The organism is Pseudomonas sp. AC211, assembly GCF_979258055.1.
In genome coordinates, this window is the sequence record NZ_OZ409830.1 from 5,215,479 (window position 1) to 5,270,930 (window position 55,452).

The 55,452-nt window shown below is 61.2% G+C and carries 51 protein-coding genes, 1 tRNA gene and 5 pseudogenes (2 of these 57 running past the window's edge); 25 read left to right on the plus strand and 32 right to left on the minus strand.

Annotation, left to right across the window (positions count from 1 at the left end; all coding sequences use genetic code 11):
- Both ACZZZP_RS24290 and ACZZZP_RS24295 read left to right on the plus strand, forming a co-directional pair.
- A protein-coding gene (locus ACZZZP_RS24290; protein ID WP_463536918.1) for a hypothetical protein crosses the window boundary here: on the plus strand, positions 1-353 show its 3' portion. It extends 169 nt beyond the left edge of the window; the window shows 353 of its 522 coding nt (coding positions 170-522); its start codon lies beyond the left edge, outside the window; the stop codon is at positions 351-353.
- Between the two features lie 50 nt (positions 354-403).
- Positions 404-580, plus strand: coding sequence for a hypothetical protein (locus tag ACZZZP_RS24295; protein ID WP_463536919.1), 177 nt, complete (start codon positions 404-406; stop codon positions 578-580).
- Positions 581-630: 50 nt separating this feature from the next.
- On the opposite strand, the gene ACZZZP_RS24300 is transcribed toward ACZZZP_RS24295, so the two are convergent.
- The 6 genes and pseudogenes from ACZZZP_RS24300 to exbB all read right to left on the minus strand — a co-directional run bounded on the left by ACZZZP_RS24300 (position 631) and on the right by exbB (position 7,522).
- On the minus strand, positions 631-2,031 hold the full coding sequence (locus ACZZZP_RS24300) for an aminoacyl-tRNA deacylase and HDOD domain-containing protein (protein ID WP_122492391.1): 1,401 nt from the start codon (positions 2,029-2,031) through the stop codon (positions 631-633).
- Positions 2,032-2,121: 90 nt separating this feature from the next.
- Positions 2,122-4,197: an ATP-dependent DNA helicase RecG gene (gene recG, locus ACZZZP_RS24305; protein ID WP_463384418.1), complete on the minus strand. Its 2,076-nt coding sequence runs from the start codon at positions 4,195-4,197 to the stop codon at positions 2,122-2,124.
- Positions 4,198-4,209: 12 nt separating this feature from the next.
- Positions 4,210-5,136, minus strand: a complete 927-nt coding sequence (locus ACZZZP_RS24310; protein ID WP_122492393.1) for a hydrogen peroxide-inducible genes activator — start codon at positions 5,134-5,136, stop codon at positions 4,210-4,212.
- A gap of 144 nt (positions 5,137-5,280) precedes the next feature.
- On the minus strand, positions 5,281-6,009 hold the full coding sequence (locus tag ACZZZP_RS24315; protein WP_122492394.1) for an energy transducer TonB: 729 nt from the start codon (positions 6,007-6,009) through the stop codon (positions 5,281-5,283).
- The gene (exbD, locus tag ACZZZP_RS24320) at positions 6,006-6,431 is read right to left on the minus strand and encodes a TonB system transport protein ExbD (RefSeq protein WP_122492395.1); all 426 of its coding nucleotides are present in this window, start codon (positions 6,429-6,431) and stop codon (positions 6,006-6,008) included. The genes ACZZZP_RS24315 and exbD overlap by 4 nt, the downstream gene beginning before the upstream one ends.
- Position 6,432: 1 nt before the next feature.
- A pseudogene (exbB, locus tag ACZZZP_RS24325) lies at positions 6,433-7,522 on the minus strand (tonB-system energizer ExbB).
- Positions 7,523-7,708: 186 nt separating this feature from the next.
- On the opposite strand from exbB, the gene ACZZZP_RS24330 reads away from it, so the two are divergent.
- The 3 genes and pseudogenes from ACZZZP_RS24330 (at position 7,709) to ACZZZP_RS24340 (ending at position 10,054) form a co-directional block, all read left to right on the plus strand.
- A complete protein-coding gene (locus ACZZZP_RS24330; protein WP_463384420.1) occupies positions 7,709-8,566 on the plus strand; it encodes an SDR family oxidoreductase in 858 nt (285 codons plus the stop codon).
- Entirely contained in the window at positions 8,563-9,369 is an 807-nt protein-coding gene (locus ACZZZP_RS24335; protein WP_463384421.1) for a helix-turn-helix transcriptional regulator, read from the plus strand. Before ACZZZP_RS24330 ends, ACZZZP_RS24335 begins: the two co-directional genes overlap by 4 nt.
- 66 nt (positions 9,370-9,435) lie before the next feature.
- A pseudogene (locus ACZZZP_RS24340) lies at positions 9,436-10,054 on the plus strand (LysE family translocator).
- A gap of 77 nt (positions 10,055-10,131) precedes the next feature.
- Here ACZZZP_RS24340 and ACZZZP_RS24345 read toward each other — a convergent pair.
- From ACZZZP_RS24345 to ACZZZP_RS24370, 6 genes and pseudogenes are all read right to left on the minus strand, one after another.
- Positions 10,132-10,869, minus strand: coding sequence for a putative periplasmic lipoprotein (locus tag ACZZZP_RS24345; RefSeq protein WP_463384423.1), 738 nt, complete (start codon positions 10,867-10,869; stop codon positions 10,132-10,134).
- 28 nt (positions 10,870-10,897) lie between these two features.
- A complete protein-coding gene (locus ACZZZP_RS24350) occupies positions 10,898-11,278 on the minus strand; it encodes a RidA family protein (protein WP_108095077.1) in 381 nt (126 codons plus the stop codon).
- A gap of 57 nt (positions 11,279-11,335) precedes the next feature.
- Positions 11,336-13,444, minus strand: a complete 2,109-nt coding sequence (spoT, locus tag ACZZZP_RS24355; protein WP_463384424.1) for a bifunctional GTP diphosphokinase/guanosine-3',5'-bis pyrophosphate 3'-pyrophosphohydrolase — start codon at positions 13,442-13,444, stop codon at positions 11,336-11,338.
- Between the two features lie 72 nt (positions 13,445-13,516).
- Positions 13,517-13,780: a DNA-directed RNA polymerase subunit omega gene (gene rpoZ, locus ACZZZP_RS24360; protein WP_122449792.1), complete on the minus strand. Its 264-nt coding sequence runs from the start codon at positions 13,778-13,780 to the stop codon at positions 13,517-13,519.
- A 148-nt stretch (positions 13,781-13,928) separates the two neighbouring features.
- A pseudogene (gene gmk, locus ACZZZP_RS24365) lies at positions 13,929-14,550 on the minus strand (guanylate kinase).
- Between the two features lie 13 nt (positions 14,551-14,563).
- Positions 14,564-15,427, minus strand: coding sequence for a YicC/YloC family endoribonuclease (locus ACZZZP_RS24370; RefSeq protein ID WP_463384425.1), 864 nt, complete (start codon positions 15,425-15,427; stop codon positions 14,564-14,566).
- A 191-nt stretch (positions 15,428-15,618) separates the two neighbouring features.
- Between ACZZZP_RS24370 and rph the strand changes: the two genes are divergently transcribed.
- Positions 15,619-16,341, plus strand: a complete 723-nt coding sequence (rph, locus tag ACZZZP_RS24375; protein ID WP_122449789.1) for a ribonuclease PH — start codon at positions 15,619-15,621, stop codon at positions 16,339-16,341.
- Between the two features lie 38 nt (positions 16,342-16,379).
- Positions 16,380-16,748 carry a DUF4870 domain-containing protein gene (locus ACZZZP_RS24380; RefSeq protein ID WP_463384426.1) on the plus strand — a complete coding sequence of 123 codons (369 nt, stop codon included), beginning with the start codon at positions 16,380-16,382 and terminating at the stop codon, positions 16,746-16,748.
- A 65-nt stretch (positions 16,749-16,813) separates the two neighbouring features.
- Here ACZZZP_RS24380 and ACZZZP_RS24385 read toward each other — a convergent pair whose 3' ends face one another.
- Entirely contained in the window at positions 16,814-17,593 is a 780-nt protein-coding gene (locus ACZZZP_RS24385) for an exodeoxyribonuclease III (protein WP_122449787.1), read from the minus strand.
- A gap of 92 nt (positions 17,594-17,685) precedes the next feature.
- On the opposite strand from ACZZZP_RS24385, the gene pyrE reads away from it, so the two are divergent.
- Together pyrE and ACZZZP_RS24395 are read left to right on the plus strand one after the other, a co-directional pair.
- Positions 17,686-18,327, plus strand: coding sequence for an orotate phosphoribosyltransferase (gene pyrE, locus ACZZZP_RS24390; RefSeq protein WP_463384427.1), 642 nt, complete (start codon positions 17,686-17,688; stop codon positions 18,325-18,327).
- 27 nt (positions 18,328-18,354) lie between these two features.
- Positions 18,355-18,960, plus strand: a complete 606-nt coding sequence (locus ACZZZP_RS24395) for a DUF4124 domain-containing protein (protein WP_122492406.1) — start codon at positions 18,355-18,357, stop codon at positions 18,958-18,960.
- 65 nt (positions 18,961-19,025) lie between these two features.
- On the opposite strand, the gene argB is transcribed toward ACZZZP_RS24395, so the two are convergent.
- From argB to coaBC, 4 genes are all read right to left on the minus strand, one after another.
- A complete protein-coding gene (gene argB / locus ACZZZP_RS24400) occupies positions 19,026-19,931 on the minus strand; it encodes an acetylglutamate kinase (protein ID WP_108095068.1) in 906 nt (301 codons plus the stop codon).
- Between the two features lie 55 nt (positions 19,932-19,986).
- Positions 19,987-21,384 carry a phosphomannomutase/phosphoglucomutase gene (gene algC, locus ACZZZP_RS24405; RefSeq protein WP_463384779.1) on the minus strand — a complete coding sequence of 466 codons (1,398 nt, stop codon included), beginning with the start codon at positions 21,382-21,384 and terminating at the stop codon, positions 19,987-19,989.
- A gap of 1,270 nt (positions 21,385-22,654) precedes the next feature.
- Positions 22,655-23,110: a dUTP diphosphatase gene (gene dut, locus ACZZZP_RS24410; protein ID WP_122492408.1), complete on the minus strand. Its 456-nt coding sequence runs from the start codon at positions 23,108-23,110 to the stop codon at positions 22,655-22,657.
- A gap of 30 nt (positions 23,111-23,140) precedes the next feature.
- Positions 23,141-24,349 (minus strand): bifunctional phosphopantothenoylcysteine decarboxylase/phosphopantothenate--cysteine ligase CoaBC, encoded by a 1,209-nt coding sequence (gene coaBC / locus ACZZZP_RS24415; RefSeq protein ID WP_463384428.1) that lies wholly within the window; start codon positions 24,347-24,349, stop codon positions 23,141-23,143.
- A 131-nt stretch (positions 24,350-24,480) separates the two neighbouring features.
- On the opposite strand from coaBC, the gene radC reads away from it, so the two are divergent.
- A complete protein-coding gene (gene radC / locus ACZZZP_RS24420) occupies positions 24,481-25,155 on the plus strand; it encodes a RadC family protein (protein WP_463384429.1) in 675 nt (224 codons plus the stop codon).
- Positions 25,156-25,212: 57 nt separating this feature from the next.
- On the opposite strand, the gene ACZZZP_RS24425 is transcribed toward radC, so the two are convergent.
- The gene (locus ACZZZP_RS24425; RefSeq protein ID WP_463384430.1) at positions 25,213-26,799 is read right to left on the minus strand and encodes an ABC transporter substrate-binding protein; all 1,587 of its coding nucleotides are present in this window, start codon (positions 26,797-26,799) and stop codon (positions 25,213-25,215) included.
- A 389-nt stretch (positions 26,800-27,188) separates the two neighbouring features.
- Between ACZZZP_RS24425 and rpmB the strand changes: the two genes are divergently transcribed.
- Together rpmB and rpmG are read left to right on the plus strand one after the other, a co-directional pair.
- On the plus strand, positions 27,189-27,425 hold the full coding sequence (gene rpmB, locus ACZZZP_RS24430) for a 50S ribosomal protein L28 (protein WP_084303647.1): 237 nt from the start codon (positions 27,189-27,191) through the stop codon (positions 27,423-27,425).
- 11 nt (positions 27,426-27,436) lie between these two features.
- On the plus strand, positions 27,437-27,592 hold the full coding sequence (rpmG, locus tag ACZZZP_RS24435; protein WP_108095062.1) for a 50S ribosomal protein L33: 156 nt from the start codon (positions 27,437-27,439) through the stop codon (positions 27,590-27,592).
- A gap of 143 nt (positions 27,593-27,735) precedes the next feature.
- Here the strand turns inward: rpmG and ACZZZP_RS24440 are convergent.
- A tRNA-Arg gene (locus ACZZZP_RS24440) sits at positions 27,736-27,812 on the minus strand.
- A gap of 378 nt (positions 27,813-28,190) precedes the next feature.
- Here ACZZZP_RS24440 and gabD point away from each other — a divergent pair.
- Positions 28,191-29,639: an NADP-dependent succinate-semialdehyde dehydrogenase gene (gene gabD / locus ACZZZP_RS24445; protein ID WP_122492412.1), complete on the plus strand. Its 1,449-nt coding sequence runs from the start codon at positions 28,191-28,193 to the stop codon at positions 29,637-29,639.
- A 347-nt stretch (positions 29,640-29,986) separates the two neighbouring features.
- Entirely contained in the window at positions 29,987-31,267 is a 1,281-nt protein-coding gene (gabT, locus tag ACZZZP_RS24450) for a 4-aminobutyrate--2-oxoglutarate transaminase (protein ID WP_463384431.1), read from the plus strand.
- Positions 31,268-31,325: 58 nt separating this feature from the next.
- Here the strand turns inward: gabT and ACZZZP_RS24455 are convergent, their stop codons facing one another.
- Positions 31,326-32,030, minus strand: a complete 705-nt coding sequence (locus ACZZZP_RS24455) for an NAD(P)H-dependent oxidoreductase (protein WP_122492415.1) — start codon at positions 32,028-32,030, stop codon at positions 31,326-31,328.
- Positions 32,031-32,106: 76 nt separating this feature from the next.
- A complete protein-coding gene (locus ACZZZP_RS24460; protein ID WP_463384432.1) occupies positions 32,107-33,180 on the minus strand; it encodes a fatty acid desaturase in 1,074 nt (357 codons plus the stop codon).
- Positions 33,181-33,278: 98 nt separating this feature from the next.
- Here ACZZZP_RS24460 and ACZZZP_RS24465 point away from each other — a divergent pair, with 98 nt between their 5' ends.
- Both ACZZZP_RS24465 and ACZZZP_RS24470 read left to right on the plus strand, forming a co-directional pair.
- Positions 33,279-34,295: an AraC family transcriptional regulator gene (locus ACZZZP_RS24465; protein ID WP_463384433.1), complete on the plus strand. Its 1,017-nt coding sequence runs from the start codon at positions 33,279-33,281 to the stop codon at positions 34,293-34,295.
- Between the two features lie 448 nt (positions 34,296-34,743).
- Positions 34,744-35,961: a methyl-accepting chemotaxis protein gene (locus ACZZZP_RS24470; protein WP_463384780.1), complete on the plus strand. Its 1,218-nt coding sequence runs from the start codon at positions 34,744-34,746 to the stop codon at positions 35,959-35,961.
- 343 nt (positions 35,962-36,304) lie between these two features.
- Here ACZZZP_RS24470 and ACZZZP_RS24475 read toward each other — a convergent pair whose 3' ends face one another.
- Complete coding sequence (locus ACZZZP_RS24475) at positions 36,305-36,997, minus strand: Crp/Fnr family transcriptional regulator (RefSeq protein WP_463384434.1); 693 nt, start codon at positions 36,995-36,997, stop codon at positions 36,305-36,307.
- 109 nt (positions 36,998-37,106) lie between these two features.
- Between ACZZZP_RS24475 and ACZZZP_RS24480 the strand changes: the two genes are divergently transcribed.
- Positions 37,107-37,631, plus strand: coding sequence for an Mpo1 family 2-hydroxy fatty acid dioxygenase (locus tag ACZZZP_RS24480; RefSeq protein ID WP_463384435.1), 525 nt, complete (start codon positions 37,107-37,109; stop codon positions 37,629-37,631).
- Positions 37,632-37,646: 15 nt separating this feature from the next.
- Here ACZZZP_RS24480 and ACZZZP_RS24485 read toward each other — a convergent pair whose 3' ends face one another.
- From ACZZZP_RS24485 to ACZZZP_RS24495, 3 genes are all read right to left on the minus strand, one after another.
- On the minus strand, positions 37,647-38,381 hold the full coding sequence (locus ACZZZP_RS24485) for a hypothetical protein (protein WP_122492421.1): 735 nt from the start codon (positions 38,379-38,381) through the stop codon (positions 37,647-37,649).
- 327 nt (positions 38,382-38,708) lie between these two features.
- A complete protein-coding gene (locus tag ACZZZP_RS24490) occupies positions 38,709-38,897 on the minus strand; it encodes a hypothetical protein (RefSeq protein WP_122492422.1) in 189 nt (62 codons plus the stop codon).
- A 112-nt stretch (positions 38,898-39,009) separates the two neighbouring features.
- Entirely contained in the window at positions 39,010-39,957 is a 948-nt protein-coding gene (locus ACZZZP_RS24495) for a LysR family transcriptional regulator (RefSeq protein ID WP_122492423.1), read from the minus strand.
- Between the two features lie 177 nt (positions 39,958-40,134).
- Between ACZZZP_RS24495 and ACZZZP_RS24500 the strand changes: the two are divergent.
- A pseudogene (locus ACZZZP_RS24500) lies at positions 40,135-41,197 on the plus strand (HlyD family secretion protein).
- Between the two features lie 7 nt (positions 41,198-41,204).
- Positions 41,205-42,233 carry a DUF2955 domain-containing protein gene (locus ACZZZP_RS24505; protein ID WP_463384436.1) on the plus strand — a complete coding sequence of 343 codons (1,029 nt, stop codon included), beginning with the start codon at positions 41,205-41,207 and terminating at the stop codon, positions 42,231-42,233.
- An 86-nt stretch (positions 42,234-42,319) separates the two neighbouring features.
- On the opposite strand, the gene ACZZZP_RS24510 is transcribed toward ACZZZP_RS24505, so the two are convergent.
- The 5 genes and pseudogenes from ACZZZP_RS24510 to oscA form a co-directional block, all read right to left on the minus strand.
- A complete protein-coding gene (locus ACZZZP_RS24510) occupies positions 42,320-43,303 on the minus strand; it encodes a sulfate ABC transporter ATP-binding protein (protein WP_122492426.1) in 984 nt (327 codons plus the stop codon).
- A gap of 3 nt (positions 43,304-43,306) precedes the next feature.
- Positions 43,307-44,180 (minus strand): annotated as a pseudogene (gene cysW, locus ACZZZP_RS24515) (sulfate ABC transporter permease subunit CysW).
- A gap of 10 nt (positions 44,181-44,190) precedes the next feature.
- Positions 44,191-45,009, minus strand: a complete 819-nt coding sequence (cysT, locus tag ACZZZP_RS24520; RefSeq protein ID WP_122492428.1) for a sulfate ABC transporter permease subunit CysT — start codon at positions 45,007-45,009, stop codon at positions 44,191-44,193.
- A gap of 184 nt (positions 45,010-45,193) precedes the next feature.
- Entirely contained in the window at positions 45,194-46,201 is a 1,008-nt protein-coding gene (locus ACZZZP_RS24525; protein ID WP_122492429.1) for a sulfate ABC transporter substrate-binding protein, read from the minus strand.
- 177 nt (positions 46,202-46,378) lie between these two features.
- A complete protein-coding gene (oscA, locus tag ACZZZP_RS24530) occupies positions 46,379-46,564 on the minus strand; it encodes a sulfur starvation response protein OscA (RefSeq protein WP_108095379.1) in 186 nt (61 codons plus the stop codon).
- Between the two features lie 358 nt (positions 46,565-46,922).
- Here oscA and ACZZZP_RS24535 point away from each other — a divergent pair, with 358 nt between their 5' ends.
- Both ACZZZP_RS24535 and ACZZZP_RS24540 read left to right on the plus strand, forming a co-directional pair.
- Complete coding sequence (locus ACZZZP_RS24535; protein WP_463384438.1) at positions 46,923-47,504, plus strand: alpha/beta hydrolase; 582 nt, start codon at positions 46,923-46,925, stop codon at positions 47,502-47,504.
- 72 nt (positions 47,505-47,576) lie between these two features.
- Entirely contained in the window at positions 47,577-48,512 is a 936-nt protein-coding gene (locus ACZZZP_RS24540) for a sigma 54-interacting transcriptional regulator (RefSeq protein WP_463384439.1), read from the plus strand.
- Here ACZZZP_RS24540 and ACZZZP_RS24545 read toward each other — a convergent pair.
- Positions 48,509-49,135 (minus strand): class I SAM-dependent methyltransferase, encoded by a 627-nt coding sequence (locus ACZZZP_RS24545; RefSeq protein ID WP_463384440.1) that lies wholly within the window; start codon positions 49,133-49,135, stop codon positions 48,509-48,511. The two genes, ACZZZP_RS24540 and ACZZZP_RS24545, sit on opposite strands and share 4 nt — an antisense overlap.
- A 101-nt stretch (positions 49,136-49,236) precedes the next feature.
- The gene (locus ACZZZP_RS24550; RefSeq protein WP_463384441.1) at positions 49,237-50,250 is read right to left on the minus strand and encodes a GlxA family transcriptional regulator; all 1,014 of its coding nucleotides are present in this window, start codon (positions 50,248-50,250) and stop codon (positions 49,237-49,239) included.
- A gap of 100 nt (positions 50,251-50,350) precedes the next feature.
- On the opposite strand from ACZZZP_RS24550, the gene ACZZZP_RS24555 reads away from it, so the two are divergent.
- From ACZZZP_RS24555 to ACZZZP_RS24570, 4 genes are all read left to right on the plus strand, one after another.
- On the plus strand, positions 50,351-50,899 hold the full coding sequence (locus ACZZZP_RS24555; RefSeq protein ID WP_463384442.1) for a cysteine hydrolase family protein: 549 nt from the start codon (positions 50,351-50,353) through the stop codon (positions 50,897-50,899).
- 301 nt (positions 50,900-51,200) lie between these two features.
- Complete coding sequence (locus ACZZZP_RS24560; protein WP_463384443.1) at positions 51,201-52,556, plus strand: OprD family porin; 1,356 nt, start codon at positions 51,201-51,203, stop codon at positions 52,554-52,556.
- Positions 52,557-52,804: 248 nt separating this feature from the next.
- On the plus strand, positions 52,805-53,413 hold the full coding sequence (locus ACZZZP_RS24565; RefSeq protein ID WP_463536920.1) for an inverse autotransporter beta domain-containing protein: 609 nt from the start codon (positions 52,805-52,807) through the stop codon (positions 53,411-53,413).
- Positions 53,319-55,452: the 5' portion of an inverse autotransporter beta domain-containing protein gene (locus tag ACZZZP_RS24570; protein WP_463536921.1), read on the plus strand. 110 nt of this gene lie beyond the right edge of the window; the window shows 2,134 of its 2,244 coding nt (coding positions 1-2,134); the start codon lies at positions 53,319-53,321; its stop codon lies beyond the right edge, outside the window. The genes ACZZZP_RS24565 and ACZZZP_RS24570 overlap by 95 nt, the downstream gene beginning before the upstream one ends.

The following is a 55,452-nucleotide window of genomic DNA, read 5'->3' on the forward strand; positions in this document are numbered from 1 at the left end:
CCGTGGCCGAGGCATTCGATGCCGACTCGTTCTGCACTGACTTGGCCTCGCGCCTGGCGCCTGCCTTTACCGCCGAGCAGGTTGAGCAGGCCACCAAGGTGCTGGAAAGCCCGCTGGCCCAGCGGTTCACCGTGGCTGAGCGCGCGGTGGGCGAGGGTGACGGCGGCGCTGCCTTGGCCACCTACCGCGAGCAAGTACGCAGCAAACCACCACGCGCGGCGCGTGTTGAGCTGGTCCGCCGCCTGGATGCCGCCGCGCATACCACCGAGCTGTCGACCCTTCTGCGCTACGAAGTCGGTAAGACTCAAGCCCTACTGGCGCTGCGGGAGAAAAAGCAAAAAAAAAGAACCTGACCGAGGCCGAACTGGCCAAGCAAACCGAACAGCAACTGACGCCCTTGCGCATGTCCAGTGCGGAAGCCGTGGAAACCTTCATGCTGTACGCCTACCGGCAAATGCCCAGCGGTGAGCTGGCCGATTACGCGGCGTTGTATGAGCAGCGGCCCGTGAACGAATTGCTGGCCGCCGCGGTGAAGGAATTGCCCGCGGTGTTCGCTGCGCGGCGAGCGGTGTTGAAATAACCGTCGCAAAAAAAGAGGCCCGATTGGGCCCCTTTTTTTCAGTGCGGTTTTTACGCTGGGAATTGCGCAGCCAGCTCGCGCAGCGCGGTTTCGGCTTCCAGCACTTTGTTGATCGCTTCGTTGGCCTTCTCGCGGCTCAGGCCCAGGCGGTCGAACAGCACTTGCGGAATTTCAGCCTGCGGACCGGTGCCGATGCCACGGTTGCGCAGCAGGCTCACGGCCAGACACACCAGGTTCGGATACGCCGAGTGAGCGCCTTCGTAGTCCGGGTCGTGCTGGAAGCGCAGCGCGGTGGCCAGCTCGTCCGGCATGTCCCAGAAGCGCATCAGCCACGAACCGATTTGTTCACGGGTAATGCCCAGCAGGTGCTGTTCGATGTAGCTGTGATCCAGGTGCGGGTTCACTTCGAGGTGACGGCAGATCAACGAAAAGTGCGGCGGGAACACATGTGCCAGCACCAGATAGCCGAAGTTGTGCAGCAGGCCGGCCAGGTACGTCAGGCCCGCTTCCGGGCGCTGCGCGCGCGGCATGGCGCGTGTCAGGCCTTCGATCACGGCGGCGGTGTAAATCGCTTGGTGCCAGTACGGCGTGGCGTGTTGCGGCTGGTCTTTAGGCAGGGCCAGGGTTTTGCCCAGGGCCAGGCCAAGCGCCAGGTTGATTACCAAATCGAAGCCCAGTACGCGCACGATGGCGTCTTCAACCGAGCGAATTTTCCCCGGCGCGGCGTAGTAGGGCGAGGCGGCCCAGCTGACCACTTGCGCGGCCAGCGCGGGGTCGGTTTCAACCACGCCGGTGATGTCGTCGACGGTGGCGTCGGGGTCGACGCGCAATTTGATAATTTTCTGCGCGGTTTCGGGCAGCGGTGGAATTTCAATGGTTTCTTCCAGGCGCTGCTGAATGCGGCGAGCGGTGAACGCCTGCACGGCCTGGGTGATTTCCGCGCGGTCGTCGTCCGGGCGGTCGAGGTTGGGACGGATGCCGCTCAGTGGCTCGCCGAAACGAGCGGCGCTGGCTTTGCTGAGCAAGGTTTTGTAAGCGTCGCGGGGAATTTCCAACAGCACACCGGCCTGGCCCGATTCGATCACCAGCGTCGGCGCCAGCAGCAGTTGTTCGTCGTACAAGCAGGGCGAGCTGGTCAGTGGCGGCAGTGCGGGCAGCACGGTCAGGTTGTGCTTGGCGAGCATGCGTTCCTGACGATCCGGTTTGACTGCCGCGAGTTTGCGGCCGGTCAATTCGGCGAGGCGATTGAGATCGAGCAATTGGGTGTGCGGGTAGAGCACCAGCAGGGCGCCGATGGCGTCGTCGAGCAGTACCGCTTGGACGCGCTGGGCCAGGGCCAGCTTGGGTTGCTCGTAGCAGACTTGATACGGAACGCTGAGCTTGTCGAGTAGCTGCAGAATCACCATCGGCGGCTGTGGCGAGGTATCGGTGGCGAGGGCTACTTCCGTCATGAGCGTGCGATCCGGTGCGATGGGTTAGCCCGAGTATAACCAGCGGGGATTATGACTGGCCGGTCAGCCGACGGGCGTTTGTGAGCTATTTCACACTTGCCCGTATTGCTGCCCGTGGCGTAACCAGCGCTCCAGCAAGGGACTGACATGTTGCGGCCAGCGTTCCAGCAAGGCTTGGGCAGCATCGCGCACGGCGGGCAGCAAATCGGCGTCGCGCATCAGGTCGGCCACCTTGAATTGCAGCAGGCCGGTTTGCCGCGTGCCGAGCATTTCGCCGGGGCCGCGCAACTCGAGGTCTTTTTCGGCGATCACAAAGCCATCGCTGGTCTCGCGCATGATGCCCAGGCGCTCGCGGCCCAGTTGCGACAGCGGCGGGTGATACAACAGCACGCAATGGCTGGCGGCGCTGCCCCGGCCCACACGGCCGCGCAATTGGTGCAGTTGAGCCAGGCCCAGACGCTCCGGGTTTTCAATAATCATCAGGCTGGAATTGGGCACGTCGACGCCCACTTCAATCACCGTGGTGGCGACTAATAGCTGCAACGCGCCTTCTTTGAACTGCTGCATCACCGCCGCCTTTTCCGCCGGCTTCATGCGCCCGTGGATCAGGCCGACGTTCAAGCCGCCGAGGGCCGCCGACAAGTCTTCGTAAGTGGTTTCGGCCGCCTGGCAGGTGAGTTCTTCCGACTCTTCGATCAGCGTGCACACCCAATACGCCTGCCGCCCTTCGTGGCAGGCCGAACGCACCCGCTCGATCACTTCGAAGCGGCGGCTGTCGGCCACCAGCACGGTGTTGACCGGCGTTCGGCCGGGCGGCAGTTCGTCGAGAATCGAGGTGTCGAGATCGGCGTAGGCGCTCATGGCCAAGGTTCGCGGAATCGGCGTGGCGGTCATGATCAACTGATGCGGGCACATGCGCCCGTCGACGCCTTTTTTACGCAGGGCCAGGCGCTGCTGCACGCCGAAGCGATGTTGTTCGTCGATGATTACCAGCGCCAGGCGCTTGAACTGCACTTCGTCCTGGAACAGCGCGTGGGTGCCGACCACCATGGGCGCACCGCCGGCGATCTTTTCCAGGGCGGCGGCGCGGGCTTTGCCTTTGAGCTTGCCGGCCAGCCATGCCACTTCCAAACCCAGCGGTTCCAGCCAACGTGTGAAGTTGATGAAATGCTGCTCGGCGAGAATCTCTGTAGGTGCCATCAGCGCCACTTGATAGCCCGCCTCCAGTGCCTGCAAGGCAGCAAGGGCGGCGACCACGGTTTTGCCCGCGCCGACATCGCCCTGTACCAGGCGCAACATGGGCTCGGGTTGGCTCAGGTCGTAGGCGATTTCAGCGCCTACGCGCTGCTGTGCGCCGGTGGGCGCGAAGCCGAGGTTTTTGAGGAATTTCGCCGGCAGCTTTTTCGCTTTCGGCAACTGCGGTGCCTCTTGCGCGCGCAGGCTTTCGCGCAGGCGCTGCAACGACAGCTGATGGGTAAGCAGCTCTTCAAAGGCCAGGCGGTGCTGGGCCCAGTGCCGGCCTTCGGCGAGCTCTTCGACGTCGGCGTCGGGCGGCGGACGGTGCAGGTAACGAATGGCTTCGTCGAGCGGGCTGAGCTGGTAGTCGCGAGCCAGTTCGTCCGGCAGCCAATCGGGCAGGCTGTGCGGCCCCAGGCGCGCTAGCGCTTGTTCGCTGAGTTGGCGCAAACGCTGTTGGGTCAGGCCTTCTGTGGTGGGGTAAATCGGCGTCAGGGTTTGCTCGACGCCACTGTCGCTGTCGGCGGTCAGCGCGCGGTATTCGGGGTGGTAAATTTCCAGGCCCGAGGCGCCCGGGCGCGCTTCGCCGTAGCAGCGAAGTTGAGTGCCGCGTTTCAGGCCGTCTTTCTGCGCCTGGCTGAAGTGATAGAAACGCAGGCTCAAGGTGCCACTGCCGTCTTGCAGGCGAACCAGCAGGCTGCGGCGTTTGCCCATCAGCACATCGGCGCCGGCCACCACGCCTTCAACGACGGCGTCTTGCCCGGGCCGCAAGGCGCCGATGGGCACCACGCGGGTGCGGTCCTGGTAACGCAGCGGCAAGTGGAACAGCACGTCTTGCAGGTTTTCCAGGCCAACGCGCGCGAGCTTTTCTTCCAGCGCCGCGCCCACGCCTTTCAGCGCGGTTACCGGCACCGCCGCCAATTCAGTCATGGGCGCGCGGCCTTAGGCGGTTTGTGGCAGCGGATTGGCTACCGAGCACAGGCGGATAGAGTCGGCCAGCACGTCGATGGCGCGTGGGCGCGGGAAGCTGGCGCGCCAGGCGATGGCCACAGTGCGGAACGGCACCGGCGCCGTCAGGGGACGCACTTCGAAAACGCCGGGGGCGTAGTGGTGGCTGTCGACCGCCGAGAACGGCAGGATCGAAATGCCCATGCCCGAGGCGACCATATGGCGAATGGTTTCCAGCGAGCTGGATTCCACCGTCGTGTGCTTGGCGTGCTCTTCGCCGCCTTTGCGCAGCGTGGGGCAGGCTTCCAGCACCTGGTCGCGGAAGCAGTGGCCTTCACCGAGCAGCAGCAAACTTTTGTCGTTGAGCAGTTCGGCGTCGATGGTTTGCTTGGCCGTCCACGGGTGGCCGCTAGGCAGCAGCACATAGAACGGCTCGTCGTAGAGCACTTTGGTCAGCACGTCGGCTTCCTGGAACGGCAGGGCGATAATGATCGCGTCCAGCTCGCCGTTACGCAGTTTGTCGCGCAGCACGTGGGTGAAGTTTTCTTCGATATACAGCGGCATCTGCGGCGCGACGCGGTGCAGTTGCGGAATCAGGTGCGGGAACAGATACGGGCCAACGGTATAGATGGCGCCGACTTTGAGCGGCGCGGCCAGTTGGTTTTTGCCGGCCTGGGCCAGCTCGCGAATGCCTTGGGCTTGTTCCAGCACTTTCTGCGCCTGGGTGACAATGCCTTCACCGACTGGGGTGAGGCGCACGGCGCTTTTGCTGCGCTCGAATATCAGGATGCCCAGCTCGTCTTCCAGTTTTTTAACGCCGACCGAGAGGGTGGGCTGGCTGACGTGGCAACGCTCGGCTGCGCGTCCGAAATGCTGCTCTTGTGCCAGGGTGACGATGTAGCGCAGTTCGGTGAGGGTCATAGTGTTTATCCATTGATTTGCGCCAAAGCATAGCGGTTGTATTCAATGGAACCAACCCGCAGCGCAGGTTAAATGTGCCCGATGTTTCGGGCACTGGCGGGGTGCGGGTCCGGTGAGCGCGCGGCCGTTTTACCGCGAAAACGGCTAGCGACGATCCAGTGAGTACACGAACGGCGCGACCACTTCGACGCTGTTGCCATTCAGGATGTCTTCCGGCGGCTTGGGCAGCGGCTGGGCGCGACGGATCATGGCGAGGGTGGCGCGGTCCAGCGAGGCGTTGCCGGAGGAGCCAGCGAGCGACGCGCTGAGCACCTTGCCGTCGGCATCGACGCTGAAGCGAATGCGGCTGGTGCCTTCGGCGCCACGGCGTCGGGCATCGTCCGGGTAACGCTTGTAGCGCGCCAGGTGGCTGAGCAGTTTGCTCTGCCAGGTAATCTCGGCCTGCGACGGTGCGCTGGTGCTACTCGGCTGCGGCGCGGTTGGCGCAGCGGGCGGCGCCGGCGGCGCGGGCGGTGCATCGGGCATCGGCTGCTCAGCGGGTTTTTCCGCAGGCTTAGGCGGCTCGACCGGTTTGATCTTCGGCTTGGGTTTAGGCTTTGGCTTGGGCTTTTCCAGCACAATCTTCGGCTTCGGCGCCTCGACTACTTCTGGAATCGGCTCAGGTTCAGGCGCGATGATTTGCGCCGGAGCCGGCGGGGGAGGCACCACTTCGGGCAGCGGCGGCAGTTCGATCATCATGGCCGGCGGCGGCAATTCCACCGGAATCGCCTCGGCGTGCCAGTACAACGCCCACAGACCGATACCGATATGCAGGGCGAGCACCAGCAGCCAACTTACCGTCCAACCGGAAGCTTTGCGCAGCGTGAGGGTCATTTCTGCCCGACCGCCTCAAGGCCGACCAGGCCCACTTTGAGATAACCGGCAGCGCGCAGGCTGTTCATGGCGTCCATCAGATCGGCGTAGTCCACGCCTTTGTCGGCGCGGAAGAAGATCGTGGTGTCCTTCTTGCCTTTGGTCTGTTGGTCGAGCGCCTGGCCGAGCTGTTCTTTGGTGACTTGCTGATCGCCGAGGTAGAGATTTTTGTCCTCTTTGACGGTCAGGTACACCGGCTTGTCGGGGCGCGGTTGCGGCTCGGCGCTGGAGGCCGGTAGGTCTACTTTGATGTCTACGGTCGCCAGCGGCGCGGCGACCATGAAGATGATCAGCAGAACCAGCATCACGTCGATAAAGGGCGTTACGTTGATCTCGTGGGATTCGACCAGATCATCGCCGCCGTCGTTGAGGTGCAGGCCCATGTCAGCTCACTTTTACCGCGTGTGGCTGGCTGCGTTGCTCAGCCGGCAGGTGGTCGAGGTCACGGCTAACCAGCAGCAGAACCTGTGCTGAAGCGTCTGCCACTTGGGCTTTGTAACCGGTGATGGAGCGGGCGAAGACGTTGTAGATCACCACCGCCGGAATCGCCGCTACCAGGCCCATGGCCGTTGCCAGCAGGGCTTCGGCGATACCCGGTGCAACTACGGCGAGGTTGGTGGTTTGCGATTTGGCGATGCCGATAAAGCTGTTCATGATGCCCCACACGGTGCCGAACAGGCCGACGAAGGGTGCGGTGGAACCGATGGTGGCGAGCACGCCGGTGCCTTGGCTCATTTCACGCCCGCAGGCGGCGACCAAGCGCTCCAGACGGAAGCTGACGCGTTCCTTGATGCCTTCTTTTTCGCGGGCATTGGCCGACAGGCGCATTTCTTCCAGGGCGTCATGCACCAGCACATGGGACAGGCTGCCTTTTTGTCCGCCTTGTCAGCGGCGTCTTTCAGCGAGCGGCTCTGTTTCAGCAGGGCCAGCTCACCGCGCAGGCGGCGTTTGGCGCCGATCAGCTCGAAGCCTTTGGCAATCCAGATGGTCCAGGTGATGACCGAGGCCAGGGCCAGGCCGATCATCACGGCCTTCACCACGTTGTCGGCGTTCTGGTACATGCCCCACGGCGACAGGTCGTGGGCGAAGGCGAGCTGGTCGTCGGCGATCAGTTCGTTGGCCTTGGCCAGGTTGTCGAGCGCTTGGTTTACTTCCTCGGGCGTGGCGCCGTTGGCTTCCAGGGTTTCTTTGGTGGCGGTGCTGATCTGCTCGGGGGTCGCGTCCGGGCCGAGGCTGGCGATTTTCTCGCGCAGGGCAGCGGCAGCAGGCGTCTCGGCAGCAGGCGCGGGCACGACGGCGGTGGCCGGGGCTGGCGCGGTGGCGGCCGGTGCAGTTGAGGGGCTGGCGCCGCAGCGGCAGGTTCTTCAGCGAAGCTGTTCACTGGCAGCAGCAGGCTGAGCAGCAGCGCACCAGCGGTGAGCAGGGCGCGGGGCTGCAAACGGAAAGACGGAGCGCGGTAGGCGTTGAAATTCATGCTGGCCGGACCTGAAAGGGTAAAAACGGTGACCGAAGCCCGAAGGCTCCTGGCGCAAAAGGGCAGTTAGTATTGCAAATTATTCTTGTTTGTTAAAGTGATAATGTAACGCTTGGATGACCGTTGAAGTCTTTCCCTTCTTTCGTGCGGCCTGCCTAGAATGCCGCTTTGCCTTGAGGTAGCCGCATGTCCGCCGTTCCCACCCTGATGATTGCCGGTTGCGGCGATGTTGGAAGCCGCCTTGGTTCGCAGCTGCACGCCGCGGGTTGGCAGGTGTTTGGTTTGCGGCGATCGGTCGCAGCGCTGCCCGCTGAAATCGTGCCGGTGGCCGGCGATTTAGGCGCTGTCGATTGCCCGTCGGCATGGCCGCACGGCGCGCTGGATTACCTGGTGTATGCCGCCGCTGCCACCGACCACGACGAAGCCGGATACCGCCGCGCCTACGTAGATGGATTGGCGAACGTGCTCGGCTGGCTGAAACAGCGTGGTCAGTCGCCGAAACGGGTGATTTTCGTCTCCAGCAGCGGTGTGTATGCCCAGGACGGCGGTGTGTGGGTGGATGAGCACTCGCCCGCCGAGCCCACCCGCTTTTCTGGCAGCATCATGCTTGAGGCCGAGAAAGTGGCGCGCGACAGCGGCATTCCCGCGACCGTGGTGCGCCTGACCGGCATCTACGGGCCAGGCCGTGAATGGCTCCTGAAACAGGTGCGCATGGGTTATCGCGTGGTCAGCGAGCCGCCGCTTTACGCCAATCGCCTGCACGCCGACGACTGCGCGGGCTTGCTGGCGTTTCTGCTTCAAGCCGATGCCGCGGGCAAGACACTGGACGACCTTTACATCGGCGTCGACGACGCGCCGGCGCCGCTGCATGAGGTGGTGGCCTGGTTGCGCGATTACATGGGCGTGACCGACTGGGCTGAGGAATCGACGGTACGTCGCGCTGGCAGCAAACGCTGCAGCAACGCCCGCGCCCGGGCGCTGGGGTGGGTGCCGCGTTACCCCACTTTCCGCGAAGGGTACGCAGCGGTATTGGCCGGGCAGTGAGCGCGGACGCCAATCGGCCGCTGGTGCAGCCCTGGCTGGCCGGCGTCGAGCTGTTCCAGGCCGACTTTTCCGGTCAGCCGTTTGGTCGACACAGCCACGACGCGTTTGCCATTGGCGCGATTATCGAGGGCGTCGGCGGCTACCAATGCCGGGGCGCTCGGCACGCGTTGCCGGCCGGAACGTTGTCGTTAATGAACCCTGAGGAGCCGCACACCGGTCACGCCATTTCTTCCCGGCTGGTCTACCACATGCTCTACGTCGAAGAGGCGCGGTTGCCGGCGTTGTTAGGGCGCAAACGCTTGCCGCGCGGCTTCCATCAGCTCAACCCGGCCGACGACGGTGCCGTTGCGCAGCGTATGGCCGGGCTGGTGCAGGAATTCGAGCGCCACGACGCGCTGGCGTTGGAAAGCCAGCTGCTGGCGGTGCTGGAAATGGTGTTTATCCGACATGGCGGTATGCGCCCGCTGCCAACCGTAGCGCGGGACGGCGGCAGCACCGCGCGCCTGCGCGAATACCTGGAAGCCAACTTTCAGCAGGCGGTGAGCCTGGAACAATTGGCGGTGGTGGGCGAGCGCCATCCTCGGCATCTGATTGAAGCGTTCCGCCGTGCTTATGGCGTACCGCCGCACACCTATTTGTTGCAACGCCGGGTGCGCGAAGCCAAGCGCCTGCTGCTGGGCGACGCGCCGCTAAGCGAGGTGGCGCTGCAGTTGGGTTTTTACGATCAGGCGCATTTTATTGGCACCTTCAAACGCTTCACTGGTGTGACGCCCGGACGTTTTCGCCGCACTGCGCACACCTGAGTTTTTTCCAATACCGCCCCTCTAGCTTCGCCACAGACTGACCGCCGCGTTCATTCGGAGGTCGTCATGGTTGCGTTGTTTCTACTGGTTGCCAGCACCCACTTTGCCGCGCTGCTCTCGCCTGGCCCGGACTTCTTTCTGCTGTTGCGCACGGCCTTGCTGCAAGGGCGACGGCAAGCCTACGGCTGCGCATTTGGCATTGCGGCGGCGAATGTCGTGGTGATGCTGGCAGTGTTGCTGGCGCAAAGCCTGATGCCGGCAGAAGGCGGTTGGCTGTGGCGCGCTGTGCAGGCGGCAGGCGGCGCGTATTTCGTGTGGCTAGGTGTGCAGGCATTTAAGGGGCGGCGGCAGTTGGATCTGGCTGTCGGCGGGGGCGCAAGCAGCGGGGCGGTGGTGGCTCGGCTGTTGGCAAGGGTTGGCAGCCAGCCTGCTGAATCCCAAGTGCCCGATCTTTTATGCCGGTTTGTTCGGCGTGCTGCATAGCGCGGCGATGCCGGGTTGGGCACTGGCGTTGTGTATGGCCTGGATGGCGGCGGCGGTGCTGGCGTGGGATGCCGCGCTGGTGCGCCTGCTGAGCATCGAGCGCTGGCGGGTGTGGTTGCAGCGCCGGGTGGTGATTCTGGACAGGGTGTGCGGTGGGATGCTGCTGGTGTTGGGTGGATATCTGCTTGTGGCGGCGGTGTGAGGGCTGGAAAGCATCGAGGCTGAAGCCTTTCCTACAGAGGTTGGGTGATCTGTGGGAGGGGCTTCAGGCTCGCTTTTTTAGTCTTTTTCCAACACCCAGGTGGTCACGCCGGGCAGGTAGTCAGGCATTTCATTGGCTTGCGCCTGGTTCACGGCGCGGAAGATTTCCAGCTGATCGCCTTCGCGTTTGAACAGCCACACGCTGCCTTGGTTGCCCAATTGCAGCCAGAGGCTGTCGGTGTCGCCGCTCATGGCTGCGCAGTCGCCAGCCAGACACAGTGCGTAGCGGTCAGCGCCGGGCAGGCCTTCCACTTTGCCGTCCGGGTGAAACAGCACCAGGCCTTTGGCCCCCGGCCCTTTGCTGATTTTCCAGGTGCCGCCCAGGTAGGCCGAGTACAGCGCCTGTTCGAAACTGCTACCCGGCGGGGCGCCGAGCGGCAAGGCGAGGGTCGAGCGTTGGAAGCGCTGTTCGGGGCCGGTTTTGCTTTCGGCCTGAACCATGCGGTCGTTCTCGACGTTCAGTTGTTCGTGGAAGTCGCCGTAGAAGTCGACACGCCATTGGCCGTCGGGCTGGTCCACGAGTTGGCCTTCGTCCAGCTCAAAGCCATTGCTGACGTTGGCGGTTTTGCGCGCGGTGTCGATGGTCCATTCCAGATTCGGCCCGTAGGCCAGCAACGCCTCGCGCAAGTTGCCGCCCTGTGAGGCGGCATCGATAGCGGCCTGGTTGATCCAGATGCCGTTCGGGTCGTGGCTCGCAGGGCTGCTGCAACCGCCCAGGAAGGCGGCGCACAAGAGCAGGACGAAGGCGTTGCGCATGGCGGGTTCCTTCCTTGGACAGGTCCGGTTATTCGATGACCAGAATGGCGTCCATCTCAACCTGGGCGCCACGCGGCAATGCCGCTACGCCGATGGCGGCGCGGGCCGGATAGGGCTGTTCGAAGTAGCGGCCCATCACCTCGTTTACCTTGGCAAAGTGCGAAAGGTCGGTGAGGAAAATGTTCAGTTTGACGATGTCTTTGAACGAACCACCGGCGGCTTCGGCAACGGCCTTGAGGTTTTCGAATACCTGAACGGTTTGGGCTTCGAAGCCCTCAACCAGCTCCATGGTTTTTGGGTCCAGGGGAATCTGGCCGGACATGTACACGGTATTGCCGGCCTTGATGGCCTGCGAGTAGGTGCCGATGGCGGCGGGTGCGTGTTCGGAAGTGATGACGCTCTTGCTCATGAAAAAGCTCCTTGAGGTTTAGTCCTGCGTAGCGCAGGCCGTCGTTACGAAAGGGGGTCAGGCGCGGACGCGGGAGATATGCACCACGCCTTTGAGGGCTCGCAGCTTTTTGATGACGCGGGCCAGGTGCACGCGGTCATGCACGCTGACGACCAGCTGAACCACGCTGATGCGGCCGTCGCGCTCGTCCATGCTGATTTTTTCGATGTTGCCGTCGGCGGCGTTGACGCTGCTGGCGAGCAGGGCGATCAGGCCGCGCTGGTGCTCTAGCTCAATGCGCAGCTCGACGTTGAACTCGCCGACCACGTCTTTGGCCCACGACAGCTGGATGCATTTTTCCGGGTTCTGGCGAATGTCGCTGATGTTCTTGCAGCTTTCCAGGTGCACCACCATGCCTTTGCCGGCAGAAAGATGGCCGACGATGGGGTCGCCTGGAATCGGCGTGCAGCACTTGGCATAGCTGAGCACCAAGCCTTCGGTGCCGCGAATGGCCAGCGGCCCTTCGGCGCTCGGCAGCTGTTCGCTTTCGTGAGCCAACAGCCGACGTGCCACGACATAGGCCATGCGGTTGCCGAGGCCGATGTCTTCGAGCAGGTCTTCGATAACCTCGAGGCGGTATTCGGCCAGCACGCTTTGCACTTGCTCGGCGGGCACTTTGTCGAGGTGGCTGTTGAGGCCGGTCAGCACTTTGTTCAGCAGGCGTTCGCCCAGGCTGATGGATTCCGAGCGGCGCTGCAGTTTCAGCGCGTGGCGAATATGGGTGCGGGCCTTGCCGGTGACCACGAAATTGAGCCAGGCCGGGTTCGGACGCGCGCCGGGCGCCGTGACAATTTCCACCGTGGCGCCGCTTTGCAGCGGCTCGGACAGCGGCGCCAACCGGCGGTTGATTCGGCAAGCGATGCACGAGTTGCCGACATCCGTGTGCACGGCATAAGCGAAATCGACGGCCGTGGAACCCTTGGGCATCTCCATGATTCGGCCTTTGGGCGTGAACACGTAAACCTCGTCCGGGAACAGGTCGATTTTTACGCTTTCGATAAATTCCAGGGAGTTGCCGGCGCGCTGCTGCATTTCCAGCACGCCCTTGACCCATTGGCGGGCGCGGGCGTGGGTGCCTTTGGGCTGGTCTTCGTCGTTGGACTTGTACAGCCAGTGGGCGGCGATGCCGTTGTTGGCCATTTCTTCCATTTCGCGGGTGCGAATCTGGATTTCAATCGGCACGCCATGCATGCCGAACAGCGTGGTGTGCAGCGACTGATAGCCGTTGGCTTTGGGGATCGCGATGTAGTCTTTGAAGCGCCCGGGCAGCGGTTTGTACAGGTTGTGCACGGCGCCAAGCACGCGGTAGCAGGTGTCGACCTTGTCGACGATGATGCGGAAGGCGTAGACGTCCATGATTTCGTTGAACGCCCGGCGCTTGCCACGCATCTTTTGGTAGATGCCGTACAGGTGCTTTTCGCGGCCCATCACTTCGCCTTCCATACCTTCGCGTTCGAGGCAGTGGGTCAGCGATTCTTCAATTTTGTTGACGATTTCCTTGCGGTTGCCCCGTGCGCGTTTCACCGCCTGGCGAATGCGCTCGGAGCGCATCGGGTGCATGGCTTTGAAACCCAGTTCTTCAAATTCCACGCGCATGCTGTGCATGCCCAGCCGGTTGGCGATGGGGGCGTAGATTTCCAGGGTTTCTTTGGCGATGCGCCGGCGCTTTTCGCCGGCCAGCACTTCCAGGGTGCGCATGTTGTGCAGACGGTCGGCTAGCTTGACCAGAATCACCCGAATGTCACGGGCCATGGCCATCGCCATTTTCTGAAAGTTTTCCGCCTGGGCTTCCGCCTTGGTTTCGAAGTTCATCTGGGTCAGCTTGCTGACCCCGTCCACCAGTTCGGCGACGGTTTCGCCGAACTGCGCGGTGAGCGCTTCTTTGGCGATGCCGGTGTCTTCGATGACGTCATGCAGCATCGCAGCCATCAGGCTCTGATGGTCCATGTGCATGTCGGCGAGAATATTGGCCACCGCAAGCGGGTGGGTTACGTAGGCTTCACCGCTGCGGCGGCGTTGGCCGTCGTGGGCTTGCTCTGCGTAGAAGTAGGCGCGGCGAACAAGGTTGACCTGTTCACCGCCCAGGTAGGTCGAAAGTCTGTCGGCGAGGGCGTCTATGCTCGGCATGGGATTGCCCCGTGCCAAGCGCAGGTTCGCGCCGCGTCGCTTTGGTTAGACAAGCATCGACCTGGCATAGGCTTAGAGGGCCTCGTTGGCCTCTTCCTCATAAGTAGCGAAGAGCGGTTCGTCGTCGACGATTTCGTCGGCGGCGATCACGTCATAGTCAACCAGACCTGCAGCGATTTCGCGCAGGGCGACTACGGTAGGTTTGTCGTTTTCCCACGCTACTTTCGGTTCTTTACCACCGGTAGCCAGTTGGCGGGAGCGCTTGGTAGCGAGCATGACCAGCTCGAAGCGGTTATCAACGTTGTCCAGGCAGTCTTCAACGGTAACGCGGGCCATGGTATTCCTCGTAGCGACAGGTACTTAAATAAGAGAAGTGCAAAAAACTTTAGCCCAGGTGGGCGGAAGAACTGTGCAGTCTAAAAAATAACCAGCCGTTAGGGAAGCGCAGATTTTCCCTACGCAGCCCGACGGCAAGCTTTATTCCCTATGCCAACAGCTCGGTTAGCAAGGTTTTGTGCCGTTGTTGCTGCACGTCTTGGCGCAGGTTGTTGGCGCGGAAGATCGATTTGAGGTCTTCCAGTGCAGCGGCAAAGTCGTCGTTGATGATCAAGTGATCGTATTCAACGTAGTGGCTCATTTCGCTGACCGCCTCGCGCATGCGCGTTTCGATGATCTCTTCGCTGTCCTGGCCGCGGTTGTTCAAGCGCTGGCGCAGCGCTTCCTGGCTGGGCGGCAGGATGAAGATCGAGCGGGCGTCGGGTAGCAGGCGACGCACTTGCTGGGCGCCTTGCCAATCGATTTCCAGAATCAGGTCGAAGCCTTCGGCCAGGGTTTTTTCCAGCCAGCGTTGCGACGTGCCATAGAGGTTGCCGAACACTTCGGCGTGCTCGAGAAAGTCGTTGTGCTCGAGCATTTGCAGAAAGCTTTCACGGCTGACGAAGTGATAGTTCTCCCCGTCGGCTTCGCCTGGGCGCATGGCGCGCGTGGTGTGCGACACGGAGACGCGAATGTGCGGCTCGGCATCGATCAACGCTTTGACCAGGCTGGTTTTGCGCCGCGCCTGATGGCGCGGAAATGATGTAAAGGGTGCCGGTGGTGGCGTGCATGAGAGGGTCCGCCTTACTCGATGTTCTGTACTTGTTCGCGCATTTGTTCGATCAGCACCTTGAGGTTTACCGCCGCCTGCGTGCTGCGGGTATCAAAGGCTTTGGAGCCGAGCGTGTTGGCTTCGCGGTTGAGTTCCTGCATGAGGAAGTCCAGGCGTCGGCCTGCGGCGCCGCCAGCTTTGAGGACACGGCGCACTTCGCTGACGTGGGTAACCAGGCGATCCAGCTCTTCGGCCACATCACTTTTCTGCGCCAGCAGTACCAGCTCTTGTTCCAGGCGATGGGGATCAAGTTCAGCCTGCATTTCAGCGGTGCGGTCGAGGATGCGCTGGCGCTGACCGGCGAGCATCTGTGGCACCAGCTCGCGCAAGGAGGCGACTTCGTCGCCGATGTTGTCGAGGCGCTCGCTCAGCAATTTGGCCAACTCCGCGCCTTCGCGGGCGCGGCCGGCTTTGAGTTCGTTCAGGGCGTCGTTGAACAGCGCGAGGGCGGCGCTGTTAAGCGCTTGCGGGTCGGCAGCGTCAGCCACCAACACGCCCGGCCAGGCGAGCACTTCTAAGGGATTCAGCGGGGCAGGCGAGGCAATCAGGCGAGCCACGCTTTCAGCGGCCTCGACCAATTGTGCGGCGCGCTCGCGGTCCACTTGCAGCGGCTTGCCGGCAGTTTCTTCGGTGTAGCGCAACGTGCATTCCACTTTGCCGCGCGACAGGCCTTGGCGCAGGGCGTCACGCACGCCGCCTTCCAGGTCGCGGAACGACTCGGGCAAACGCAGGTGGGGTTCCAGATAACGGTGGTTGACCGAGCGCAATTCCCAACTCAGCGTGCCGTTGGCAGTGGCCCGCTCGACGCGGGCGAAGGCGGTCATGCTGTGCACCATGGGAAGACCTCGCAAAAATGGGGCTGATCAGCGGGCGGCAGGAAAGTGGCGCGTTATGCGGCAATTTCGCACGGCCTATAAAGGCGCAGGATTGTAGCGCAGTGCGTCGTTCGCTCCCAATTTGGCGTGTGAGTGGCGCGCGGCCCCCCTATAATGCCGAGCAGATTTCCCGTCCCGAATAGGTATTCCTGATGAAACGTCCGAGTGGCCGTGCCGCTGACCAGCTGCGCTCGATCCGCATCACCCGCAACTACACCAAACATGCCGAGGGCTCGGTGCTGGTGGAGTTTGGTGATACCAAAGTGATCTGCACAGTAAGTGTGGAAAACGGCGTGCCGCGTTTTCTCAAGGGACAGGGCCAAGGCTGGCTGACCGCTGAATACGGCATGTTGCCGCGCGCCACCGGCGACCGTAACCAGCGCGAAGCCAGCCGCGGCAAACAGGGCGGTCGCACCCTGGAAATTCAACGTTTGATTGGTCGTTCACTGCGCGCTGCGCTGGATATGTCGAAACTGGGCGAAGTGACCCTGTACGTCGACTGCGATGTGATTCAGGCCGACGGCGGCACCCGCACCGCGTCCATTACCGGCGCGATGGTTGCCGTAATCGACGCCTTGAAGGTGATCAAAAAGCGTGGCGGCCTCAAAGGTGGCGACCCGCTTAAGCAAATGATCGCCGCCGTGTCGGTGGGCATGTATCAAGGCGAGCCGGTGTTGGACCTCGATTACCTGGAAGACTCCGCCGCCGAAACCGACCTGAACGTGGTGATGACCAGTCAGGGCGGCTTCATTGAAGTACAAGGCACCGCCGAAGGCGCGCCGTTCCAGCCGGAAGATTTGACCGCCATGCTGGCGCTCGCGCAAAAAGGCATGACCGATCTGTTCGAAATGCAACGCGTGGCGCTGGCCGATTAAGCCCGTCTCGCTCAACCCGCAGGCCAAGGAGAAGCAGCATGACCGAGGATTTGGAACCCGTAATCACCCCTGATAAAGAAGCGCGTCAGTGGGCTATGTTTTGTCACTTTGCGGCATTTCTGGGCATGATCTTCCCGTTCGGGAATCTGCTGGGGCCGTTGATTGTCTGGCAGCTGAAGCGTGAAACCGCTGCGTTTGTCGACGATCAAGGCAAAGAAGCGTTGAACTTTCAAATTACGGTCGCGCTGGCCATGCTGGTTTGCTTCCTGCTGATGTTCGTGTTTATCGGCATAATCCTGATCTGGGTGGTGGGCATTGCAGCGTTGGTGCTGACCATCATTGCTGGCATCAAGGCGAATGAAGGCAAGGCGTACCGCTATCCGTTCTGCTGGCGCCCGGTTAAATAGGCAAATCCCAGACGTAAAAAAGCCGGCAGTGATGCCGGCTTTTTTTTATGCGCGCTGAGTGTGGGTCAGACGCTAAGCGTCCAGTCGTAGTCGACAATCAGTGCCGCATGCTGCGAGAACCGAGGCTGACGCGGCAACCGCGCACCACGCACAAAACGGCGCAGGCCGGTAGTGAGCAATTGGTAGTCGTAGCGATAGCCGAGGTTTAACAGTTCGGCTTGCTCGCTGTTGGGCCACCAACTGAACTGATCACCTTCGCGATTCACTTCTCGCAGGGCATCGACATAACCCATGGTGCCGATGATTTCGTCCATCCAGGCCCGCTCAGGCGCCAGGAAACCAGGCTCTTGCTGGCAGTCGCGCCAGTTTTTCACGTCCAGTTTCTGGTGCGCTACGTACAGCGAACCGCAATAAATGTACTCGCGGCGCTTACGCCGTTGCTTATCTAGGTACTGGGCGAAATCGTCCATGAACTTGAATTTCTGGTTCAAGTTCTCATCGCCGTTCTGCCCGGTAGGAAGCAGAAGCGTGGCGATACTTACTTTGTCGAAATCGGCCTGCAAATAGCGCCCGTAGCGATCAGCTGTCTCGAAACCGAGCCCACTGATCACCGCCTTGGGTTGCAACCGCGAATACAGCGCCACACCACCTTGGTCTGGTACTTCTGCGTCGCTGGCGTAGAGGAAATAGCCATCCAGTTGGAGGGCCGGGTCGTCCAGTTCAAAGGCGGAGGCACGGGTGTCTTGCAGGCAGATGACGTCGGCATTCTGCGCTTGCAGCCAACTGAGCAAACCACGCTCGACTGCAGCCTGAATACCATTCACGTTCACACTGATGATCCGCATAAATGGCCCCCAAAAACACGTGCGTGTATGATACCCGAGCTCATCCTTATTAGCTAAACCCACAGCTAAATCCGTGTGTTTTGGGGCTTTTTATGCAGGCGTACCAGCGCGAGTTCATTCGTTTTGCCATCGAGCGCGGCGTGCTGCGCTTCGGTGAGTTCACCCTCAAGTCCGGGCGCACCAGCCCCTATTTCTTCAACGCAGGGCTGTTCAACAGCGGCTCGGCGTTGGCTCAGTTGGGGCGCTTCTACGCCGAAGCCGTTGTCGCCAGCGGCATCGATTTCGATGTGCTGTTCGGCCCCGCCTACAAAGGTATCCCGCTGGCCGCGACCACCGCGGTGGCCCTCGCCGAACACCATCAGCGCGATCTGCCCTGGTGTTTCAATCGCAAGGAAGCCAAGGATCACGGCGAAGGCGGCACACTGGTCGGCGCGCCGCTGGCGGGTAATGTGCTGATCATCGATGACGTCATCACCGCTGGCACGGCCATCCGTGAAGTCATGCAAATCATCCAGGCCCAAGGCGCAACCGCAGCTGGCGTGTTGATTGCATTGAATCGCCAGGAGCGCGGCAAAGGCGAGTTGTCCGCCATTCAGGAAGTCGAGCGAGATTTCGGTATTCCGGTGGTCAGCATCGTTTCGTTGGAACAAGTACTGGAATACTTGGCCGAAGATGCTGAACTGAAGAAATACCTGCCGGCAGTCCAGGCATACCGCGCGCAGTACGGAATTTAAGTCTCAACCATGTCAGGTGTTGTTTGCATGCTCAAACTGGACGTTATCCGCTGTTCGCTAGTCTTCAGCATGCTGCTGTGCGCGGGTGCTTCGGCAGCCGATAGTGCAATGCGCTTTTACCGTTACGTTGATGCCAAGGGTGTTACCGTTCTGGACCGTCAGGGCGTGCCGCCCGACCTGATTTCCAAAGGTTATGAGGTGCTCAACGACCAGGGCCGTGTCGTTCAGGTGGTTGCCCCGGCGCCCAGCCTGGAAGAGCGCCAGCGCGCCATTGCCGATAAAGCCCGCGCCAGTTCCGACGCTCAATTGCTGCGTTTGTATTCCACCACCGAAGACGTTGACCGCGCCAAGGCGCGCAAGCTGGCTGAGCTTGACGGCGTAATTTCCGTGGCGCGTGGCAACCTCGCGTCACTGAAAACCCAGCAAGCCAACCTGCAAGGTCAGGCCGCAGACCAAGAGCGCGCTGGCAAGCAGGTGCCGGATCATCTGGTGGCGCAAATCGAAAACCTCAAAGCGGAGCAAGCCGGGCTTGAAGGCGACATCAAGCGCTACCTCGAAGGTCGCAAGCAGGCCGAGGCCAGCTTCGATTCCGACCGCGCCAGGCTGCAAACCCTGATAGGCCCGAAGCAGTAAAAGCCCAAGGCAATAAAAAGCCCCGACGAGTCACCTCGCCGGGGCTTTTTTTGTAGCCGTACCGCTTAGTGATGCTTGCGGTTGCAGATCAGGGTGCCGACGCCGCTGTCGGTGAAAATCTCCAACAACACGGCATTCGGCACACGGCCGTCGATGATGTGTGCACTGATTACGCCGCATTGAACGGCCTCCAGCGCGCAACGAATCTTCGGCAGCATGCCGCCATAAATAGTGCCATCGGCAATCAGTGCATCCACCTGAGCGGTGGACAAGCCGGTCAGCACATTGCCTTCCTTATCCATCAAACCAGCGATGTTGGTGAGCAGCATCAGCTTTTCAGCCTTCAGCGCTTCGGCCACTTTCCCGGCCACCAGGTCGGCGTTGATGTTGTACGACTCGCCGTTGGCGCCCACGCCGATTGGCGCGATCACCGGAATGAAGTCGCCCTTCACCAGCATGTTGAGCAGATCGGTGTTAACCCCGACCACTTCGCCCACATGGCCGATATCAATGATTTCGGGCTGGGTCATTTCCGGCGTTTGCCGGGTGACGGTGAGCTTTTTCGCACGAATCAGCTCGGCATCTTTACCGGTCAGGCCGATAGCACTGCCGCCATGGCGGTTGATCAGGTTGACGATGTCTTTGTTCACCTGGCCGCCAAGCACCATCTCCACCACATCCATGGTCGCTGCGTCGGTTACCCGCATGCCGTCGATGAAATGGCTCTCGATGGACAAGCGCTTGAGCAGGTCGCCAATTTGCGGGCCGCCACCGTGGACCACGACTGGGTTGATACCCACCGCTTTCATCAACACGATGTCTCGCGCGAATCCGGTTTTCAGCTCGTCGCTTTCCATGGCGTTGCCGCCGTACTTGATAACCAGGGTCTTGCCGACAAAACGTCGAATGTACGGCAAGGCCTCAGAAAGAACCTTGGCAACATTGGTGGCGGCATCGCGTTCGAGGGTCATGCGGGGCTCCAGCAAAACGGCAAAGCCGGCCGCGAGGGCCGGCTATACAGGCGGGTCAGAAAGGCAGGTTGAGGTCGGGTGCAGCGGTGTACAGCTGAGCGCGGAACAGCTCTTTGATGCGTTCCAGCTCTTCATTGGTGTCGGCTTCGAAACGCAGCACCAGCACCGGTGTGGTGTTGGAAGCGCGCACCAGGCCCCAGCCCTTAGGATAATCAACGCGAACGCCGTCCAGCGTGGTCACGCTGCCTTCACCCCAATGACCATCGCGCTGCAGGGCCTCGATGATGCCGAACTTGTTTTCGTCGGTAACGGTGATGTTGATCTCCGGCGTCGACACGTCGCTTGGGAATGCGGCGAACACCAGTTCGGCGTCGCGTTTGTCCTGGCTGAGAATTTCCAGCAAGCGGGCGGCGCTGTATATGCCGTCGTCAAAGCCGAACCAGCGCTCTTTGAAGAAGATGTGGCCGCTCATCTCGCCAGCCAGCAAGGCGCCGGTTTGCTTCATTTTCTTCTTGATCAACGAGTGACCGGTTTTCCACATTACCGGACGACCGCCGTAGCCGCTGATCAGCGCGCCCAAGCGACGGGTGCACTTCACGTCGAAGATCACGTCGGCGCCAGGGTTGCGCGACACCACGTCTTTGGCGAACAGCATCATCAAGCGATCTGGGTAAACGATGGTGCCTTTGTTGGTCACCACGCCTACGCGGTCGCCGTCGCCGTCAAAGGCCAGGCCCAGGTCGGCGCCGGTTTCTTTCACTTTGGCGATCAGGTCTACCAGGTTTTCCGGCTTGCCCGGATCCGGGTGGTGGTTGGGGAAGTTGCCGTCGACGTCGCAGAACAGCGGAATCACGGTGCAGCCCAGCGCTTCGATCAGTTGCGGAGCGATAACGCCGGCCGCGCCGTTGCCGCAGTCCACAACCACTTTCAGCGGCTTGGCCAGGGCGATGTCGTCGCGAATCTGTTTGAAGTAGCGATCCAGCAATTCAACTTGCTCAACGCTGCCTTGGCCGCTGCTGAGGTTGTTGGTTTCGATGCGTTCACGCAGCGCCTGAATTTGCTCGTTGGCCAGGGTGTCACCCGCGACCACGATCTTGAAGCCGTTGTAGTCAGGCGGGTTGTGGCTGCCGGTGAGCATCACGCCAGTTTTGCCGGCCAATACGTTGGCTGCGTAATACAGCACAGGCGTTGGCACCAGGCCGATGTCGCTGACAGCACAGCCAGCATCTACCAAGCCTTGAATGAGCGATTGCACCAGTTCAGGGCCGGACAGACGACCGTCGCGACCTACCGATACATTGGGCTCGCCAGCAGCGAGGCTTTCGGCGCCCACTGCGCGGCCGACCCAATACGCGGTTTCAGATGTCAGGGTGTCGCCAACTACGCCACGAATGTCATAGGCGCGGAAAATGCTGGCGGGCAAGTTGGGTGCGGTTTGCGGCACATTGCTCATAGCGGGGGCTTGCTCCAATCCCAGGAGATCCTGGTCTTCGTCGAGGATGTCGATATCGAGAATATCGGTTTCTTGAAAGAGAGGGTTCACCAGCTCGGCAGGCTCTACGGCGGCAGGTGCTGCCACTTTCGTGCCACTCGTACTGCTGCCAGTCGCCTTGGTCTCTTCAATGGGTAATGGTGCGCTTTGCCGGCGAGGCATTCGCGCGAGTTTCTGAGCCAGCGCATTGAGTACTGGCGAGCGCAGGCTGAAGGCTTTGACGCTTTTGCCTGCAGAGAGTTCTTGTACTAATTGGGTGAGCTGTTCGGCGTCTTTACGCAGTGCACTTTGCTGGCGATTGTTGAGCCACATCAGCCCCAACAACGAGCCGGAAAGGGCTAAAAGCACGGCCAGCAGCAGCGGCATGGGCGACACCGGCGGCATCGACAAATCCGGCCCCGGCAAGAATTCCAGCTTCCAGTTCGAGTTGCCGCTGGTAAAGGCCAGCGGCGCGCTTTGTGCGTCTTGCCCGCGGGTGGCGAGCACTTGCGCCGGGCTTTGGCCGAATTGCTGGGACAGGCGCAACTGACCAATGCCATCAGGCAGCGGTGGCAGAGCCGACAGCAGCCGTTGCAGATCGATGATCAGCAGCAGCGTGCCTTGCGAGGGTTGATCATCGTTCAGGCGTAGAGGCGCTGCGCTGTAAACCAACCAGCGCTGCCCGACTTTATAAGCTTCGGGCGCCGGCGTTTGCCCAGCCTCGACACGGCGCAGCAGGTCCATGGCGGCGAAGTTCATCGGCGCGGCGCGCGTGTTGTTTTGCGCCGCCTGGCCCGGCAGGTTGATGTAGGCATCCACCACGCCGTCCCAATAACCGAGGTCACGTTCAGCAGCGGTAACCATCTCGGGGCTCTGGCTTTGCAACGCCAACAGCAACTGCGGATTGCGTGCGGCGGCTTTGGTGTCAGCGCTCAACTGGCGCAATGCCTGCTGTAGCGCTGAGGCTTGGCTGCCGCCCCAGGCGTGGGCGAGTTCGTCCTGGGTTTTGGTTTGCGCGCTGGTCAGCAAGGCGAACCACAACACGGCGGCCGCCGCGAGCAAGCCGACAAAGGCGAAGCCAAGCCCGGGCAAGAGTTTTTTCAGCAACGGCTCTTCGTCCGCCTTTCTGGCGGTGGGGTCGGTCACTTGCGGTAGGGTTTCAGCGTCCTTGGCGGTGCGCTTGAAGAGTTTCAATCGGTATCTCCTCGGCGGTGCGTCCTGGCTTTTTTATTAGGGGAGCCGGGTGTATCGGTTATTGGCTACCTGAATGGCCGAAGCCACCGGCGCCGCGCTGACTCTCATCGAAGTGCTCAACCAATTCAAAGCGCGCTTGCACAACGGGCACCAGCACCAGCTGCGCGATACGCTCGCCGATGGTGATGGTGAACGGCGTCTGGCCACGGTTCCAGCACGACACCATCAGCTCGCCCTGGTAATCCGAGTCGATCAAACCGACCAAATTGCCCAGCACGATGCCGTGCTTATGCCCCAGGCCCGAGCGCGGCAAAATTAGGGCGGCGAGGGATGGGTCGCCGATGTAAATCGACAGGCCGGTCGGAATCAGCACGGTTTGCCCAGGCTCCAACACGTGGTCTTCCTGCAGCATGGCGCGCAGATCAAGGCCGGCCGACCCAGGCGTGGCGTAGTCGGGCAGAGGGAAATCACGGCCAATCCGCGGGTCGAGAATCTTGGCTTGCAGTGCGTGCATGGGGTGCTCTTAACAGGTGGTAGACAAGCGTCAGGCCCGGTTCAGGCGGTCGGCGATAAAAGCGATCAGTTGCCGGGCGATCTTGCCCTTGCTGGTTTGCGCCAAACTGCTTTGCTGCAAGTCGCGGTCAATGATGGTGATCGCGTTCTCTTCACTGTTGAAGCCGATGCTGGGGTTGGCCACATCGTTGGCAACGATCAGGTCGAGGTTTTTGTCTTTCAGTTTGCGAGCAGCATAGTCGAGCAACTTTTCAGTTTCAGCAGCGAAGCCGACGCTGAACGGCCGATCGTCGCGCTGCGCGAGGGTGGCGAGAATATCCGGGTTACGCACCATTTGCAGGAGCATGCCTTCGCCGGTCGACGGGTCTTTTTTCAGCTTGTGCTGGGCGACCACCTCGGGGCGGTAATCGGCGACCGCAGCGGCGGCGATTAGCAGGTCGCAGGGCATGGCGGCTTCGCAGGCGGCTAGCATGTCGCGGGCGCTGACCACGTCGATGCGGTTGACGCGATCAGGCGTGGGCAAATGCACCGGGCCGGTGACAAGCGTGACCTTGGCGCCGGCTTCCACCGCTGCTTCGGCCAGGGCAAAGCCCATTTTCCCGGAGCTGTGGTTGGTGATGTAGCGCACCGGGTCGATGTTTTCCTGAGTCGGGCCGGCGGTGATCAATACATGGCGGCCGGTCAGGGCTTCGCGCTTGAAGCAGTCGGCGGCAAGTTGGGCCAGGTCGTCGGGCTCGAGCATGCGGCCCAGGCCCACGTCGCCACAGGCCTGGCTGCCGGAAGCCGGGCCAAACATATGCAGGCCGCGCTCGATGAGCACTTGGCTGTTGGCTTGGGTGGCGTCATCACGCCACATGGCCTGGTTCATTGCTGGCGCCAAGGCCACGGGGGCGTCGGTGGCCAACACCAAGGTGGTGAGCAGGTCGTTGGCGATGCCTTGGGCCAGGCGCGCCATGAGGTCGGCGGTGGCGGGTGCGATCAGAATAAGGTCGGCCCATTTGGCCAACTCAATGTGACCCATCGCGGCTTCGGCGGCGGGGTCGAGCAGATCCATATGGACGGGGTGACCGGAAAGGGCTTGCAGGGTGAGCGGCGTGATGAATTCGCGACCGCCCTGGGTCATCACCACACGGACTTCCGCACCTTGGTCGCGCAGGCGGCGAACCAGTTCGGCACTTTTATAAGCGGCAATGCCGCCACCCACGCCAAGGACGATGCGTTTCCGGTACAGCCGCTGCATAGGCCTGCCTTATATGAAGTGGACTTCGCCACGGGCGGCCTCCCCAGGCCGCCCGCCGCGCAAAAAAGTGGGGCTAAGATAGCACAGCGCCCGCAGTGGAACAGCGGGCTACATTCGACAAGGAGGGTTGTATGAGTATTCGCAATTGGCCAGCAGAAGAACGCCCGCGTGAGCGGTTATTGGAGCATGGCACGAGCAGTCTTACCGACGCGCAATTGCTGGCCATTTTCCTACGAACCGGGGTCGCCGGAAGAAGCGCTGTCGACCTGGCGCGTTTGCTCCTCGATGAGTTTGGCGGCCTGCGCGCTTTGCTCGAAGCAGACCAGAGCAGCTTCAGTTCCCACTTGGGATTGGGCCCCGCCAAGTACGCGCAATTGCAGGCGGTGCTGGAGATGTCACGCCGTCATCTGGCCGAGCACCTGACCCATGAATCGGTGTTGGAAAGCCCGGCCGCCGTGCGTGAATACCTGATCGCGCAGCTTCGCCACGAAGCGCACGAAGTGTTTGGCTGCCTGTTTCTGGATTCCAAACACCGCGTGCTGGCCTTCGAGGCATTGTTCCAGGGCACCATTGATGGCGCCACCATTTACCCGCGCCAGGTGGTGAAACGCGCGCTGGCTCATAACGCCGCAGCGGTGATTTTGTGTCACAACCATCCCTCCGGCGTCGCCGAAGCCAGCCAGGCGGATCGGGTGCTGACATCGCAATTGAAAGCGGCTTTAGCGCTGATTGATGTGCGAGTGCTCGACCATTTCATCATCGGCGAGGGCTCGCCGTTATCGATGGCGGAATGGGGACTTATGTAGGCAGATGCGCGGGAAAGGCAAGGCGTAGGGAATGGCCCGCTACGCCTTTTTCATGCATTACGGCGCGAGGGAAATGCGTGAGAAGTCCTGGCGGCCGAATGGGCTGACCTGATATCCCCGTACGTCTTTTCGCGTTAAAGCCGTTGCCGTGGGATGAGCCAGCGGCAACCACAAGGCTTGCTGCTGGATCTGTGTTTGCGCCTGCTGATAGAGCGCGATGCGCTTGTCTGTATCGCTGGTGCTTTTGCCGTCGCTGATCGCCTGGTCCAACGCTTTGTCGCAGTAACGGGCGAAGTTGGTGCCCGATTGCACGGCGGCGCAGGAGAACTGCGGGGTCAGGAAATTATCCGGATCGCCGTTGTCGCCTGCCCAGCCCATAAAGAGAAGGTCGTGCTCGCCGGCTTTGGCGCGGCGCACCAACTCGCCCCACTCGATTACGCGGATTTGCGCGCGAATGCCGACTTTCGCCAGGTCCGCCTGCAATAGCTGCGCACCGAGGCTGGGGTTGGGGTTGAGGAGGCTGCCGGTTGGGCGGGTCCAGATCGTCGTCTCGAATCCGTCTTTCAGCCCGGCCTTTTCCAGCAAGGTTTTGGCTTGCTGCGGATCATGGGCGTAGCCGGGTAACGCTTTGGCGTAGCTCCAGGTGTTTGGTGGGAACGGGCCGTTGGCTGCGATGGCGCTGTCTTCGAAAACGGCCTTGAGGTAGTTGGCTTTGTCGAAGGCCAGGTTGATAGCCTGGCGCACCTCCGGTTTATCCAACGGCGGGTGCTGACTATTAAAGGCGACGAAGGCGGTCATGAAGGCCGGCGTCGACACCACGTTCAGCGCTGCATCTTTGCTGGCAGCGCTGACATCCAGCGGTTTGGGCGACAACGCTATTTGGCACTCGCCGCGCCGCAGCTTTTGCAGCCGCACATTGGCGTCCGGAGTGATGGCGTACACCAGCGCATCAACCTTTGGCTTACCGGCGAAGTAGTCCGGATTGGCCGCGTAACGCACCACGGCATCTTTCTGAAAGCGCTTGAAGACAAACGGGCCGGTGCCAATTGGCTGGGCGTTAAGTTTTTCCGGCGTGCCGGCCTTTAGGAGTTGCCCGGTGTACTCGGCGGAATAGATAGAAGCGAAGCCCATGCTCAGCGTGGCGAGGAAAGTGGCTTCCGGGTGGTTAAGGGTAAAGCGCAGGTGTTGGGGTGAAGGCGCCTCAACCTTCTTTATAAGAGCCGGCAGTTGCATCGACTGCGCGTGGGGAAAACCGCTTTGCGCCACTTTGTGCCAAGGGGTGTTGGGGTCGAGCATGCGCTGGAAGCTGAACAGGGCGTCGTCGGCATTAAAGTCGCGGGTCGGCGTGAAGTAGTCGGTGCGGTGGAACTTCACGCCTTGGCGAAGGGTGAAATCGTAGGTAAGGCCGTCGTCCGACACGGTCCAGCTTTCTGCCAGGCTCGGTACCAGCTTGCCGGTGGCGGCGTCGAATTCGACCAGACGGTTCATTAATACGTCCGCCGAGGCGTTGGTAGTGGTCAGGGTGTTGTACTGAACCACATCGAAACCCTCAGGACTGGCTTCGGTGCACACACTCAACGTGGCGGCTTGCAGGGCCGAACTGAACAGTGGAATTACGAACAGCGACAGGGCGGCACGGCGCATCGGCAGACTCCTTGAATGCATCGCCAGCAGTAAGCGGCGAGTCGGCGGCCCATCCGCAGGGCCGGGAATAACGCGAGCGGTCTACCCTAGACCATGGGGCGCGGCAGAACAATCGATCTCGCCTGACGAGTGGTTGAGCCGCCGATGGCGCTTGTTGAAGCGGTTGCAGGTAGAATGCTCGCCCCCATTTGGCCAGCAAACGGTAGTTATCCTTGTTGCTCTGGGGGCTTTCTGGTATAAAGCAGCGCTCTTTTCTAGGGGCCCGGTTCCTTCGCTTGTAGGTGTGGCCGGTAAGACCCTGAAGAAACGCGGCGCAGAGCGCCAAATGACTTTGAGTTTAAGCGGCCAACCCATGCCGGGTTGGGCATGTGGTTTTAGAGGGCTGATGTATGTCGAGAGTCTGTCAAGTTACCGGTAAGGGTCCGGTAACCGGGAATAACATTTCCCACGCAAACAACAAAACCCGTCGCCGTTTCCTGCCAAACCTGCAGCATCACCGCTTCTGGGTTGAATCGGAGAAGCGTTTCGTGCGTCTGCGCGTCACTGCCAAAGGCATGCGTATCATCGACAAGCGTGGCATTGATGTCGTGCTGGCCGAAATCCGCAGCCGCGGCGAAAAGGTTTAAGGAGCTAAATCATGCGTGAATTGATCCGTTTGGTGTCGAGCGCCGGTACTGGCCACTTCTACACCACCGACAAGAACAAACGTACTACCCCGGACAAAATCGAAATCAAAAAATTCGATCCAGTTGTTCGCCAGCACGTGATCTACAAGGAAGCCAAGATCAAGTAATTGATCCGGCCCTTGCTCAAAAAGCCCCGCACATGCGGGGCTTTTTGTTTTCTGCTGATTTGTCGCTGAGCGCTCGGCCTCTGATTCTCCAGCGCTAGAAACGCAAAAAGCCCCACGCGCGAACGTGGGGCTTTTCATTTATATGGTGCACCAGGCGGGATTCGAACCCACGACCCCTGCCTTCGGAGGGCAGTACTCTATCCAGCTGAGCTACTGGTGCAGCGCGGGCGCCATGATACGCATGTCGCTCGCAGGCGTCCATGCCGAGGTGTTTTGTTCGCGATATCAAACGAAAGTACTAATCCCTACACCTTCTTGCTCAGAAAACGACCACCTTTTGCGTGTTTTCGTATATTTTTTCGAACAGCCTATTGCCCTTTGGCAGTGACGACCCTAGGATTCGTTTGAGATTTCAAACGCCCTCGACGCTCATGGCCGCAGACCGAACCAAGCGATCTGCAGCTGTTCCAAAAGCCCGTCATCAGCGCTCAATCCATTCCACGTGTCATCCACTATTTCTCGCCGCAGCGCACACTCGCTGCGGCGGCTTCACAACAATTTTGCCCGCCGCTCTGCTGGTGGGCTAAAGGAGACGGCTATGCAACTCAAAGACGCTCAATTGTTTCGCCAGCAAGCCTTTATCGACGGCGCGTGGGTAGACGCGGACAGCGGCCAGACCATCAAGGTCAACAACCCGGCCAACAATGAAATTCTCGGCACCGTGCCGAAGATGGGCGCGGCTGAAACCCGTCGCGCCATCGAGGCTGCCGACAAAGCGCTGCCGGCCTGGCGTGCACTGACCGCCAAAGAGCGCTCCAACAAGCTGCGTCGCTGGTTTGAGTTGATGATCGAGAACCAGGACGACCTCGGCCGCCTGATGACCCTCGAGCAAGGCAAGCCATTGGCCGAAGCCAAAGGCGAAATCGCCTACGCCGCTTCCTTTATTGAGTGGTTCGCTGAAGAAGCCAAACGCGTGTATGGCGACGTCATTCCAGGCCACCAGCCGGACAAACGCCTGATCGTGCTCAAGCAGCCAATTGGCGTTACTGCGGCCATCACGCCGTGGAACTTCCCGGCCGCGATGATCACCCGTAAAGCCGGTCCGGCCCTGGCCGCTGGCTGCACCATGGTGCTCAAGCCCGCCAGCCAAACGCCGTACTCCGCTCTGGCGTTGGCCGAATTGGCGCAGCGTGCCGGCATTCCGAAAGGCGTGTTCAGCGTGGTTACCGGCAGCGCCGGCGACATCGGCAGCGAGCTGACCAGCAACCCAATCGTGCGCAAACTGTCGTTCACCGGCTCGACTGAAATTGGTCGTCAGCTCATGGCCGAATGCGCCCACGACATCAAGAAAGTCTCGCTGGAGCTGGGCGGCAACGCGCCGTTCATTGTTTTCGACGACGCTGATCTGGATGCCGCCGTCGACGGCGCGATCATTTCCAAATACCGCAACAACGGCCAGACCTGCGTCTGCGCCAACCGTCTGTACATTCAAGACAGCGTGTACGACGCGTTCGTGGAAAAACTGAAAGTGGCTGTGGCCAAGCTGAAAATCGGCAACGGTCTGGAAGACGGCACCACCACTGGCCCGCTGATCGACGACAAAGCGGTCGCCAAAGTGCAAGAGCACATCGCTGACGCCATCAGCAAAGGCGCCAAAGTGGTGTCCGGCGGCAAGGCTCACAGCCTGGGTGGCAGCTTCTTCGAGCCGACTATTCTGGTAGACGTGCCGAAAACCGCTGCAGTCGCCAAGGAAGAAACCTTTGGCCCGCTGGCGCCGCTGTTCCGCTTTAAAGACGAAGCCGATGTGATCGCGCAGGCGAACGACACCGAATTCGGTCTGGCGTCGTACTTCTACGCTCGCGACTTGGGCCGTGTGTTCCGTGTGGCTGAAGCGCTGGAATACGGCATGGTCGGCATCAACACCGGTCTGATCTCCAACGAAGTGGCGCCATTCGGCGGCATCAAGGCCTCGGGTCTTGGCCGTGAAGGTTCGAAATACGGCATCGAAGACTATTTGGAGATCAAGTATCTCTGCCTCGGTGTGTAACTAATCGACCTCCGGGTCGTCGGCCATACGGCGTTGAAATGCTGCCTCAGATGCTCACGTACGAATGTACGCTGCGCTCTTCGCCAGCATTTCGCCTTGTCTGGCCTTAGCCCCGAAGCTCTCGACCGGCGTTAAGCCGAAGAGCACAAAGAGCAAAAGCATTAAGACGTTATTGAAGTACCCCAGGGCGGAACCAACGAGCCGGCCCGCCCGGGCAGCAGCACCGCACTAAAGAACCTGAGCAACCGGCAGGGCGTGGCAGTCGATCATCGTATGCTGCCGTGCCTTTCCCCGATTGCGTTTATCCCACTGCGCCGCCCGATGAAGCGGCGAATGAGGACCGAAACATGAGCAAGACTAACGAATCCCTGATGCAACGCCGCATGGCCGCCGTACCGCGCGGTGTGGGCCAGATTCACCCGATTTTCGCTGAGCGCGCCGAAAACGCCACCGTGTGGGACGTTGAAGGCCGTGAGTTCATTGACTTCGCCGGCGGTATCGCCGTGCTCAACACCGGCCACCTGCACCCGAAAGTGGTCGCAGCGGTGCAAGAGCAACTGACCAAGTTGTCGCACACTTGCTTCCAGGTACTGGCTTACGAACCTTACGTAGAGCTGTGTGAAGAAATCGCCAAGCGCGTTCCAGGCGACTTCGCGAAGAAAACCCTGCTGGTGACGTCCGGTTCCGAAGCCGTCGAAAACGCCGTGAAAATCGCCCGTGCTGCCACTGGCCGCGCTGGCGTAATCGCCTTCACCGGCGCCTACCACGGCCGCACCATGATGACCCTGAGCCTCACCGGCAAAGTGGTGCCGTACTCCGCGGGCATGGGCCTGATGCCTGCCGGCGTGTACCGCGCTCAGTCGCCCTGCGAGCTGCACGGTGTGAGCGAAGACGAGTCCATCGCCAGCATTGAGCGCATCTTCAAGAACGACGCGCAGCCGTCCGACATCGCCGCCATCATCATTGAGCCGGTGCAGGGCGAAGGTGGTTTCTACACCAACTCCAAAGCCTTTATGCAGCGCCTGCGCGCCCTGTGCGACCAGCACGGCATTCTGCTCATCGCTGACGAAGTGCAAACCGGCGCTGGCCGTACCGGCACCTTCTTCGCCACTGAACAACTGGGCGTGATTCCAGACCTGACCACCTTCGCCAAATCCGTCGGCGGCGGTTTCCCGATTTCCGGCGTTAGCGGTAAAGCCGAAATCATGGACGCCATCGCACCGGGCGGCCTGGGCGGCACCTATGCCGGTAGCCCAATCGCCTGTGCGGCCGCGCTGGCCGTGCTGAAAGTGTTTGATGAAGAGAAGCTGCTGGAACGCTCGCAAGCTTTGGGCGAACGCCTGAAGGCCGGTCTGCGCGACATCCAGGCCAAGCACAAGGTGATCGGTGACGTTCGTGGTCTGGGTTCGATGATCGCCATCGAGCTGTTTGAAGGCGGCGACACCCACAAGCCGGCGGCTGAGCTGGTTGGCAAGATCGTGGCACGCGCCCGTGAAAAAGGCCTGATCCTGCTGTCCTGCGGCACCTACTACAACGTCATCCGTTTCCTGATGCCGGTCACCATTCCTGATGCACAGCTCGACAAAGGCCTGGCCATTGTTGCCGAGTGCTTCGACGAACTCGCCTAGGGCTCACCAGCTCGGCAGTGTTGAGACCCGCTTCGGCGGGTCTTTTTTTTGCCTGCGGTTAAGCCAGCGGCTTTAGCTGCCGATCAAACTCGGCCATTTTTGGGAACACCAGCGGCTGCGCGTTTTCAAGCCCGAGCAGGCGCTCGCGGTAGTCCGCCAGCATCGCCGTGCGGGCGTCGGCGTCGATATACGGCACGTGATACGCCGCGAACGGCGGCAGCACGCTAAAACCGGCGTAGGCCAGCGTGCCGCGTTGCAAGTGGCGCAGCATCAGGTTCAGTTCGCCGTGAATCGCCTGCTCATCGGCAAACATGTGCGGCTGCGCGCCGATGGTGAAACTGAGCAGGGCTTTCTTGCCGCTCAGGCCGCCTTTGTCATAGAAGCGCAGGCCGCCGTAGCACACGCCCGACACCAGTACGCGGTCGATCCAGCCTTTGAGAATGGCCGGCACCGAGCACCAGAAAATCGGGAAATTGAAAATCACCAAGTCGGCGGCCAGCAGCTTTTCAAGCTCGGCGGCGATGTCTTCGGCGAGTGCGTTCTGACCGTGGGCGTGGCGCTGCTCCAGGGCGTACACCAGGTAGTCCGGATTGCTGCGCGCCTGGAAGTCGGCAGCGCTGGCCACCGGGTTCCAGTTCATTGCGTACAGGTCGGACACCTGAACCGTGTGGCCGGCGGCTTCCAAGGTGCTGACGGCCAGGTCTTTCATGGCGGTGCAGAACGATTGCGGCTCGGGATGGGCGTGGACGATAAGTACATTCATGGTCGTGGTCGGGCCTGTTGCGATAGACGAAAAAAAGCGGCGCCGAAGCGCCGCTGCATGACGGTGGCAAAACCGATCAGGCGGTTTGCGTTTGCTGCGTTGCCGGTTTGCTTTCGGTGGTGCGGGTCCAGCGATTGGCCCGGGCAAACGTGCCGAAGTCATTGAAGCGCACACCCGCTTCGCGCATCACTTTGTGCGCAAACGGCACGGTGAGCTGACGGATATAGAAGGGCTCTTTCACCACAAAGTGGTGGATCGCATGGCTGCTGCCGAAGTTGAAGCAGAACGCTTGCAGCGGCCACATCCACCACGGGTTCAGCACCTGGCATTGCTGGATCACATTGCCCGGCTCGATGTCGCCGTAGTAGTGCATGTTCGAGCTGACAAAGTGCAGGCAAAAGGTGCGCAGCACGTTGGGGCCAACCAGCACGACGACCGCGATATTGACGATGTTCATCACGTCCAGCGTGGTGGCCGACCACTCAATCGGCGAGCCCAGCAGGGTGGCGACGAAGGTGCTGAGGTGAAAGCCCAGAAACACGTACCAGGTGCCCCAGTTCAGCAGGCCCAGTGGCGCGTACACCTTCAGGGTGCGGCTGACGATCATCCACTTGTGGCTCCAGGTTTTGGCGCGCAGGAAGCGAATGAACGAGGACATCATGTTGTCGCCCACCATCAGCAACCGTGCGATGCCCCATGGCTCGCCGTTGGTGATGGCGCGTTCTTCCATGTCGGTTTCAGTGCCCGACACTTTGTGGTGATTGAGGTGCAGATGGCGGCGCACCCACGGGTTGATGGTGCTTGGGCGAGCCAGCCACACCAGAGCCATCATCACGTTGTGCGGCACGCGTTGTTTGCGAAAGTACATGGAGTGGATCAGGTCATGTTCCAGCTCGTGGGTCAGCGAGGCGAAGAACGCGTTGAGCAGCAAGCACGCCCACCAGGCCATGTAGCCTTCGATATACAGCGCGGCGCTGCCGATCATGCCGGCCAGGGCGAAGGCGAGAATGCCGGCGCCGAGGGCGTCCTGGTGCTTAAGAATCGGGAAGCGCTGGCGCAGCTCGACGCCGTGGGCCATCACCACTTCGCGAATGTGCGCAGCGCGTTGTTGCGCATTCTGGTTCACGGGGCTTGCAGGAGAGTGGGACATGCTTACATCCTCTAATTAACGTGAGGCTACTGTGCCGGGCCGGGCGCCCGCCGGCCTGACCTCGAACGCCAACCTGTTGACCGGATGCGCCAATCTGCATGACTGCTGAACCCACCACCCTCGCCAGCTGGACCCGGGCACTGCGCAAGCAGCTCGACGCCCTGGGCCTGGATAGCGCGCAGCTGTGCCTGGACGCCGGCCTTGATCCCGCCTTGATGGAACACCCCAATGCACGCTATCCGCTGTCGGCCACCACGCGCTTGTGGCGCCTGGCCGTCGAGGCCAGTGGCGACCCGGCGCTGGGCCTGAAAACCTCGCAATACGTCAGCCCCACCAGCTTTCACGCGCTGGGTTATGCGTTGATTGCCAGCGGCAGTTTGCGCGAGGTGTTCGAGCGCATCGTGCGCTATCACCAAGTGGTCAGTGATGCCCTCAGCCTGGAACTGAAAACCCTGCCCGATCGCTACGAGTTCTACCTGAAAGTGCCCCTCGGCGGCCCGGCGCCGGCGCCCGAGGCGATTGATGCGTTTATCGCCATTTACGTGCGTACTTGCCGCAACCGCCTGGGTCGCGACTTCGCGCCACTGGCCGTGCACCTTCGCCGGGCAACGCCCGCAGACCCGACGCCGTGGCAGGAAGCGTTGCGTGCGCCGATCCACTTCGGCGCTGCCCAGGACTTTCTGCAATTTCCCCGGCAGCCGTTCGACAACACCCTCGAAGACGGCAACGAAGAGCTGGCCGAGCACAACGAAACCGTGCTCAAGCGCACCCTCGAGCAGCTTCAGCCCGTGACGTGGCGGCGCCGTGTTTGTGCCTGCCTGGAAAGCCAGTTGCCCAACGGCGAGCCGTCGGCCGAGCGCATCGCCAGCAGCCTGCACCTGAGCCTGCGCAGCTTGCAGCGCCACCTGGCCGACGAAGGTTGCAGCTATGAGCAGTTGCTCAGCGAAACCCGGCAGAACCTGGCCCTGCAACACATGCGCGACCCGCATTGCTCCATCAGCGAAATCGCTTATCTGCTGGGCTTTGCCGACAGCAGCAGCTTCAGCCGCGCCTTCAAACGCTGGACCGGCCAGGCGCCGAGTCAATACCGCGACGAGTTATTGGCCAAGCCGTGAGCCACCCCGTGCTAAAGCCTACTGGCAGCTCGGCCGATGACATGCTCGAATACGCGACTATTGCGTTGCCAGCACCATAAGAACAAGAGGTTTGCCGATGCGCCCCGCTTACTCTCGCCGCCCGTGGGTCTGCCTGCTGCACGCTGCCGGGCTGGCCGTGCTGATGGTGGTTTACCAACAAACCCAGCTGCCGCTGTACCTGAGCATTCCCGCGTATTTGCTGCTGGCGCTGTGGCCATGGCTCGGCCCATGGGAGACCCCGGCGCTCGACGACAGCGGCCCGGCACAAGCGCCGCAGGCATTCAGCGAACTCAGCCAGAAACTCTCGCGCAGCACCTGCAATAACGCGCTGTCGGCGGCGCAGGTGGCGTTCGGCGTGCAACAGATGGCCGACAAACTCCAGTCGCAACTGCACGCCGTTGAACAAATGAGCGTCGGCGCCCAGGCCATGACCGACACTGAGCAGGCCAGCGCGCAACGCGCCGAACACACCCTCAGCGCCGCGCAAGCGGTTCGCCAGCGCAGTGCTGACGGCCAGCAAGCCTTGCAGCAGGCCATCGCGCGCATGCAGCAACTCAGTGTGCAGGCGGCCGACAGCCGCACGCTGATGGATGGTCTGAGCAGCCGCACCGAGCAGATCCAGCAAGTTACGCAAGTCATTCAATCCATCGCCAGCCAGACCAACCTGCTGGCCCTCAACGCCGCCATCGAGGCCGCCCGCGCAGGCGACCAGGGCCGTGGCTTTGCCGTGGTCGCGGACGAGGTGCGCAAGCTCGCCGGGCGCACCGCCGAGGCCACCGAGGAAGTCGCGCAAATCGTCACCGACATTCGTCAGCAAAGCAGCGCCGTGGTCAGCCACATTCAGCAGCAAGCCAGCGAACTCGACGGCGCCGCCGCGCAGGTTGAAGCCAGCGGCGAGCACTTGCTGGGCATTACTGAATTGGCCAGCGAGGTGCAAAACCAGGTCGACGCCATCAACAGCGGCACCGAGAGCAACCACCAACAACTATCGGCACTGTTCAGCGCGCTGGAACAACTGCGCGATGACGTTCATGGCAGCGAAACGCAAACCCGCGAGCTGGCCCAGGCCGCGCAGCGCTTGGTCGGCCAGGCGGAAACGGTGAGCGAGCAACTGGCCGAGGTGGGCCTGGATGACTACCACCAACGCATCTACGACCTCGCCCGCGAAGGCGCTGCCGCCATCGGTGCGCAGTTTGAAGCTGATATTCAGGCGGGGCGTGTCAGCCTCGGCGACTTGTTCGACCGCAGCTATCAGCCCATCGCCAATAGCTTTCCGGCCAAATACCGCACACGCTTCGACGCCTATGCCGACCAGGTGCTGCCCGCCATTCAGGAGCCGCTGCTCTCGCGCCACGAAGGCCTGGTCTTCGCCATCGCCAGCACCCCGGACGGCTACGTGCCCACCCACAACCGCGCCTTCAACCACGCCCCCACCGGCGACCGCGCTGTGGACACCGTGAAAAGTCGCAGCAAACGGCTGTTCAACGACCCCACTGGCATCCGCTGCGGCAGCCATGAGCAGGCGCTGCTCTTGCAAACTTACAGCCGCGATACCGGGGAGTTGATGCACGATTTGTCGGTGCCGATTACGGTGCAAGGACGGCACTGGGGCGGGTTGCGGTTGGGGTATCGGCCGCAGGGGTGATGAGGGCGCGGGTTGGTCACAATTCTTCGTCTGATCCAACATTCTGGATCCCCGCCTTCGCGGGGATGACGGAGGTTTGTTTGAAGACCACCGTCATCCTCGCGAACGCGGCGGTCCGACGATTCGGGATCCAGTATCTCGGATGAAACACAAATCAGCCCATCAACCTCCCAGCGCCACCCACAAACCCTGGCTGGCGAATCGCCGGCCACCGCCAACGCGGGGATGACGGAGGTTTGGAGAAAAAATACCGTCATTCCCGCGCAGGCGGGAATCCAGTATCTCGGATGAAACACAAATCGCAGCCCAGCGAGCCTCCCACGCAACCCCACAAAACCCCCCATCACACCTCCCCCTCCGCCACCCCTCGCAACCGCTCTACATCCACAATCTCAATCTCCCCATACGTCAGCCGCACTATCCCCTGCGCCTGCAGTTCCTTGAGTATCTGGTTAGTCGTCTGCCGAGAAATCGCCAGCATCAGCGCCAGCTGTTCCTGGGCCAAATGCAGCACCCGCCGCGTGTCGCCCTCGCCGTAGTTGTCGGCAATCATCAACAGCCGCTGGGCCAGGCGTGGCGCGGCGGGTAGCAGGCTGATCTGCTCCAGGGCGATAAACGCCAAACGCAGTTTCTGGCTCATCAACAAGGCGAAATCGCGCCAATAGGCGGGCTGGCGTTGCAGCATCGCGTTCAGTGCACCTTGCGCCACGTGCAGCAACACGGTGGGCCCCTCGGCAAAGGCGTCGTGGGTGCGGGGCTGGCCGTCGAACAGGGAGATTTCGCCGAACCAGTAGGGCGGCTCAACCAGCGTCAGCAGCGCCTCCTTGCCGTTAACGCTCACCGCCCCCACACGCATGGCGCCTTCCACAACCGCATACAAGCCGCATGGCTGATCACCACGGTGAAACAACCGTTCGCCACTTTGCAGGCGGCGCACTTGAGCCTGGTTTAGCAGTTCGTCTTGTAGCGATTGCGGCAGGTGGCTGAACCACTGGCCGGTGCGCAACAGGGGCAGGTAAGGCGAAACGTCATTCATGGCTGGTCCGGGTGCGGCCTAAGGTTTGTCAGGTACCTGACAGAGTTGCAGCTTACCCAACCTGCATGATTCATCCAGCCCGAATAGAGGCAGCCTCCGAGGACATAAAATGAAAACCCTGACAGACCATCTCTCCCAATACGCCGCCTACCACCGCGACCGGCGCAATATCTTCACCCACTTCATTGGCGTGCCGATGATCGCCTTTGCCGTCACCGCCTTGCTTTCGCGCCCCGGTTTCAGCGCCTTTGGACTGTGGCTGTCGCCCGCCACGCTGTGCGCGCTGGCGTCGGCCTTGTTCTACCTGCGCCTGGAAATGCGTCTGGGGTTGCTGATGAGCGCCTTGCTTGGGCTGAGCCTGTGGGGCGGTGCCAACCTGGCGGCGGAAAGTACGCTCGTGTGGCTGAGCGCCGGCGTGGGCCTGTTTGTGGTGGGATGGATCATTCAGTTCGTTGGCCACTACTACGAGGGCCGCAAGCCGGCGTTTGTCGATGACTTGTCCGGTCTGATTATCGGCCCGCTGTTTGTGGTCGCCGAGCTGCTGTTTCTGGTCGGCGTTCGCGACGATCTGCGCCAGGCCATTGAAGAGCGTGCCGGCCCGACGCACATTCGCGGCAAAAACGCCTTGGTATAAGGCGTCTGGCCTAGGCTACTTCGCGGCCATCAACTGATCGCTCATGGCCCGTGCATGGCGGTCGACGATGGTCGGCGCGAAGGGCCGGCCGGAAAGGCTGGTCATCGCCGTAACGCCGCTGTTCATGTCCGCCAACGCCACGCGCAAGTAGCTCCAGCGCGTGTCGAGCTTCTTCTTCACCGCTGCGTCCTGCTCGGCCAGTGCGTTCATCTGCTGATCAATTTCCGGCACTAGCAGGCGCTCGTCCTGACCGATGTACTGGTCGGCGTGTTCGCGCGCCAGCTCGAAGCTGCCGACGTACGAGCGGAACAGGTACTGCACCGACAGGTACTCGAGCTTTACCGGCAAGTCCTCCTCGGGCGTGGCTGGCGTCAGACCGTGGGCGCTGATGAGGAAATCACGTAGGGCTTTGCTCAGTTCTTTCTGGTAGCCCCATGGCACGTCTTCCTCGTTGGGGCCGAAAGAAACACCGCGTTTGATTTGGGTAACAAGGTTCTGTTGAGCGCTGCGTAGCTCGGCGCTGGCCTGCGGGCTGCTTTGAACGGCGGCGGCCAGGGCGGCGAGGTCGCTGTCGACCCGTTCGCTGTAGCTGGCCTGATAGCCTTCGCCGCGGTACAGCAACAGGCTGCCAACCGCGCGGCAGGCCTGAACCTGCATGTGTTGCTGTGGTGTAGCGGCCGCTGCCGGGAGGCTGGCCAGTGCGGCCAACAGGCAGGCGAGCCAGACGTGAAGCATGGACGTACTGCGCATACCGAGGTGCTCCTTATTATTTTTTTGAGCAGTGCGGACTTAATTTCCCCGCGCGTAGCGTACTGCACTGCAACGCTAAGGAAATTAGCCCCAAAGAGTGATTTGCGCCGGTATCGGTCATCCATTCGCACGTTCGCCGCACTTAAGTGCTACTGCGCCAGCGCAGCCCACGGCTGACCGGCCTTGGAGCAAGGCGAGCGCGCTTTGCGCAGACGAAAAAAAACCGCTCAACCGATGGCGGAGCGGCGGGGAAGAGACGTTGACTGAGGAGCTACCGCCATCAACGTCAGGAGAACGGGTGGGGCGCGACGTACGGCGCCCGGACTTTCAGCTGTCCTGGGCGGCCTTATCGGCGGCCTTTTGGGCAGCGACGGCTTGGTCAGTGGCGCCTTGCGCCTTTTCTTGGATTGCCGCATTACGCGCAACAAAGGCCGGCGACTCTTCAGCCAGGGTGAGTTGCGAGAAAAACAGCGAGTTGGTGGCGAAAATGGCAGTAAGCAATAAGGTACGTGTCATGGTGTGATCCTCAAAACGGGCTCATCGGAGAAAACGTGGCCAGTCTAGCGAGGCGCTTGGGCGGGAAAAATGCCGAATTTGGTTATGCGCTGTTACCTAAAGCGCAACAGTGTTACGGCGCCCAATGGGCCGGATCATCAAGAATGGCCTCGTCTTGAGCGAACAGCGGCGGCAATTGTTCCTTCAGAAATTCCACCCAGGTTTTGATCTTGGCATCGAGGAACCGCCGCGACGGGTACAGCGCATAGATGTTGCGCTCGCGCAGCCGATATTGCGGCAGCAGGCGAACCAGGCTGCCGTCGCGCAGTGAAGGACAGGCGACGAAGGAGGGCAGCAGGCAAAAGCCCATGCCGGCCTGCGCGGCTTTAGCCAGCGACTCGGCGATGTTCACTTGGAAGGCCTCGGTGGGCAGCACTTCATAGCTGCCGTCGCCGTCTTCGCCCCCATCGAGTACCCAGTTATCGACGTACAGCGGATCGAGCAATCGCAAGTAGCGGTGCTCGCGCAGTTCGGCCGGGCTGCGCGGGGTGCCGTGTTTGGCCAGGTAGGCGGGCGCGGCGCAGAGCACGCTGTACATCGCGCCGAGGTTTTGCGCCACCAGTTGTGAGTCGGGCAGCTCACGGGCAAAGGCGATGATGACGTCGTGGCCGTCTTCGATGGGGTCGGGGTTGCGCTGCGACAGCGTCAGGTCGACCACCACCTGCGGGTAGCGCTCGGCATAAATCGCCACCAACTGAGTGAGGTGCTGCAAGCCCAGGCCGGTCATGGTGTGCACCCGCAGCCGACCGCTGGGAATCAGGTGCGCGCCGCGCGCTTCGGCGGCGGCCTCGTCCACTTCGCTGAGAATTTGCCGGCAGCGTTGCAGGTAGCGCTCGCCGGTTTCGGTCAGGGCCAGGCGCCGCGTGGTGCGGTGCAGCAGCCGCGCGTGCAGTTGCTGCTCCAGCTCCGACACCAGACGCGACACCTGCGCCGTGGAAAGCCCCAGCGCCTGCGCGGCGGCGGTAAAGCTGCCGGTGTCGATGACACGGGCGAACACACGCATGCTTTGAAAGGTGTCCATCGACGGTTCTCCGGTAAGCGGTTGGCGCGGTCATTATTGCGCGATGGGTAAGGCTGCTCTACCAAACACGCTGATTATCTGCTCTGAGCGGCAAAATATACTTGGACGCGTGAGCTGTCATCGCTTCGGCTTCGCCGATGGCGTTCGTTACCGTTTTTCTATTTTTCAGGGGTGTGCATGACTGCTGAGCAGCGTTTTGCTCGTCGCGTGCGGGTCGCTATTGCGGCTTTCGTGGTGTTGTTTGGCTATTTTTTTGGCCGCCGATTTATGGATGCCGATAACGCCGCAGGCGCAACTGACGCGCCCGGTTTTACGCATTGCGCCGCGCGTGAGCGGGCAAGTGTTGGATATCGCCGTAGGCAACAACGCCCATGTGCAAGCCGGGCAGTTGTTGTTTCGCCTCGACCCCGAGCCGTTCCGCCTGGCGGTGCACGCGGCCGAGTTGGCGCAGGAGCAGGCTGAGCAAAACAACGCGCAACTAGACGCCGCACTCGCCGCCGCGCGGGCCGACCATCAGGCAGCGCAAGCCACGGCCAGCGAGTTGCAGCGTGAAGGCGCGCGGCTGGGCAAGTTGCTGGCCACGCAGCATGTGTCGCGGCAACTGTACGAACAAACCACTTCGCAGACGTCGGCCGCGCTAGCGAAGGTCAGCGCGGCGGCGGCACGTATTCGCGAGCTGACGGTGGAGCGCGGCGAAGCCGGCAGCGGCAACCTGGCGCTGCGCCTGGCGCACAACGCGCTGGAACAGGCGAAGTTGCAACTGGCCTACAGCGAAGTGCGCGCCGAGCGCAGCGGTACGTTGAGCAACTTGCAGTTGTCGCCGGGCGCGTATGTGGCAGCGGGCAGTGCGGTGGCCGCGCTGGTGGCAGACCAGGCGGACATCAGCGCCGACTTCCGCGAGAAATCCCTGCGCTATGTGCACCTGCAAGACGCGGCATCCGTCGTGTTCGACGGCCTGCCCGGCCAGGTATTTGCCGGCACTGTCAGCGCCGTCGATGCCGGGGTGAAGGAAGGCCAACTGGAAGCCAATGGCGACCTCGCCGCGCCGGCCATTTCCGATCGTTGGGTGCGCGATGCTCAGCGTCAGCGCCTGCATGTGGCCTTGGCGCAACCTTTGCCGCAAGCCTTGCCCAGCGGGGCCAAGGCCACGGTGCAGCTGTATCCGCATGACGCGCCGCTGGCGGCTTTTTTCGGCCGGGCGCAGATCCGCCTGATCAGCCTATTGCACTACATCTACTGAGGCGGCCATGAACCTGCCCGCCCTTACCGACAACGGCCTGCGCCAATGCCTGCGGCTCGCCAGCGGCGGCACGCTGGGGCTGCTGATCAGCAAATTGATGGACTGGGACAACGGCTCGTTTTTCGCCGTGTACCCGATGTTGCTGTTGGGACTGACGCCGGTCATCAACGCCCATGTGATCCGCCAATTCCTGGCCCAGGCGGTGGTGGCGTGTCTGGAAGTGCTGCTGATTTACGGCCTGTTCGGCGACCGTCCGCTGCTGATTGTACCGCTGGTATTCGCCTCGTTCTTTTGGCGTTTCCGGCTGATGGCACAGGGTCCGTTATTTATGTTCGGCGCGTTGGGCTGCGTGTTTTTATCGATGCTGCTGCACTTCGCCAGCTACCCGGACACGCACCTGTACGATCTGCTCGCCAGCAACCTGGTGGCGGCGGTGCAAACCGTGCTGATCGCCTGGCTGATGTTCTTTCTGTTCCCCGATGCCGAACCGCGTCCGGCCAAGCCGTCGGTGAACAAAGACCTGCCCAGCCAGCGCCACGAAGCGCTGCTTGGCGCGAGCATCGCCACGCTGTCGTTCATGCTGTTTCAGAGCGCGGATTTGCGCGATTCGCTGTCGGCGCAAATCGCCTCGATTCTGGTGCTGTTCCCCATGCACTGGCACGGCATCCGCTTCGCTGGGCGCATCCGCGCGTTGGGCACGCTGCTCGGTTGTGCGGTAGGCATGACCTTGCAGCTGGTGCTGTACGACCACTACAACGTGCTGCCGCTGGTGACATTGCTGTACTGGATTGCCACGTTTTACTGCGCGCGCATTCATGTGCGTGAAGGGGCGCAAGGCGTGGGGTTTGGTGCGCTGACTACCATTGCGATTGTGTTCGGCCAATACCTCACACCGCACCAGGACATGATGTTCAGCCTGGCGTATCGCTTGAGTTCGGTGTGTATGGCGGTGTTCGTCACGCTGCTCGCCGTGTTTGCGCTGCACCGGTTTTTTAATCGGTTTGCGGCATTTAGGCATGAGAGTCATGAGCGGTAGGGCAAAAGCTCGAGGCTGAAGCCTCTCCCACAGAATCGCGGAGCGTTTGTAGGAGAGGCTTCAGCCTCGAGCTTTTGATCGTGCTTTTACAGCTGCTTCTGCCACACCTTCGGCTTGAAGAACAACGTCTCGCCCTTGGCCAACCCGGTCAGGCTGTCATGGTCTTTCACCACTTCGGCTTCGATCAGTTCGTCCTGCCCGGACACTTTCAAGGTCACCCGCGTCGTCGCGCCCAGTGGGCGTATGTCGCGGACTTCGGCGGCGTGGTGGTCTTCGATTTCCTGGCGCGACAGGGAGATTTCGTGCGGGCGGAACAGCACGTGGTTGTCACCGTCTACGCGCAGGCGGTTGGAGTCGCCGAGGAAGTGGTAGACGAAGTCGCTGGCCGGGTTTTCGTACACCTCGCCTGGCGAGCCGATCTGTTCGATCACGCCCTTGTTCATCACCACAATGCGGTCGGCCACTTCCATGGCTTCTTCCTGGTCGTGGGTCACGAATACCGAGGTCAGGTTGATGTCTTCGTGCAGGCGCGCCAGCCAGCGGCGCAGTTCTTTACGCACCTTGGCGTCGAGGGCGCCGAAGGGTTCGTCGAGCAGCAACACTTTCGGCTCCACCGCCAGGGCGCGGGCCAGGGCGATACGCTGGCGCTGGCCACCAGAGAGTTGCTCCGGGTAGCGGTCGGCCAGCCAGTCGAGCTGCACCATGTTCAGCAATTCATGCACTTTTTCAGCGATGCGGGTTTCGCTCGGGCGCTCGCCCTTGGGCTTCATGCGCAGGCCGAAGGCCACGTTGTCGAACACGGTCATGTGGCGGAACAGCGCGTAGTGCTGGAACACGAACCCGACGTTGCGATCGCGCACGTCGTGGCCGGACACGTCTTCACCGTGGAACACGATGCTGCCGTTATCCGGCGTTTCCAGGCCGGCAATAATGCGCAGCAGGGTGGTTTTGCCGCAGCCGGACGGGCCGAGCAGGGCCACCAGCTCGCCGCTCTGGATGTCCAGATTGATTGCGTCGAGCGCCTTGAAGGCGTTGAAGTTCTTACTGACGTTACGGACTTCGATACTCATGACTTATTCCTCGTCCGCTTTGGCTTTAAGGCGGTTGATACGGGACTCGCTCCACTGCTTGAGCAGAAGGATGAACAGCGCCAGGATCAGCAACAAGCTGGCCACAGCAAAGGCAGCGACGTGGTTGTATTCGTTGTAGAGAATTTCAACCGTGCAGCGGCAGGGTGTTGGTGACGCCGCGAATATGGCCGGACACCACCGACACCGCACCGAACTCGCCCATGGCGCGCGCGGTACACAGCACCACGCCATAAATCAGGCCCCATTTAATGTTCGGCACGGTCACGTGCCAGAACATCTGCCAGCCGTTGGCGCCGAGCAGGCGGGCGGCTTCTTCTTCCTGCGTGCCTTGCTCCTGCATCAGCGGAATCAGCTCGCGGGCCACGAACGGCACGGTGACGAAAATGGTCGCCAGCACAATGCCCGGCAGGGCGAAGACAATTTGAATGTCGTGAGCTTGCAGCCATGGCCCGAGCAGGCCTTGGGCGCCAAACATCAACACGTAGACCAGGCCGGCAATAACCGGCGATACCGAGAACGGCAGGTCGATCAACGTGACGAGAATGCTTTTGCCCTTGAACGAATACTTGCTCACGCACCAGGCGGCGCTGACGCCGAAAACCACGTTGAGCGGCACCGAAATCAGCACGGCAAACAGCGTGAGTTTTAGCGCCGACAAGGCGTCGGGCTCAAAGATGGCGGTGAAGAAGGCGCCCACGCCGTTCTTCAAACCCTGGGACACCACGATGAACAGTGGCAGCACCAGAAACAGCACGAACACCAGCCAGCACAGGCCGATCAGTACGCGGCGGGCATTGACGCTGCCCCGGCGTGCGGCGTTGGCGGAAGCGGCCGCGCTTAGCGTTGATGAAGACATGGCGCGCTCCTTATGGTTTTTCGATGCGGCGCTGCAGCAGGTTAATCAGCAGCAGCAAAATGAAAGACACCACCAGCATCAACACGCCAATGGAGGTGGCGCCGCGGTAGTCGTATTGGTCGAGCTTGACCATGATCAGCAACGGCAGAATCTCGGTCTTCATCGGCATGTTGCCGGCGATGAAAATCACCGAACCGTACTCACCCACGCCACGGGCAAACGCCAGGGCAAAGCCGGTTAGCCAGGCGGGCAGCAGGGCGGGCGCGAGAATGTAGCGGAACACCTGAAACGGCTTGGCGCCGAGGCAGGCGGCGGCTTCTTCGATTTCCCGGGGAATATCAGCCAGCACCGGCTGCACCGTGCGCACCACGAACGGCAGCGTCACGAAGGTCAGCGCCAGGGTGATGCCCAGTGGCGAGTAGGCGATTTTAAAACCCAGGTCAGCGGCGAACTGGCCGACCAGACCGGTTGGCGTGTAAAGCGCCGTGAGCGCGATACCGGCAACGGCGGTGGGGAGGGCGAAAGGCAGGTCGATCATGGCATCGATGACCTTGCGCCCAGGAAAGGTGTAACGCACCAACACCCAGGCCAGCAGCGTGCCGATCACGCCGTTGATCAAAGCGGCGTACAGCGCGGTACCAAAGCTGAGCTTGAGCGCGGCGATAACGCGGGGGGCGGTGATGATGGCCCAGAACTGGTCCCAGGTCAGTTGCGCGGCGTGGACAAACATAGCCGCCAGGGGAATCAGCACAATCAGACTGAGGTACACCAGCGTGTAACCCAGGGTCAGCCCGAAGCCGGGTATGACGGGGGATATCTTGCGCGACATAAATGTCCTTTGTGAAAGCTACTGCGCTCGGTAATACGGCGTTGGCCGGGTGGGTGAACTGCTCATTGGCTACCGCCAACTCCGCCTTTCCCCCAACCGGCCGCCTTGTTTTACCTTCGCTCGCTACGCTTGCGTCTTCTCGAGGTGTTGCCCGCAAGCGTTCGGATTAAAGAGCCGCTAACGATTACTGGGCTTGGTAGATCTGGTCGAACACGCCGCCATCGTTAAAGAATTTCGGTTGCGCAGTTTTCCAGCCGCCGAAGTCCTTGTCGATAGTGACCAGGTCCAGCTTGGGGAATTGATTGGCGTACTTGGCGGCCACTTTTTCATCGCGAGGACGGTAGAAGTTCTTCGCCGCGATTTCCTGGCCAGCCGGGCTGTACAGGTGGTTGAGGTACGCGGTGGCGATTTCAGTGGTGCCCTTTTTCTCGGCGTTTTTGTCGACCACAGCCACTGGCGGCTCGGCAAGAATCGACAGCGACGGCACCACGATGTCGAACTTGTCGGCACCGCCATCTTCTTTAAGCGCCAGGAAGGCTTCGTTTTCCCAGGCCAGCAATACGTCGCCCTGACCGTTGTTGACGAAGGTGATGGTTGAGCCGCGTGCGCCGGTGTCCAGAATCGGCACGTGCTTGAACAACTGCTCGACGTAGTCTTTAGCCTTGGCTTCGCTGCCACCGGTTTTCAGGCCATAGGCCCAGGCGGCGAGGAAGTTCCAGCGGGCGCCGCCGGAGGTTTTCGGGTTGGGGGTAATAACCGAGACGTCTTTCTTGATCAGGTCGCCCCAATCTTTGATGCCTTTTGGGTTGCCCTTGCGCACCAGGAACACGATGGTCGAGGTGTAAGGCGTGCTCGATTGCGGCAGGCGGGTTTGCCAGTTTTCCGGCAGGCCTTTGCCCAGTTTTGCCACTTCGTCGATGTCGCCGGCCAGGGCCAGGGTGACCACGTCAGCACGCAGACCATCGATCACCGCGCGGGCTTGTTTGCCCGAGCCGCCGTGAGATTGCTGGATGGTGACTTTGTCGTCGGCGTGCGACTGCTGCCAGAACTTGATGAACTCAGCGTTGTATTCCTGATACAGCTCACGGGTGGGGTCGTACGAAACGTTCAGCAGTTCGTAATCCTTGGCAACGGCGGTACCGGCGAACAGGGCGCTGGTCAAAGCAGCCAAAGCGAAACGGCGAATGGACATGGTGTAACTCCTAAGATTTCAAATTTTGTTCAAGTGTTGTGGCTGAGTTTCTTATGAGAACTGCCGCATTCGCGGCTGGCAGCGTGGGCGCTGCCGGCGTGTTTCAAAAAAGCGAATCAGGGGGTGTGGCTGGGTGTTCATCAACGTGCCCTCCGGTCGTCCAGTGGGGTGGATCAATCAGGCTTGCTTGCCGGCAGCGGGCGGCTGAAGGCGGAATTTTTCCTTGCGCTCGATCTGGACGACTTGGCCGTTGTGCACGGTGATTTCGACCGAACCAAAACGCAGGCCCTGCAGGGCGGCGGAAATTTCGCGGAGGATGCCGGCTTCGTCCTGGCCCTCTACGCTACGAAGGGGTGCGCTCATCAATCTGCTCCTGGAAAAAATGCCCTGGGTTGAACGTGGCTAGTGGGCGTGGAGCGGATAGTAGAGAACGCCTGATATTCTTAAAAATACTATTTAAGAATTTTTATATAACCATTTTGAATTATTCGTCCTGCCCATCTCTACAGCGCGACGCGCTCGCGCGCAAAGCACCAAGACGAAATCGCTTAAACCCTAGGAAATAGAGGCTTACAGGCGACCTGAGTCAGCGTTCAGGCCAGTATGCTGCCAGCATAGAATTTTCATTTATCGCATAAGCAAATAATTTCTTATTCCTTAACGCATATAAAACCGCTCCCTATACTGGCCGCCACACCGTCATTCGCAGGAGGCGTTTTCCATGCGCAGCGAACCGATCCGCTATTTGATTGTTCCGGGCTGGCAAGGCTCGGGCGACGAGCATTGGCAGAGTCATTGGCAACGCAGCCTGCCCAACAGTCAGCGCGTGGAGCAGGCCGATTGGCTGAACCCCGACCGCGATGCCTGGGTGGCGCAACTGGAGCGCGCAATCGCTGCGCACGCCACCCCAGTCATCCTCATCGCCCATAGCCTGGGCTGCATCACCGTGGCGCACTGGGCAGCCAGCGCGCCAGTGGAATTGCTGCGCCGGGTCAGCGGCGCCTTACTGGTGGCGCCTGCTGATGTGGAACGCCCGGCCTGCCCGCAGCCGTTGAAAGGCTTCGCGCCGATTCCCCGTGAGTTGCTGCCATTCCCGACGCAACTGGTGGGCTCGGACAACGACCAGGCCGCCAGTGCCGCCCGCGCCATTGAACTGGCCCGCGACTGGGGCGCCGAAACGGCGATTCTCAGCGGCGTGGGGCACATCAATGTGAAGTCGGGGCATCAGCGTTGGGAGCGCGGTTTTTCTTACCTGTACCGCCTGCAAAACCGTATCGAACAACACGCTCGCCGCAGCGCCTGATCGCTCGCCTCGTCCGTCTTTTTTACTGCCCAAGCCGCTGAACGCCAGCCGGCTTGGTTTGGAGTTTCCGTTATGTCCCGCACCGCACAACCGGGCCAGCCGTTGCTGACCTTTCCCGACGCCGACAAAAGCCCGCTGAGCATTCGCGCCAAGGCGCTGGTGTTTATCGACGCCCGCTCACGGCAACTGCGCGAAGAAGTGTCGCAGCTGGCGCCCAGCGTGTTGCCGGTGCTGATTCAAGGCGAAATGGGCACAGGTAAGGAATTGCTGGCGCGGCACATTCACCGCGAGAGCGACCGCGCCGGTTTGTTCGTGGCTTTGAGCTGCAGCAGCCTGAGCCAGAACCACGCCGAGGCCGAGCTGTTTGGTTACGCGGCTGGCGGTTACCCGGCTGCTGGCGCGGCCAGCAGCCGGGCGGGGTGGTTTGGTTCGGCCAATGGCGGCACCTTGTACCTGGACGAAATCGGCGACTTGCCGCTGGCCCTGCAAGACAAATTGCTCGCCGCGCTGGAGAACCGCGAAGTCACCCGCGTGGGCGCAAACCACGCCAGCCCGGTGGATGTGCGGTTGGTCGCCGCCACCAGCATCGACCTGGGTAAGGCTGTCGACGCCGGCAAGTTCCACCCGCGCCTGTTCCAATACCTGAACGAGGGCCGCCTGGCCTTGCCGCCGTTGCGCGAGCGGATTGGCGACATCCTGCCGATGGCCGAATATTTCCTCGGTATCTACAGCCAACGGCTAGGCCTGACCATGCCTTTTATCAGCGCGGCCGCGCAGCAAGTGCTGGAGTGGCATCACTGGCCGGGCAATACCCGAGAGCTGGAGAACGTTATTCACTTTGCCCTGCTGGTTAGCAGCGGCGAGGAGATTCTGCCCGAGCACCTGGAACTGGCCGGCGTGCACGCACCGTTGTCGGCTATTGAGCAGCAGCTGCGCCAATGGCTGTCGCGCGCCGGCAACGACGGCGCGATCCAGCTGCAGGCGCTGGTGCAGCGGGTGACGGGTTAGTTTTTACGCCAGACGCTGGCAAGCCACGGCTGTTGATCGCGCGGCAAGCCGGCGGGGCGGTAGTAGTGTTCCAGCTCGGTGAAACCGGCGGTGGTGAGCTGCTGCTGCCAGGCGCCAAGGTCGTGATAACTGCCGTAGCGCGGGCCGTTCCAGCCTTCCTGATTCTCGCCACGCGGGTTGGAGCTGAACAGCACACCGCCGGGCTTTAGCGTGGCGTGCAGCTGGCGTAGCACGCGTGGCAATTCCTGAGCGGGCACATGAAACAGCACCGCGTTGGCGAACACGCCGTCGAAGCGCTCGGCGGGCAAATCGAGCGCCAGAAAATCCTGCTGCCACACCTCGCAACCGCTGTCGGCGCGGGCCATTTCCACGAAATTGGCCGAGCCGTCGAGGCCGACGGCGAGGTGGCCCATGTCGCGAAATACCTTCAAATCACGGCCCGGGCCGCAGCCGAAATCGAGAATCTGCAACGGCGCGGGCGCCTCGATGTGTCGCAGCAAGGCGGCGATGTTCTGGCTCACATCGTGGTCGCGCGTGCCTTCGCGAAAGCTTTCGGCGCTTTGGTTGTAGTGCTGGAGCGTGAGGGCAGTAATTTGGGCGAGTTGTTCAGGGGTTAGGGACATGGAGGCTCGACACGAAGGGCTCGTTTGCAGGGATCGAGGCTAAAGCCTCTCCCACAGGAAACTGAAAACTGTGGGAGAGGTTTAGCCTCGATTTTTTTGATTTAACCGGCTTCTCTGGCAACTGCGGCATTGGGCTTCACCCCAAACTTATTGCGGTACTCGCTCGGCGAAAGACTGGTGATTTTCTTGAACGCGCTGCGAAACGCGCCCGGGTCTTGGTAGCCGACGGTCCAGGCAATGTGGTCGACGGTGCCGTTGGTGAATTCGAGCATTTCACGGGCTTTGCCCACCTTTACGTGCTGGCAATATTCCGTCGGCTTCAGGCCCGTCGCCGCGCGGAAGCGGCGTAAGAACGTACGCGCTTCCAGCCCGGCGCAATCGGCCATGGCGGCGAGGCTGACGTCTACCGCACCGTTGGCCTGCAGCCAGTGCTGCACCTTCAAAACCGCTGCGTCACCGTGGGCCAGAATCGGCGCGAAGTTGCTGCCGCATTCGCGGGCGCTGTCGCTGTGTTCCACCATCAAGAAACGTGCGGTGCGGGTGGCGATGCTGGGGCCCTGTAGCCGGTCGACCAGGCGCAAACCGATTTCCGCCCAGGCCATTAAACCGCCCGTGGTGATGATGTCGCCGTCATCGATGATCGGCTTGTCGACGTCCACCTTGAGCGCCGGAAACTGGCTGGCCAGTTCTTCGCCGTGGGTCCAGTGGGTGGTGGCGTGGCGGCCGTCGAGCAAGCCGGTAATCGCCAGCAAAAACGCGCCCAGGCAGATGGAGCCAACAATGGCGCCTTGCGCGTGGCTACGCTTGATCCAGTCAGCCAGCGGTTGCGCGTCTTCGGCCGATGGCATGTCGGCTAGTGAAGGCGGAATCACCACCGCGCCAAGGCGGCTGGTGCTGCCGGGCAAGCTGTCGTAAATGCGTTGCGGCGTGGGGTCCGTGGCGCTGCCGCTCCAATGGCTGATGCGCAGCGTGGGCAGTTGCGTGGCCTGTTGCTCGGCGGCGATGCGGTTGGCGACGGCGAACAGATCGGTCAGGCCGTGCACGGCGGCGGTTTGTGCGCCGGGGTACACCAACAAACCGATTTCAAGCACCGCCTGATTTTCCTGCTTTGTCATTTTTCCCACCGCTATTGTCGTTCCGGCTAATTCTCGCCCCGCTTGCACAGGCGAATACTTCAGCCACGCAACACTACCCACCTGAACCGAGGAAAACACCATGTCCAAGCAAGCGCTGATCGTAGTTGATATCCAGAACGACTATTTCCCAGGCGGTAAATGGCCGTTGGTAGGCGCCGACGCGGCCGCTGAAAAGGCCGCGCTAGTCATCAAAGCGTTTCGCGATGCCGGTGATTTGGTGGTGTACATCCGTCACGAATCTTCGGAGGCCGACGCCCCGTTTTTTCTCGCCGGTTCCGAGGGCACCGAGGTGCACCCGACGGTGCTCAACCGCGCGGACGAGCCGGTGATCGTCAAACAGCACATCAATTCGTTCCGCGACACCGAGTTGCGCGCCGTATTGGATAAACATGGCATCGATAAATTGGTCATCGTCGGCAGCATGAGCCACATGTGCACCCATGGCATAACCCGCGCCGCCGTAGATTTCGGCTACGACACCACCGTTATCCACGACGCCTGCGCCACCCACGACCTGGAATTCAACGGCGTCACCGTGCCGGCTGCCCAGGTTCATGCCGCCTTTATGGCTGCATTGGCGTTTGGCTACGCCCCGGTGGTTTCGGCGCAGGAGTTTTTAGACGCTTAAAGGCTCTGGCGCGGGCGTTCAAACTGAGTCGGCGGCGGGACCGAGGGTCACTAAGCGGCGGATTTTTTCGCGCTTTGGTTTCCTGAATGACCCCGCTACCGACCAGGTTTTGCGAAATGTGTCGAATATTCTTAAAAAGCATTAAAAACAAACTAATAAGTCTTTTTAGATTTATGGCTTTTTTATTACTGTTGCGCCGTCGTCGCCGGGCCCCCAGCACGACCCGCACCAAGCAAGCTGAAAGTAGTGACTCCTTGCAGTGTCGGAAAACTAAAAAAGATCTGCACCTGGAGTAAGCACCATGACCAAATCCCCTCTGGCGTTGGCCGTCGTTCTCGGCGTCATCGCACAGCAAGCCGGCGCTGCCGGGTTTATTGAAGACAGCAAGGCTTCGTTGGGTTTGCGTAACTTCTATTACGACGTAAACAACAAAAACGTTGACGCCGCTTCCGGTCAGGAATGGGGCCAAGGTTTCATGTTCAATTACACGTCTGGTTTTACCCAGGGCACCGTAGGTTTCGGTCTGGATGTAATTGGCCTTGCAGGTATAAAACTGGACGCTGGCGGCAGCGCCAACAAAGCGTCGGCTGACCAGAGCCGCACGCCAGGCCAGCTTTTCCCGCTCGACAGCGACGGCGAAGCCAAAGACGCATATGGCAAAGCGGGCGCCACTGCAAAATTGCGCGTTTCGAAGACCGAGGCCCGCCTCGGCACTTTGCAGCCGAAACTGCCCGTTGTGACGTTTAACGACGGTCGTTTGTTGCCGCAACTTTTTGAAGGCGGCCAAGTAACCTCGGCTGAGATTGAGGGGTTGACCGTAGTAGCAGGTCAGTTGGAGCACACCAAAACCCGCAGCTCCACTGATGACGTCGGCCTGCGTATCGGGGGCGCGGCTCGCCCGACTGGCACGCCGGTCGGCACAGCAATTTCTGACAGCAACAAGTTCTACTACGCAGGTGGTGATTACAAGATCACCAAGGACCTGACCGCGCAGTACTACTACGGCAATCTAGAAGATTTCTACACCCAGCATTTCCTGGGTCTGGTGCATAACTGGGGCATTGGTCCCGGCGTGTTGAAATCGGATCTGCGCTACTTCCTTAGCGACTCCGACGGCAAGAACAGCACCGCTTCGGGTCGTACAGAGGGCTACCGCAGCAACGGCTACTGGGCATCTGGCGCAGCCGACCCGCACCGGTATGAAGTAGACAACCAGACCTGGAGCGCTTTGTTCACCTACACCTTGGGTGCACATGCACTGAGCGCGGGTTACCAAGAAGTGTCGGGCGACAGCGCCTTCCCCTTCCTGAACCAAGGCGACGGCTCCACCGCCTACCTGATCACTGACCGTCAGATTGGCAAATTCCTAAGCGCTGGCGAGCAAACCTGGTTGGCTGAATACGGCTACGACTTCACTAGCGTTGGCGTACCGGGTCTTAAGACGGTGATCACCTATCTCAAAGGCGACAACATCAATGCCGCCGGCAGCGATGCCAAAGAGTGGGAACGCGATTTCCGAATCGACTACGTTCTGCAGGACGGCGCGCTTAAAGGTCTCGGTCTAACCTGGCGTAATGCCACGCTTCGTGGCAACACCACTGCAAACGACCAAGACGAAAATCGCTTGATCGTGAGCTACACCCTGCCGCTGTTGTAATACAGCGCGTTAGAAGAAAAGCCGGGCTGATGCCCGGCTTTTTTTCGTCCGCGATTCGTCGCGCTTATAAACCTTAGCGGGAAGGAAGCTACACGCTTGAGAGATTGGGGCGGCCTTAATTTCGCCGCCATGTCGTGAGAATTCGACGCCTCATTTTCTGACGGACGTCGACCTCCATGCGCCGATTTTTTCGCACTTCGTTAATGCTGTACTTGGCGTGGAGTGTCCTGTTTTCACCGCTCGCCCCTATGGCTTCTAACGTGCACGCCGCAGCGTCCAGCGAGCATGAGCGTCTACCAGAGTTGGGTTCGCCGGCGGCCAAGCCCGCCGGTGAAGCGCCCGCCATACAAGACCAATCTTTCTTGTGGGCAGCGGTACCGGATGACCTGACGTCGAAGCCAGCACACAGCCGCAGCCAAGGCGTTGAAGACGCGGTCGCGCAGGGATTGGGCATGTTGTCTGGCGCAGCCAGTCAAGCCAGCCGCAGTTGGTTCGACAGCCACCACATCACCTCGGCGCTGCAACTAGAAAGCACGCGTGGCGGAATCGAGGGCGCAAGCCTCGACGTGTTGCTGCCGTTCTACAACGAAGGTGCGCGTCTGTGGTTCGTCCAATCCGGCCTGCGTCGCGCCAATACGTACAGCGACGACTATCGCACCACCGTCAATATGGGCCTTGGCTATCGCCACTCGGTGGGCGGCTGGCTTGTGGGTGGCAATGGCTTTTATGACCGGGACCTGACCGGCGAAAACGCCCGCTTGGGTGTGGGCGTGGAAGCGTGGGCGGATTTTTTTCAAGCTGAGTGTCAACGGCTACCAGCCCCTTTCGGACTGGAATCCATCGCCGGATCAAGTTGATTATCTAGAGCGCCCTGCCAAGGGTTGGGACGTGCGCGCTGAAGGCTATTTACCGGCTTATTCGCAACTAGGCGCCACACTGGCGTACGAGCGGTTTTATGGGGACGAGGTGAGCCTGTTCGCGTCAGGTGATCGGCAAAAGAACCCCCATGCCGTCAGCGTGGGGATTGTTTACAACCCGGTTCCGTTGGTAGGTCTGAGCCTGGACCACCGCATCGGCCAGCATGGTCAGGCCGACACCTCTGCCCGTCTGGCATTCAACTATCGGCTCGGGGAACCACTGGCCAAGCAGCTGTCCAGCGCCAACGTGGCGGCCAATCGTATGCTCGCAAGTGCGCGCTACGACTTGGTGTCGCGTAACAATGAAATGGTCCTCGAACATCGACTAAAGGCGGTTCAGATGATGCTGCCGGACGTTATTTCAGACAGCGAGCTAAAGACCGTTGAGTTTGCTGTGCACGGCGCAGAGCGCGTAAATGCCTTCAGCTGGACCGGCTCAGCGGCAGGTTTTGCGTTGCCTTTAAACGCAAGCGGGCGGGGCGCTCTTGAGTTGCCCGCCTATGTCGCTGGCGCGGCTAATGCCTACTCGTTACAGGCCATCGGTACCGACAGGGCGGGGCGCGCCGTCGTCTCCAACGCAATGACGGTAGTGGTTCAGCCATTATCGGCCGTGATGAGCGCAACCCCAGCGTCTATCGCGGCGACTGGCGTGCACACCAGCGTTATCAAGATAAAAGTGGCGAGTGCTAGCACTCAGCCGCGAATGGCCGGTGTCACGGTGAACTGGACCACCACAGCGGGCACCTTGTCCGACGACGTTTCGACGACAGATGCGGACGGCGAAGCGTCGGTTACCCTGACCAGCTCAACGACCACAAACACTGCCATTGTCGAGGCACACTACGGCGCGAGCACACAACGCGCGTCGGTCACGTTCACCGCTGGCGCAGCGAGCGACGTAGCGCTAACGGCTAGCACAATTCGGCTCACCGCCGATGGCACAAGCACCACCCGCTTGAGCGCGGTCGTACAAGATGCGCACGGCAATAGCGTCGGCGAAGGCCAGGCGGTGAGCTGGAGCACTAGCGCCGGCTCGTTGAATCATGATTCCTCTCTGACCGATGCGAATGGGGTGGCGACGGCGGTTCTTACTAGCTCGACCGTCGTTGAAACGGCCTCGGTCGAGGCAACAAGTGGTACGGGAAGCGACCTGGCAGCCGTTGCGTTTGTGGCCGGCGAGCCGGCAGCCCTGACCGTGACGGCGTCGTCCCCGTCCATCGTTGCTGACGGCAGCTCGACGTCGACGCTGAGCGCGACCGTCACCGATGCCAATAACAATGTGGTTGAAGCGGGCACAACGGTGGAATGGACGAGGAGCGCCGGCGTTTTGGCTGACGTACGTTCTGTGACCAACGCTTCCGGAACTGCCACGATTGTTCTGACCAGCCCAACTGCTATTGGTCAGGCTACGGTTGAAGCGCGCAGCGGCACGGCTACAAGTTCTGCCGTCGTAAGCTTGGTTGCGGGCCCGGTTGCGCACATTGTGCTGACCCGATCTGCCGAAACCATTTCGGCAGATGGCAGAAGCACGTCGACGATCAGCGCTGAGTTGCGTGACGCTCAGGGTCGAATAGCAGCGGCTGCTGGCGGTACATCGGTGAGTTGGGCGGCGGTGGGGGACAGAACTGGGTCAACGGGCACGCTTTCCCTCATGACATCCGTCGCAAATGCCAGCGGCATTGCCACTACGGTGCTCACCAGTGGCCTTTATGAGGGACAAAGCACTGTCACGGCTTCTGTGGGCGCGATGCAAGGCACTACGACTGTCGATTTTGCGGTAACCATCTCCCTGCGTTATTCGGGGCCGGACCCACTAACGCTTTCTGGCCGCGGCGATGTTACCGCCAGCGTATCCGGTGCGGATGGCAAGCCTCTTACAGGCGTGACCGTGTATTGGCGGGACGATTGCGCGTGGGGTACTCAATTTATGTCGCCGATCATCGGAGTCACGGATAGTCGAGGCATCACTGCTACTTCTG

Bases quoted from the DNA above. Each gene is read 5' to 3' on its own strand.
- ACZZZP_RS24295 (WP_463536919.1), top strand. From the start codon at position 404: ATGTCCAGTGCGGAAGCCGTGGAAACCTTCATGCTGTACGCCTACCGG.
- ACZZZP_RS24300 (WP_122492391.1), bottom strand. From the start codon at position 2,031: ATGACGGAAGTAGCCCTCGCCACCGATACCTCGCCACAGCCGCCGATG.
- recG (WP_463384418.1), bottom strand. From the start codon at position 4,197: ATGACTGAATTGGCGGCGGTGCCGGTAACCGCGCTGAAAGGCGTGGGC.
- ACZZZP_RS24310 (WP_122492393.1), bottom strand. From the start codon at position 5,136: ATGACCCTCACCGAACTGCGCTACATCGTCACCCTGGCACAAGAGCAG.
- ACZZZP_RS24315 (WP_122492394.1), bottom strand. From the start codon at position 6,009: ATGACCCTCACGCTGCGCAAAGCTTCCGGTTGGACGGTAAGTTGGCTG.
- exbD (WP_122492395.1), bottom strand. From the start codon at position 6,431: ATGGGCCTGCACCTCAACGACGGCGGCGATGATCTGGTCGAATCCCAC.
- ACZZZP_RS24330 (WP_463384420.1), top strand. From the start codon at position 7,709: ATGTCCGCCGTTCCCACCCTGATGATTGCCGGTTGCGGCGATGTTGGA.
- ACZZZP_RS24345 (WP_463384423.1), bottom strand. From the start codon at position 10,869: ATGCGCAACGCCTTCGTCCTGCTCTTGTGCGCCGCCTTCCTGGGCGGT.
- ACZZZP_RS24350 (WP_108095077.1), bottom strand. From the start codon at position 11,278: ATGAGCAAGAGCGTCATCACTTCCGAACACGCACCCGCCGCCATCGGC.
- spoT (WP_463384424.1), bottom strand. From the start codon at position 13,444: ATGCCGAGCATAGACGCCCTCGCCGACAGACTTTCGACCTACCTGGGC.
- rpoZ (WP_122449792.1), bottom strand. From the start codon at position 13,780: ATGGCCCGCGTTACCGTTGAAGACTGCCTGGACAACGTTGATAACCGC.
- ACZZZP_RS24370 (WP_463384425.1), bottom strand. From the start codon at position 15,427: ATGGTGCACAGCATGACCGCCTTCGCCCGCGTCGAGCGGGCCACTGCC.
- rph (WP_122449789.1), top strand. From the start codon at position 15,619: ATGAAACGTCCGAGTGGCCGTGCCGCTGACCAGCTGCGCTCGATCCGC.
- ACZZZP_RS24380 (WP_463384426.1), top strand. From the start codon at position 16,380: ATGACCGAGGATTTGGAACCCGTAATCACCCCTGATAAAGAAGCGCGT.
- ACZZZP_RS24385 (WP_122449787.1), bottom strand. From the start codon at position 17,593: ATGCGGATCATCAGTGTGAACGTGAATGGTATTCAGGCTGCAGTCGAG.
- pyrE (WP_463384427.1), top strand. From the start codon at position 17,686: ATGCAGGCGTACCAGCGCGAGTTCATTCGTTTTGCCATCGAGCGCGGC.
- ACZZZP_RS24395 (WP_122492406.1), top strand. From the start codon at position 18,355: ATGCTCAAACTGGACGTTATCCGCTGTTCGCTAGTCTTCAGCATGCTG.
- argB (WP_108095068.1), bottom strand. From the start codon at position 19,931: ATGACCCTCGAACGCGATGCCGCCACCAATGTTGCCAAGGTTCTTTCT.
- algC (WP_463384779.1), bottom strand. From the start codon at position 21,384: ATGAGCAATGTGCCGCAAACCGCACCCAACTTGCCCGCCAGCATTTTC.
- dut (WP_122492408.1), bottom strand. From the start codon at position 23,110: ATGCACGCACTGCAAGCCAAGATTCTCGACCCGCGGATTGGCCGTGAT.
- coaBC (WP_463384428.1), bottom strand. From the start codon at position 24,349: ATGCAGCGGCTGTACCGGAAACGCATCGTCCTTGGCGTGGGTGGCGGC.
- radC (WP_463384429.1), top strand. From the start codon at position 24,481: ATGAGTATTCGCAATTGGCCAGCAGAAGAACGCCCGCGTGAGCGGTTA.
- ACZZZP_RS24425 (WP_463384430.1), bottom strand. From the start codon at position 26,799: ATGCGCCGTGCCGCCCTGTCGCTGTTCGTAATTCCACTGTTCAGTTCG.
- rpmB (WP_084303647.1), top strand. From the start codon at position 27,189: ATGTCGAGAGTCTGTCAAGTTACCGGTAAGGGTCCGGTAACCGGGAAT.
- rpmG (WP_108095062.1), top strand. From the start codon at position 27,437: ATGCGTGAATTGATCCGTTTGGTGTCGAGCGCCGGTACTGGCCACTTC.
- gabD (WP_122492412.1), top strand. From the start codon at position 28,191: ATGCAACTCAAAGACGCTCAATTGTTTCGCCAGCAAGCCTTTATCGAC.
- gabT (WP_463384431.1), top strand. From the start codon at position 29,987: ATGAGCAAGACTAACGAATCCCTGATGCAACGCCGCATGGCCGCCGTA.
- ACZZZP_RS24455 (WP_122492415.1), bottom strand. From the start codon at position 32,030: ATGAATGTACTTATCGTCCACGCCCATCCCGAGCCGCAATCGTTCTGC.
- ACZZZP_RS24460 (WP_463384432.1), bottom strand. From the start codon at position 33,180: ATGTCCCACTCTCCTGCAAGCCCCGTGAACCAGAATGCGCAACAACGC.
- ACZZZP_RS24465 (WP_463384433.1), top strand. From the start codon at position 33,279: ATGACTGCTGAACCCACCACCCTCGCCAGCTGGACCCGGGCACTGCGC.
- ACZZZP_RS24470 (WP_463384780.1), top strand. From the start codon at position 34,744: ATGACCGACACTGAGCAGGCCAGCGCGCAACGCGCCGAACACACCCTC.
- ACZZZP_RS24475 (WP_463384434.1), bottom strand. From the start codon at position 36,997: ATGAATGACGTTTCGCCTTACCTGCCCCTGTTGCGCACCGGCCAGTGG.
- ACZZZP_RS24480 (WP_463384435.1), top strand. From the start codon at position 37,107: ATGAAAACCCTGACAGACCATCTCTCCCAATACGCCGCCTACCACCGC.
- ACZZZP_RS24485 (WP_122492421.1), bottom strand. From the start codon at position 38,381: ATGCGCAGTACGTCCATGCTTCACGTCTGGCTCGCCTGCCTGTTGGCC.
- ACZZZP_RS24490 (WP_122492422.1), bottom strand. From the start codon at position 38,897: ATGACACGTACCTTATTGCTTACTGCCATTTTCGCCACCAACTCGCTG.
- ACZZZP_RS24495 (WP_122492423.1), bottom strand. From the start codon at position 39,957: ATGGACACCTTTCAAAGCATGCGTGTGTTCGCCCGTGTCATCGACACC.
- ACZZZP_RS24505 (WP_463384436.1), top strand. From the start codon at position 41,205: ATGAACCTGCCCGCCCTTACCGACAACGGCCTGCGCCAATGCCTGCGG.
- ACZZZP_RS24510 (WP_122492426.1), bottom strand. From the start codon at position 43,303: ATGAGTATCGAAGTCCGTAACGTCAGTAAGAACTTCAACGCCTTCAAG.
- cysT (WP_122492428.1), bottom strand. From the start codon at position 45,009: ATGTCGCGCAAGATATCCCCCGTCATACCCGGCTTCGGGCTGACCCTG.
- ACZZZP_RS24525 (WP_122492429.1), bottom strand. From the start codon at position 46,201: ATGTCCATTCGCCGTTTCGCTTTGGCTGCTTTGACCAGCGCCCTGTTC.
- oscA (WP_108095379.1), bottom strand. From the start codon at position 46,564: ATGAGCGCACCCCTTCGTAGCGTAGAGGGCCAGGACGAAGCCGGCATC.
- ACZZZP_RS24535 (WP_463384438.1), top strand. From the start codon at position 46,923: ATGCGCAGCGAACCGATCCGCTATTTGATTGTTCCGGGCTGGCAAGGC.
- ACZZZP_RS24540 (WP_463384439.1), top strand. From the start codon at position 47,577: ATGTCCCGCACCGCACAACCGGGCCAGCCGTTGCTGACCTTTCCCGAC.
- ACZZZP_RS24545 (WP_463384440.1), bottom strand. From the start codon at position 49,135: ATGTCCCTAACCCCTGAACAACTCGCCCAAATTACTGCCCTCACGCTC.
- ACZZZP_RS24550 (WP_463384441.1), bottom strand. From the start codon at position 50,250: ATGACAAAGCAGGAAAATCAGGCGGTGCTTGAAATCGGTTTGTTGGTG.
- ACZZZP_RS24555 (WP_463384442.1), top strand. From the start codon at position 50,351: ATGTCCAAGCAAGCGCTGATCGTAGTTGATATCCAGAACGACTATTTC.
- ACZZZP_RS24560 (WP_463384443.1), top strand. From the start codon at position 51,201: ATGACCAAATCCCCTCTGGCGTTGGCCGTCGTTCTCGGCGTCATCGCA.
- ACZZZP_RS24565 (WP_463536920.1), top strand. From the start codon at position 52,805: ATGGCTTCTAACGTGCACGCCGCAGCGTCCAGCGAGCATGAGCGTCTA.